This window comes from Catenibacterium sp. AM22-6LB (assembly GCF_003435615.1).
Taxonomy (GTDB): Bacteria; Bacillota_I; Bacilli_A; order Erysipelotrichales; family Coprobacillaceae; genus Catenibacterium; species Catenibacterium mitsuoka_A.
The window spans coordinates 1-54,365 of record NZ_QTUM01000006.1; the positions used below are offsets into that span (position 1 = coordinate 1).

The following is a 54,365-nucleotide window of genomic DNA, read 5'->3' on the forward strand; positions in this document are numbered from 1 at the left end:
ATAAAATCAATAAATTCTAGAAAATTTAACTATTTATTGACATTTAATAGTTTGTCTTTGATGAATAACACTATACATACATTCTGACATTATATAAATACTCAGTTATCGACTAAAAAAATAAGGTCAGTTTTAAAACTGACCTTATTCATGTACGATTTTTCCAAATAAGAAACGGATCAGAGGACCACAATAGAAAATCTGGAATAATAATGCGACAGGGAAGTTCATGAATGTTGTCTGGAACCAGACTGAAACATCGATGTTCTTGAATAATACAGTTGCGATTAAACTCATGCATGGACACATGATACAAACAATCATACATGAAATTGCAAGAGTAATCACAATAGGACGATCTGTAGGCTGTACAAAACGGAAAGCAAGCTTATGAGCTAAAGAATCAACAACAAGTAGTTCTAAAAAGAAAGCGACAGGCCACATGATAATCATTTCGTGGAAGGCAAGTAAGAAGACCTGGTTTGTCATTCCTCCGATATTTAATGAGATGTTGAAGAGAATCATGACATACACCATTAAGAATGACATCATCGCAGTAAATAATAAATTTTGTTTAAATGTTTTAGGCATTGGAAAAATGCTCCTTTCTTGAAATTACACAAAAAAACAACACTTAATATAAGTGTTGTTCGTTATCAAGCTATGCTTGTGCGTTTCCAATAATACCCTAAATCATTATTCTTTTTTTGCATGACTTACTTTAATATATTTTAAGAAATATGTCAATAAAGTATTTTTTCTAATATTTCTATAGCCTGTGGTAATTTATCTAAATTGATAGAAGAGTAGTTCATGATGAAGGTATGTGATGTATGAGGTATATTCTTAAGATAGTAATGAGAAATAGCTCTTAGATGGATTCCTTCTTCTTTTAACTTATTGATAAGTGTTTCATCAGACATATGTGTATGAATTGTGATAAGGAAATGAAGACCAGCATCTTCCTTAGAAATAGTAATCATATCCTTTAAACTACTTTCTTCTAACATCTTTACAATCGCATCACGCTTATTATGGTAATGATTACGTAATTTAGTAATATGCTTATCAAAATAATGTTCATTAATAAATGATGCAAGAGTATATTGTTCGAAGTTAGAGACCGTACAGGCATAAAAAGAGAGCTTCTTATTATAGCGTTCTAATAAATGATGAGGAAGCACCATATAGCTGATACGAATTGTAGAGGCAAGAGTTTTAGTAAAGGTATTCATATAAATAACCTTTTCACTTAAATCAATACTTTGAAGGGCAGGAATAGGCTGTCCACTTAAACGTAATTCACTGTCATAATCATCTTCTATAATATAGCGATGTTCCTTCTTATTTGCCCATCCAAGTAATTCATAACGTCGAGATATAGGCATAATAATACCAGTTGGGAAATGATGAGAAGGAGAGATGTGCGCAATATCTACATCTAAATCTTCTAATTGGTTGACGAGTATTCCCTGCTCATCCATAGCTATAGGAACGCACTTAGCCCCTAAACTAGAATAAACATCTAATATCTTATTATAACCAGGGTTCTCTACGGCATATAAAAGATCAAAGCCTAATAACTGAACAAGTAATCCATATAAATATTCAGTCCCTGCACCAATAATAATTCTTTCTGGTTCAACATCCATATTTCTGAATTCTTTTAAATGTTGAGAAATCGCTTCTCTTAATTCATAAATACCACCTACTGGAGGATTAACCATTAGTTCTGATTGGTGTTCATTTAATACGTTCTTCATAAGTTTAGACCAAGTTGTGAAAGGAAACAAATGGGCTGGTGTCTGATTAGAAGAGAAATCACACCAATAGGATTCTTTCTTAATAGAAGGTTTATGAATCATCTTAGCAGGAATAAGGGGTGTCTTATTATTAATAGGTGATACATAAAAGCCTTTCTTAGGTAAAGAATAAATATATCCCTCAGCCATTAACTGCGCATAGGCATTTTCTATTGTAATAATACTAATACCTAGATTTTTCGCAAATGTACGCTTAGAAGGTAACTTTTCATCTGCTGTCAGATGTCCCTCTAGAATATCATTTTTGATAAATGTATATAATTGCTGGTAGAGAGATTTATGATTATTTTCATCAAAACTATATGTAAGCATAGATACATCCTTTCTTTTCTAATCATTATAGCGTAATCATTTGAAAAAAAGAAGAAAACAGCATAGAATAGTCATATTAATGGAGGATAATCTATGGCGTTAACGGCTAAAAGAATTACAGAGAATTTTAAGGAATTAGAAGATCTTAATAATGAAGCATTTCCTAAAGAAGAACGTGTTTCTATTGAAAGAATGATTGATTTATCTCAAACAGGTATATCAGATCTTTATGGTGTCTATGATGGAGATATATTTGTTGGATTCTTTATGACAATGACATCTGATACATGTGTTTATTTATTCTATCTCGCAATCTGTTCATCACTTCGTTCTCATGGGTATGGAGGACGTACTTTGAAGTTGATGGATGATCTCTATCAAAGACAGATAGTATTGGATATGGAACCTTTAGATGATCAAGCAGATAACTATGAACAGCGTTTAAGACGTACTAAGTTTTATGCGAGTCATGGTTACCGTTCTAGTGGGTATCATTTATTCTATTGGAATCAGACATTTGATTTATTATGTACAAGAGGTCCTTTCCTAAAAGATGACTTTATTGAGATTACTAAAGAACTTCAAAGAGTTGTGGATGAATCAGGAGAAGGGGACTTCCATCCAAAGATGTTGAAGGCAGCCTATGATATTCTAGATATTATTGATTTATAAGAACCGAAAGGTTCTTTTTTTCATTTCCTAACACTTAGGAAGTTAAATTGAATGCATAAAGCACTCTAAACCATTACAATGAAGATACGGGAGGTTATACGTATGAATAATAGACAGCAGCGTATTATAGATATCCTTCATGATTATGATGAATGGGTGACAGGTAAAGAACTTGCTTCTATGTTGTCTGTATCAGATCGTACAATCCGTTCTGATATTGAGCATATTAATAAAGAGTATGAATGTACTCTTATAGAAGCCAATCGTCGTAAAGGTTATCACTTAGACGAGATGCTGACAAGTGTCAAAGGAATTACGACAAAGTCAGTCATTCCTCAGACATCTCAGGAACGTGTATCTTGGATCATTAAGGAATTATTGTTTAAACAGGAAATCAATCTCATTGAATTACAGGATCGTATTTATGTCAGTGGTTATACGATTGATAATGATTTAAGAAATATCAGACGTATACTCAATGAATATCCTTCTTTAAAAGTGGTACGTGTAAAGAACCACATTCGTTTAGAAGGTAATGAAAATGAGAAACGCTCTGTATATAAGCATCTATTAGAATCAGAAATCAAAGGAAACTTCACAAATATCAGTGCCTTGTCTCATTTATGGAAGGATTTTAATCTCATTGACGTGGTAGAAATCTTTAAGAATGTCTGCGCAAATAATCATTATAAGTTCAAGAATGTTAGTCTTCCTATGTTGATGATGCATGCGGGTATTGCGATTGAACGTATCAGGAATAAGAATTATTTATATGAAACACAGAGTGATTGTACAGGTATTGATTTAGAATATCGTGTCTCAAAGGATTTCTTTGAAGAATTATCACAAAAGTTTGGTATTCCTTATGTTGAAGAAGAAGTCGTTAAGTTTGCTTTCTTATTAGAAGGAAGAGGCAGTCATGTAGACTTAAAAGCAGAATCACAACAGTTAGTAGAAGAAGTATTATTAGACATTAAAGATTGTTTTGATATTGATTTTAGAGATGATGAAGAGCTTTACAATAGCTTAGTTATTCATATGCAGTCATTACTTGATCGTATTAAAGTAGATAAACCTAATACAACAGCTTATTTAAAGGAGATTAAAAGACAATATCCTTTAGTCTTTGAAATGGCGATACATGCCAGTGATGTCATTTCTAAAACTACAGGTAAACCTTTAGTAGAAGATGAAATCTCTTATCTCGCTTTACATTTTGGAACAGCCTATGAAAGACATATCAATACACAGAAATACCGTGTAGTCATGATTATTCCCCATAATCAGATGCTTGCGAAAGCATGTATGGATAAGATTGAAACACGTTTTAGAGAACGTATGGAAATTATTAAAGTATTCCCATTCTTTGAAAATAATATGATTGCATCACTTCATCCTGACTTGATTTTAACTGTTGTACCTTTACAGCATGAATTGTCTATTAAGACAGTATCAATCAGTTTATTTGTGAACTATGAGGATGAAAGTCAGATTTTCCAGGCATTGAATCAATTAGATAGAGAAAAATATCATGATCAGTTCTGTCATATTGTAAAGAAGCTGATCGGACAGGAAACATTCTTTATAAAAAAAGACATCGCATCTAAGGAAGATGCCATTAACTATTTATGTGATAATCTGATTCAGTTAGGCTATGCCACACAAGAATATAAAGAAGATGTTTTTAAAAGAGAAGAGATGGCAGGAACAGCTTTTGTACAGGGCTTTGCGGTACCTCATGCCATTACAGTACAACCATTACGTTCTACTATATCCGTCATGGTCTTAAAGAATCCTGTGAAGTGGGGTAAGTATGAAGTACGTCTTATTCTCTTATTATCTATTAGTGAACAGGATAATCAGATGCTGCATACATTCTTTGACTGGTTATCCAATGTACTTATTGATTATAACCAGCTGATGCAGTTTATCGAAGTAGACAACTATCAACAATTTATGAAGCTAATGACAGCGTGAGGTAACATATGAAAAAACAACAACAGACTATTGCATCATTACCAAGGCGTTTTGGTGCATACTTATTAGATTGGTATATTGGTGCTCTTTTTACATCATTTCCTATCGCAATTGTGTCACAGAAGATTTATGGCACAATGAAGAACCAGAATTTATTAGAATACCCTCATCAATTAGGACTGATTTGTGGGCTATGCGCATTACTAGGCGCAATTATTTATTATGTCATTATTCCTTTAGTGATTAATAAGGGACAAACAATTGGTAAAAGAATATGTCATATTAAGATTGTAAAGAGTGATGGCAAAGATGTAGGTCTTAAAGAACTATTACTAAGAGAAGTATTAGGAGCCATTATTATTGAAGGAGTTCTATATTCTGCAAGTACAATATTACATCAGGTATTACAAATCAGTTTAGGTATTAGTTTGGTTAAGCCAATGATGTATGTTGGTTTTGTGATTACAATTGTGAGTGCTATTTTATGTTTAGTGAATAAGAAAGAACATCTAGCATTACATGATTATTTAGCACGTACTAAAGTAGTGAATTTTTCCTAAATAGAGGAAATCGCATTCACCACCTGAAAATAAATATAAGTTTATACTATGAGTTGTGAGATGGAGGAAATCACATGGAAGATTTAGAATTATTAAGTTTTAACATTATTTCTGCCGTGGGTACTGCAAAGTCACGTTATGTACAGGCAATGTATCTTGCTGAGAAGGGTGATTTTGATGAAGCTCGCGCAAAAATAAAAGAAGGAGAAGAAAGCTTTGTGAAAGGTCACGAAGCACATGCATCACTTATCCAGAAGGAAGCATGTGGTGAAAAGACAGTTCCAACAATTCTTCTTATGCATGCGGAAGATCAGCTTATGAATGCTGAAACAACAAAAATCATGGCTGAAGAGATTATCAAACTATCTCAAAGAATTAAGAAATTAGAAGGAGGAGAATAGGATGAAAAAGGTTTATTTATTCTGTAGTGCAGGTATGTCTACTAGTATTCTTGCAAGTAAGATGCAGGAAGTCGCAAATAGCCATAACCTACCAATCAAGGTGGCTGCTTTCTCTCATAACAAATTAGGAGAAATCGTTAAATCTGATTGTCCTGATTGTATTTTACTTGGTCCACAGGTTGAATATCTTTATGACGAAACAGTGGCTAACTTCGGACACCTAAACATACCTATTTCTGTGATCGACCAGGATGATTACGGTATGATGAACGGTGAAAGAGTACTTAAAAAAGCAATTCTATTAATCAAGAAAAACAATAAATAATAATTAAAGGGAGTACTTAAAGTATGATGAAACAACTTGAAAAGTATTTAATGCCTTTAGCGGAAAAAATCGGGCGTAATAAATACTTAATGTCAATTCGTGATGGTTTCTTAGTATCAACACCATTACTTATTGCAGGATCAATTTTCTTATTAATCGCAAACTTTCCAATTACAGCTTGGACAAAATTTTTAGAATCAACAATTATCAATCAGAAAACAGGTGAGACACTTGCTGCATTCTTATCAAAGCCATCTGATGCAACATTCACTATCATGGCAGTATTTGCGGTAATGGGTATCGCTTATTCATTTGCTGGTCAGATGAAGACAAACAAGATTTTCGGTGCTGCTTGCGCACTTATGTCATGGTTCTTAATCATGCCATACTCAATCACTGGTAATGTTGCTGTAGGATCTAAAACTATTGAAGCAACTCTTTCTGGTATCCCATTAGGATGGGTTGGTGCTAAGGGTATCTTCGTAGGTATCATTACTGCATTCTTAAGCGTACATATCTATGCTTGGGTAGAAGGTAAAGGCTGGACAATCAAGATGCCAGCTGGTGTTCCACCAACAGTTGTAGAATCTTTCTCAGCATTGATTCCAGCAACATTCGTAATGACTTTCTTCTTCCTAGTAAACTTAATGTTTGGTTTCTTAGGAACAAACGTATTCCAGATTATCTTTGAATTCTTACAGACACCATTACTTAACCTTGGTGATACATTAGGTGCAATGGTTGTTGCTTATATCTTCTTACACTTATTCTGGTTCTTTGGTATCAATGGTGGATCAGTAGTAGGCGCTGTATTTAACCCAATTCTTCAGACTCTATCAGCTGAAAACATTCTTTTCTTCACTAAAGGACAGGGTACAGGTCATATCATCTGTCAGCAGTTCCAGGACTTATTCGCTACATTTGGTGGATGTGGTTCTACATTATCATTATTAATCGCAATGTTATTATTCTGTAAATCTAAACGTATTACAGACTTAGGTAAACTTGCTTTAGTTCCAGGTATCTTTGGTATTAACGAACCAATCGTATTTGGTTTACCAATCGTATTAAACCCAACTATGCTTATTCCATTCATGTTAGTACCAACAGTAAACATCATTATCTCATACTTCTGTATGGCTCTTAAGATTGTTCCAATCTGTTCAGGTATCAACATCCCTTGGACTATGCCACCAATTATCTCAGGTTTCTTAGCAACTAACTGGGTAGGTGCACTACTTCAGGCTGCTTTAATTGTTATTGGTGTTATTATCTATATGCCATTCATCAAAGTACTTGATAAGCAGTACTTAAATGAAGAAGCTCAGGCTCAGGCTGCTAAAGAAGAAGACGACATTGATTTAGACGACTTATCTTTTGACGATCTATAAGAAGGAGAGATGAAACATGAAAATCGTAATGATTTATGACCAGATCCAGTCTGGTAAAGGGATTAAAGATGATCACATGGTACCTTTAGGACTAGTAAAAGAATCATGTGGACCTGCTATTATGATGGAACCATTCTTAAAACAGGTAAATGGACATGTTGTATGCTGTTTATATTGTGGAGATGGATTCTATGAAGCCAATAGTGATGAAGTTAGCCGTAAACTTTGCGCAATGGTAGAAAAAATCAAACCAGATGTTGTTGTATGTGGTCCATGTTTCAACTATCTTGGCTATGGACGCATGGCTGCACGTGTCGCTTATGATATTAACGAAAAAACTCATTCACATGCTATGGCTGCAATGAGTATAGAAAATGAAGAAACAATTAATGAATATAAAGACAAGGTTCATATCATCAAGACACCTAAGAAGGGTGGAACTGGTTTAAATGAATCATTAGAAGGAATCTGTCAGCTTGCAAAGGCAATGTGTGAACAGAAAGATGAAGACATCGTTGCTTCTAAATATTGTTTCTAAATTAACTTGAGGATACGTGAGGACGTATCCTCTTTCAATAAAAGGAGGATATTAATATGTACGGTATTATTGCTACTTGGAGAATGGCTTTAGAAGGTATTACCAAAGCAGATGAAATGTTAAAGAATCATGGAGATGCAGGAGATGCAATCGTTGAAGCTGTTAAGGCTGTAGAAGATTTCCCATATTATAAATCAGTAGGTTATGGGGGATTACCTAATGAAGAAATGATTGTTGAATTAGATGCTGCTTATATGAACGGAAATACTCTTTCAGTAGGATGTGTTGGGGCAATCAAAGACTTTGCCAATCCTGTAGAAATCGCAAGAAAATTATCTCATGAAAAGGTCAACAACTTCTTAGTTGGTGCAGGTGCTGAAAAGTATGCATCTAAGAATGGTTTTGAAAGAAAGAACATGCTTACCGAACGTGCTGAAATTCATTATCATAATAGATTAAAAGAAATGACTCAGGAAATTAAACCTTATTCTGGTCATGATACAGTAGGTATGGTCTGCTTAGATGAAAATGCAAAGATGACTTCTGCAACTTCTACAAGTGGTTTATTTATGAAACGTTCTGGTAGAGTAGGTGATTCACCTGTATCTGGATCTGGCTTTTATGTTGATAGTGAAGTCGGTGGGGCAAGTGCAACAGGACTTGGTGAAGATGTAATGAAGGGCTGTGTCTCTTATGAAATCGTAAGAATGATGAAGGAAGGTATGCACCCACAGGCTGCATGTGAAAAGGCGGTTAATACATTCTCTAAAGAATTAATCAAACGTCGTGGTGAAGCAGGAGATATGTCTTTAATCGCTATGAATAATAAAGGTGAATGGGGATGTGCCACAAATATTGAAGGTTTCTCATTTGTAGTTGCAACTCCAGAACTTGAACCAACTGTATTTGTAGTAAAGCATGAAGGTGAACATAGCGTGTTTGAAAAAGCAAGTCAGGAATGGCTTGATGATTATATGCGTACAAGAACAGCCCCATTGGTAAGAAAATAATGAATGAAGAAATATTAAAGGCTGTTGATGAGATTGCAGATGAGATGATTGAAGGCATCAAGCGTATTGTACGTATTGATAGTGTAGAATCTGAGGCTGTGAATGATGCTCCTTTTGGAGAAGGTGTACGCCATGCACTTGATGAAACACTCCAGTTATCTCGTGATCTTGGATTTGAAACAGTGGATGTTGACCATTATATCGGTTATGCACGTTATGGTAAAAGTGATGATTATGTATGCGCCTGTGGTCATTTAGATGTTGTACCAGTAGGTGAAGGCTGGAAACATCCACCATTTAGTGCTTATGAAGAAGATGGCGTGATTTATAGCCGTGGTATTTTAGATAATAAGGGCCCTATTCTTTCATGTCTTTATGCCCTTACTGCTTTAAAGAGACTTGGCATAAAGCCTGAAAGAGAAGTACGTATCATATTTGGATGCGATGAAGAATCAGGATTTGAAGATTTAAAATATTATTTAGATCATGAAAAAGCACCTATTGCTGGCTTTACACCAGATTGTAAATATCCTGTTGTTTATGCTGAAAGAGGACGTGCTGTTATCAAAGTGAAAGCTGATCTAGATCATTTGATTACTTTTATGAATAAGTATATCTTAAATACACAAAACAAAGGTGAAAGACTTGGTATAGATTATAAGAATGATGAGTTTGGACAATTAGAAATCCGTAACTATCATTTAACTAAAGAAGACTTCAGCTTTTCTATTAGTTATCCAGCAGGACTTACACTAGAAGAAATACTTGATAAACTCAATCGTATTGAAGGATATGAGTATGAAGTTGTGTCTCATTTCAAGCCTGTTTATTTTGATAAAAAGGCACCAATGGTAGAAATTATGAAAGAGACATATGAATATGTAACGGGTAATGATGGAACTCCTGTGACTACAACAGGTGGTACTTATGCGAAAATGATGCCTCATATCGTCCCATTTGGACCTTCTTTTCCAGGACAAAAGGGTATTGGACATAATCCAAATGAATGGATGACAAGAGAGGATCTTATTACGAATGCTAAAATCTATGCTTTAACACTTTATCAATTATCTAGAAAGGATACAGAACTATGATTGAAGTATGTTGTGGAAGCTATAAGGATGGCCTGCGTGCTTATAAGGGTGGAGCCACACGCATTGAATTAAACAGTGCTCTTTATTTAGGAGGTTTAACACCCTCTGTGGCCTCTTTAAGATTATTAAAGAGAGAAACAAAATTGACTATTATTTGTATGGTTAGACCTCGTGGTGCTGGTTTTACTTATGATGAAATAGAATATAAACAGATGTTATTAGAAGCAGAAGACCTATTAGAAAATGGTGCAGATGGTCTCGCTTTTGGTTTCTTAAAGAGTGATCATACAATTGACGAAAAGCGTACAAGAGAATTTGTAGAACTTATTCATAAATACCATCGTACGGCTGTATTCCATCGTGCTTTTGACTGCTGTGATGATTTAGACCATGCGATGAGTCAATTAATTGACCTTGGCATTGATCGTGTTTTGACAAGCGGTGGTCAGCCTACTGCGATAGATGGAGCAGATAAGATCAAATCATTACAAGAAAATTATGGTAAGGATATTGAAATTCTTGCAGGAAGTGGTGTGAACTATAATAATGCATCCTCTTTAATGAAACATACAGGTATCTCACAGGTACATTCTTCTTGTAAGGATTATGAAGAAGATCCTACAACTTCAGGCAAGTCTGTCACTTATTGCTATTATACTGGCACACATGCCAATGATTATGAAAGTGTGGACCAGGAAAATGTCGAAAAACTTGTCAGCAGCCTACAAAACAAATAAAAGATATATTATTACTTTCTTTGCGGTGTTCTTTTCGGCACTCTTACAGACATTTGTTCTTCAGACATTTTTGAATCCTTCTGACCTTTTATCAAGTGGTTTTACAGGTATTGCGATTCTAATTAATCGTATCAGCATGCTTTATGGATATTCATTATCTATTTCCACACTTGTGATTGTACTCAATCTACCTGTCGCAATTGTATGTTATAAGACAATAGGTAAGAAGTTTGTTTTCTTCTCTTTCTTACAAGTTATCTTCTTCAGTATTTTCACAAGGGTATTATCATTTGATCCATTATTTGATGATGTGATCTTGAATGTCTGTTTTGGTGGATTCCTTTATGGATTTGCGATTGCGATTGCCTTAAGAGGTAATGCAAGTACTGCTGGTACTGACTTTATCGCTTTATATGTATCTAATAAAATGAATAAGTCAATCTTCGAATATATATTTGTTTTCAATACCTTGATGCTATGTGTATTTGGATTCATGTTTGGCTGGATTCATGCAGGATATTCTATTTTATTCCAATTCCTCTCAACTAAAACGATTGATACATTCTATAAGCGATATAAACGTGTGACTTTAGAAATCACTACAATTCATCCTGAAGAATTACGTCAGGCTTATATTGCACAATATCGTCATGGTTTGACTATGCTTCATGGTGAAGGTGGCTATAGTGGTCATCCTCTTACTATGATTCATACTGTCGTGTCAAGCTATGAAGTACAGGATATTGTTGATCTCATGAAGAGTATTGATCCTCATGTTATCATCAATATATTACCAACAGAAAACTTTGTCGGTGGATTCTATCAAAAACCACTCGATTAACAGGCTTCGGCCTGTTTTTTTGCATGAAAAAACCTCTCAGATGAGAGGTTAAATGCTTAATTCTTCTATACTATAAGTGTTTTCTTCTTTGAAGTATTCTTCTGTTTCTGCAATGACTTCTTTTCTAAGTCCAATCAAACCGATGAGGTTAGGGATTGCCATACAGCCATTGACGATATCTGCAAGAATAAAGATAAACTGTAATGACATAAATGGACCTATCGCAATAAGAATAATGAAGATGATCTTATAAATCTTGATAGAACGAATACCTGCAAGATAATACATACATCTTTCACCGTAGTAGTTCCATCCAATAATTGTAGTAAATGCAAAGAAAATCAATCCAATATTTACAATATATTCACCAATAAATGGAACAATAAGTCCTCTATTAAAGGCAAGTGATGTAACTGCGGCTCCTTCTAAACCGCTTGTATTTGCACCAGTGATTAAGATTGCAAGACCAGTCATTGTACAGATCACCATTGTATCAATAAAAGTACCAGTCATAGATACAAGTCCCTGTTCTACACATGAATCAGTCTGTGCAGCAGCTGCGGCAATAGGAGCACTTCCTAAGCCACTTTCGTTAGAGAAGATTCCTCTACTAATACCCATCTTCATCGCAACACCCATACCCGCACCAAAGACTGCTTTAATATCAAAAGCTGAGGCAAGTACTATCTTTAATACATGAGGAATCATTGGAAGATGTGTTACTAGAATAAGTACAACACCACCAATATAAAATACACACATAAATGGAATTACTTTTTCAGCGACTGCCGCAATTCTATGAATTCCACCAATTGTGATAAAACCAACAAGAAGAGTAAGAATAATCGCACTAATCCAATAAGGTACATGGAAAGAAAGATGCAATGCATCAGAAATAGATCTTACCTGAGTGAATGTACCAATACCTAAATAAGCGACAGCTACACCAAAGAAGGCAAATAGACTTGCGAGAAACTTATTGTGTAAACCTTTTTCAATATAGTACATTGGACCACCTGCAATCTGTCCGTTTTCATCCTTTGTACGATACTTAATAGCGAGTACCCCTTCAGCATATTTAGTGGCCATACCAAAGAAAGCTGAAATCCACATCCAGAATAATGCGCCAGGACCACCTGCAGAAATTGCAGTCGCTACCCCTACAATATTACCTGTTCCAATCGTAGAACTTAAGGCAGTACACAATGCCTGGAAACTAGAAACGTCTCCTTCATGATTTTCATTCTTCTTGAAAATCAAAGAGAAAGCTTTCTTTAATCTTACAAACTGAATAAACTTTAAATGAGTAGTAAAATAATTACCTGTTCCAAGTAGTAACAGGATAAGGGGCATACCCCATACGAGATTGTTGACTTGTGTCAAAAATTTGGTCATAAAAAAACTCCTTCTAATAAATTAGACGGAATTAATAGTGAAAAGTATAAGTCACTGTCCTTTTACCTGAGAGTGTTACTCCTTCGGTGCTCATTATGAGTCTCTCCAGTGATTCGTCCAATAGCGATCCTTTTACCTGAAATCTTCCATCCTTCGGTGTTCTTACAAAGAATCTCTTTCGCTACTATCATCCGTTCTTTTACAAGGAAACATTATAAACAGAGATTATTATAAATTCAATGTTTTTTTATTTTAAAAGCTTTTGTATAATAAGAAAAAGGGGAATGAATTTATGAATATCGTATGTTATGGGGATTCTAATACTTATGGATTTAACCCTCTTGATGGGGGACGTTATGAAACAAACTGGGTGGATATAGTAAGAGAAAATTATAAGGATGATTTTGTCGTGAATGCAGGACTCAATGGAAGACTTGCTGAACCAAGACAATTCTTATATGATGTCACTTTACGACAATATGCACCAATTGGTTTATTGATTATCATGCTAGGGACAAATAATGTGGATCATTTAGAACCTATAGACCATATCACAGTAGGACTTCATGTGATGTTAAGACGTGCCCTGTCTAAAGCCGAACATATATTACTTCTTGCACCGCCATATTTAAGAAATGATGAAGAAAGATATCAAAGAAGTAAAGAACTCAATAAGAAGTTAAAAGTACTTGCAGATAGCTTTCATGCAGATTTTATTGATGTAGAAGATGTGATTACAGAACTTGCATTTGATGGTATTCATCTTACACAAAAGGGACATGAACAGCTAGGAAAAACAATTGTAGACTATATGAAGAAATCCTTATAATGGGATTTTTTTGTATGCTCAAAAGTGCTATACTTCAACTCCGGGGGGGATTAAGATATGACAAAGAATATGACAGAAGGACATCCATTAAAACTCATTGTGATGTTCGCATTGCCTTTATTATTGGGTAATATATTCCAGCAGACTTATAATATTGTGGATACTGCAATAGTAGGTCAGACACTTGGTGCCAATGCACTTGCGGCAGTAGGCTCTACTACTAGTGTACAATTTTTAGTATTGGGATTTTGTATTGGTATATGCTGTGGGTTTGGTATTCCTATTGCCCAGTCATTTGGTGGAAATAACTTATCTAAGATGCGTGATTTTATTTATCATAGTATCATTCTTACAATTATCATTGGCGCAATATTAACTGTAGGATGCTGTTTATTATGTATGACTATTATACATATATTACAGATACCAGCTGAGATTGCATCACGTTCTTATATATATTTATTAATAATATTCATAGGTTTACCATGCACGTTATTATATAACTTATGTTCAAGTATATTACGTGCTGTAGGAGATAGCCGCACACCATTCTTATTTCTTGCTTTTTCTGCTTGTCTCAATATTGTGTTAGATTTATTCTGCATTATTATTTTAAAGCTCGATGTCGCAGGAGCAGCCCTTGCGACAATTGTGTCACAAGGTATCAGTGGTATCTTATGTCTTATACTCATTAAGAAACGTTTTACAGTATTACATATAGAAAAAGAAAATAAAGTAATAAAGTCATCCATCGTTAAGAATTTACTTGGTATGGGACTTCCAATGGGATTACAGTACTCTATTACTGCGATTGGCTCTATGGTCATGCAGGGAGCCAATAACTCTTTAGGTGCCACTTATATGTCTGCCTTTGCAGCGGCAGCTAAAATCAAACAGCTTGCCATCTGTCCATTTGATGCATTGGCCACAGCAGCTTCAACTTTCGCAAGTCAGAACTATGGCGCAAAGAAATATGATCGTATCAAAAAAGGTGTTATACAAACTGTTGTTGTAGGTATTATCTATGGCGTGATTGTAGGAATCTTATTGATTCTATTTGGTAGAATATTCTCAATGTTGTTTATTTCATCAAAATATAGCGCAGTCCTTGATGCATCCGCAAAATATATTACCTATATGGGATATTTCTATTGGGTTCTTTCAATTCTCAATGTATGCCGTCAGACAACTCAAGGGATTGGTTATTCTGGACTTGCAATATTCTCTGGTGTCATTGAAATGATTGCAAGATGTTTTGTATCATTGGTATTTGTACCGATAGCTGGTTATACCGCAATTTGCTGTGCTGATCAGACAGCCTGGATTGTTGCAGCACTTTATTGTGTATTCACTTTTAGCTATTGTTTCAAAAAGATTCAAGAAGAATGACGATATTCAAGAGGTGTCATATGATACCTCTTTTTAAATTGTGTATTAAAATAGCTGGGACGACTAAAGCCGCACATTTTTGAGATAGATACAATAGAATAATCAGTAGATAATAACTCAGCACTATGCACTAAACGTAATTCATTCAAATAAACCATAGGAGAAGTATGAAGATATTGAGAAAAAATATTACAGCATCTTGAACGACAGATAGAAATAGAGTCTGCCATATCCTGGATGGTGATCTTTTGAGAAAGATGATCTCTCAAATAATGAATCATTTCTAACATCTTATCATAATCGTCTAATGGTTTACTTTCTGGAAGAATTGTACTAACTAAATGGACAAGCTCTGATGCAGAAGAGAGAATTAAAAAGGGATTCATTTCTGGAATATTAAGTAAACCATATAGCTTGGTGATGAGTGCATGAATTGTATGATCATGAATAACTATATAAGGGGCATGTTCATGATTAAAGAATGAATCAAAATAACTTAAAAGTGATTCATGTATACTAAAAGCTTCTCTTTCGATAGAGACAGTCATTAAATGGGCTGTAGAAGAAAGTCTTGCATGAATAATATGAGTATTAATCATAAAGGCTTCACCTTTATGAATAGTAATTGATTCTCCATTAATTAAATAGGATACTTCTCCATGAAGACAGTAGATGAACTCTAAAGAATCGTGATCATGATAAATCATATCATTTTCTGTATTTTCAATATGCTGGGTATGAATGGGAAACATGATAAAACTCCTTATAAACGATAGTGATATTATTATAAATATAAAATAGATATTAATCAACAAAAATATACGATAATGATATAAATGAAAGAAAACGCGATAATTATCAAGTGAAGTTGATGTACTTAATAAATGTAAACGGTGACATTTCATAAAAACAGACTTCTAAATATACAATATTGATATGAATGAATAATAAGAATTGATTATAGTTCTATAATATATACGATAATGATATATTTGTGTATAATGTTAAGAATATGTTATAATTTGATTCGAGGAGCTGATAGGATGAAAGAAGAATTATTTGATGATTTAATATTAGAAAGAGGTTATGAATATGCCCAAGAAGGGGCAGTGGATCATGTACGTAAAGTAGGAGAAGTGATCTATGCCACTGTTCATGGGACAGAGGATTATCATGTAAAAATAGATGATAATGATATGTTCTGCGATTGTCCCTATGCTAAAGAGGGGGCGCATTGTAAGCATATGGCTGCTGTTTTGTATTATTTAGATAGTCATCCTGTTTATGATGAACATACAATTATTGATGCATTAAGTGAGAAGCAGGCTAAACAACTATTAAAGAAAATATTAAAAGATCATCCAGAATATTTAGATCAACTACCGCAGGTAGAAAAGAAAGTAGAAATCAAAGAAAGTGTGGAAGAGGCTTTTAGAAATCATCCTGACAAGAAATCAGCTCGTAGTTATATTGTGAAATGTATGGATGATTATATGGATATAGATATACTTATTCATACATTTAAAAATTATTTGGAAGATAAAGTCGTATCCAAATCTTTGATTGATTACTATAGTACACTTGATATTAAAAAAGCGATTTTATTTGTGAAATCATTAAAGACAGACAAGCCTTCTATTAAAAAGATGTATCAATCTTATTTGAAGGACTTATATTTAAAAGATAATGATAGAGAATCTTATTTAGATATTTTATGGACACTAGTAAGAGAAGATGGACAGATAGATTTCTATCGTGAATTAAAAAGACAATATACAAAAGAGGAATGGATTCCATTAAGAGAAGATCTTCTTAATAGTCTTCCACCTCGTGCAAGACTTGATAAGATTTATTTAGAAGAAAGCATGTATGATCAGTTATTGAATCTTGTCATTCAAACACCTGGTTTGTATATTCTAGAAGAGTATTATCATGATTTATTGAATTATCCTGAGCAGCTATTAAATAAGTATTTAGAGGAACTTAAACCTCTTGTAGGTAAACAGGATATCACTCATTATCTCGAAGAAATAGAAGAGATTCCTGGAGGCGTGCAGTTTATTTCTTTAAATCAATTGAGAAAATAAGGCATTTTAAGCGTATAAAAAGAGTAGGGAGATATAATCTCTCTACTCTCTTAATTTTTCTAATCCCATGATAAAGAAACTGATGATTAATAATAAGCTTGATACCCAGATAACATGAATAGATTTTCCTTGGGAAAATAAACCACCAAATCCTGCACCAAGTCCAAAAAAGAAAATAATTCCATAATAATAGAATGCACGTCTAAGTGATGCTTTATTATGTGTTTCTGTATAATCAGCTAAAGCACTTGTACCATTACGAATATTCCCAATACACATTGTAGAAGCATAAGAATAACCACTTACTTTTCTAAATGTCTGTACCTGAAGCGCACAAGAGAATGAGACAAGAATAGTCGCTAAGCTATCTAAGTGATGAGGAATGAGTCCTACAAAGAATAGAATCACTATTTCTAATACAAGTATACCCTGTCTCCAATGCATCTTTTGGGCATATTTAAAGCGGGAATGCACAATATCGGCAATAAATATTCCTGATGCAAAGGCGATTAAAGGTAACAAATACTTTAAGGCAATCATCCATTCTCCACTCATGATATGATTACTTAATAATACGACGTTACCTGTCTGGGCATTAGAATAAACACCACCACGTGCAAAATAAGTATAAGCATCCTGAAAGCCACCAGACATGGCAAGGAAGATACTATTTATAAAAGCTTCAGACATCTGTCTTTCACGTAAAAACCATTGAATAAGTTTGTCTTTCATAACATACTCCATTGTAAATTTAAATCAAATGCATTATACTGAATGAACAGAAATATGTAAAAAGTATTTTTGATATACTGATGATATGATTATTATATGGGAGGACGCTTATGGCAAACTATGATTATTACAGAATATTCTACTATGTAGCACAATACCAGAGCTTCACAAAGGCAGCTGAAATGTTAAGGAACAACCAGCCTAATATCACCCGTTATATCAATAACCTAGAAAGTGAACTAGGCTGTAAGCTTTTTATTCGTTCTAATAGAGGTGTTAAATTAACACCGGAGGGAGAAAACTTATTTGAACATGTGGCAATTGCTCAGGAACATTTAAGGCTTGGAGAAAGTGAACTACAAAAAGAAAAAGAATTAAATAGTGGTTTAATTACTTTAGGTGTCAGCGAGAATGCATTACGTATATTCCTTCTAGACCATCTAGAACGTTTCCATGAACAATATCCACATGTACGCCTGCGTATCACAAACCATACTACTCCAGAAGCATTAGAATCATTAAAAAATGATTTATGTGACTTCTCTGTTGTTACAACACCAATAGACTTACCACATTTATTACAGGTCTCAGTACTTGATCATTTTGAAGATATTCTCATTTGTGGGAAGAAGTATAAGGAACTCTCATTGAAACATCATTCTTTAGATGAATTCAAGGATACACCTTTTGTTTCGCTTACAAGTCAGACAGGAACAAGAAATTTCTATAATCAATATTTCTTAGATAATGGTGTTTCTTTCCATCCTGATATAGAAGTCTCTACAACTGATCAGATTATCCCTCTTATTATTCATAATTTAGGTATTGCTTTCTATCCTAGAAAGCTAGCCCAGCCATACTTAGATAAGGGAGAAGTCTATGAAATCCCGTTGTTTCAATCATTGCCACATCGTAAGGTCTGCTTAGTGAAAGATCCTAATAAATCACAAAGCATTGCTTCTAGTAAACTGATTGAATCACTTACACATCGTTAAGGAGGGAAACTATGCCACTACTTATATTTATGATAGGTACTTGTTTTGGCAGTTTTATATCTTGTATGTCATATCGTTATATTACTCATGAATCAATACTTGGAAGAAGTCATTGTGATTATTGTGGACATACATTACATGTATTAGATTTAATTCCAGTCTTATCTTATATATTACTTAAAGGGCAATGTCGTTATTGTCATCATAAACTCAATAAGAGTCTGCTTGTTCATGAACTAACAGCAGGCTTTTTATTTATCTTATTTTATATTCATGATGGATTAAGTATTCTTTATTTATCCCATATTGTCTCTCTTACATGCTTTTATATCATCTCTATTATAGACTTACATCTCTATGAAATACCTGATATATATCTTCTTATTAGCTTATTATCTAGCTTTAAGACTATATATCTCAAAGAATCTCTTGTTCTCCTATTATTTCTTATACTATTTGTTTATCTTTTTTATAAGGCTACTGGAAAAGAAGGGTTAGGTGGGGGAGATATCAAGATGTTAGGTGTATGCAGTCTTTCTTTAGGTATTTATCAAACGTTAAGTATCTTATCTATTGCCTGTTTCTTAGGAATCATCTTCTCTTTTATAAAACAAAAGAAGATGATTCCTTTTGGTCCTTTTATTGCACTTGGATGGTTAACTATATCTTTATTTGACAGTTTCTTAATCCTGTAATACTATTTTTGTCATAGGAGGATTCTTATGACATCACTTTTTGAAGAAACATTTAATGAACCTCTTCCTTCAAGACTGAGACCTGATAATTTAGATGAATTTGTTGGACAGACTCATCTAGTAGGAAAAGGAAAAATACTAAGAAGACTTATAGAAACAGATTCTATTTCTTCAATGATCTTCTGGGGACCACCAGGAGTTGGTAAAACAACACTCGCAAGAATTATTGCTTCTCATACACATTCTTCTTTTATTGATTTCTCAGCTGTGACTAGTGGTATTAAAGAAATAAGAGAAGTGATGAAACAGGCAGAAAATAATCGCGTCTTTGGTGAAAAGACAATTCTATTTGTGGATGAAATACATCGTTTCAATAAATCCCAGCAGGATGCTTTTTTGCCTTTTGTAGAAAAAGGAAGCATTATACTTATAGGTGCGACAACTGAAAACCCATCATTTGAAATCAATGGAGCTCTTTTATCACGTTGTAAGGTATTTGTCCTCAACGCACTTGAAGAAGAGGATATTGTTTCATTACTCAAACATGCCATTTCTAGTCCAAAGGGATTTGGAAATTTAAATATAGATATATCTGATGATTGTTTACACCTTATTGCATCTTTTAGTAATGGTGATGCAAGAAATGCGTTATCTACTTTAGAAATGGTTATTAATAATAGCGACGAGAAGGATGGCATCATCCATGTTACTAAGACCATCATTGAACAATGTACACAAAAGAAATCTCTTTTATATGATAAAAAGGGTGAGGAACATTATAATCTCATTAGTGCCTTACATAAATCTATGCGTAATTCAGATCCAGATGCAGCTATATATTGGCTGGCTAGAATGTTGGAGGCGGGAGAAGATCCTCTTTATGTCGCAAGAAGAGTGATTCGTTTTGCGAGTGAAGATATTGGTTTAGCAGATCCCCGTGCCTTATCTATTGCGAATGATGCTTATACAAGCTGTCATTATATTGGTATGCCTGAATGTTCAGTCATATTAACGCAGGCTGTTGTCTATATGTCCATGGCACCTAAATCCAACTCATTATATGTTGCCTATGAAACAGCTAAAAAAGATGCCTTAAAAGAATTATCTGAACCTGTACCATTGGTTATTCGTAATGCGCCTACAAAACTTATGAAGGAACTACATTATGGGGAAGGCTATCAATATGCTCATGATACAAAAGAGAAGATTACGAATATGCAATGTCTACCCGATTCTTTAAAAGACAGGGAATATTATCTTCCAGGTACTCAAGGTGCAGAGAAACAATATAAGAATAGATTAGATGAGATCAAGAAGTGGAGAAAAGAAAATCAATGAGTTATTGTGTGAAATGTGGTCATGAATTAATTGAAAAAGAAAATGGAATAGATGGTATGGTACCTTATTGTCCAAACTGTCAGGAATTCAGATTCCCAATGTTTAACAGTGCAGTCAGTGCGCTTGTACTCAATCCCAAAAAAGATAAAATCCTTCTCATCCAACAATATGGACATAAGGATAATATCTTAATTGCAGGTTATGTCACAAAAGGAGAAAATGCGAAACAGGCTCTTTTTAGAGAAGTCAAAGAAGAAACAGGTCTTACTATTTCTTCTTATGAATTCAATGATAATGAATACTATGCTCGTACTAATACATATATAAATAACTATGTCGTTGTTGTAGAAGATGAATCATTCCACTGTAATGAAGAAGTAGATTATGCAAAATGGTATGATCTAAAAGATGCAATGAATATCATTAAGCCTGACTCTTTAGCTCAGGAATTACTTAGAAGATATTTCTATAAAAGAGAACACAATCTTGTTTTCACAAGATAAAAGACGACTATTTGAAGTAGTCGTCTAGTAAGTCATTTTTAATTGTGAATGTAGGGTTTCCCATATAACCGGGAGCTACTTCAAATTGATCAAAGCAGATGACAAGTTCACCTTGTTTATTAATATAGTAGCTTTGATTCTTCGAAATACCTTTAAAACGAGGATTATCATTCTTTTGACACCAATATACTTTATTGGTGTCTTTTTTCATTTCTTCTTTCATTTGTTTAAGTATCTCTTTAGAAATCACTTTTTTATAGTCACTATTCTTAAAATAAGCAGAAAGAGGGATACTCTTTCCTGTGGATTTGTTGATTGTATAATAAACGTTCTTTGTGTAACTATCTGCATGTGCTTTATTTAGCTCTAATTTAAGAGTAAATAACTGGTCTGTATTATAGACAATCTCATGATTAATAGAATAATAACTTCCGCTTTTTTCCTCTTTTGAAATAAAATTCTTAATAGTAGATGCCATCTTACGATTCACTACATCAAGTGCTTTCTGTTTATTATTATCTGCAGTTGTAATCCATGGGACATGGGATTTCTTCATATCTACAGTAAATAGGTTAGATAGAGAAAGTCTATTTGGTGTATTGGTATCTTTATTAAGTTGATGATTGATCAGTATAAGTATAGCTACAAGGACAATAAAAGAAAGTCCTATCTTTTTCCAAAATGTTAGTTTATGCATAATATCACCTATTTCACATTATACACAAAAAAACTGTTCATGACGAACAGTTTTACTCACCAAATGAGATTCCTACAAGCTTTGCGCTTTGTACGATTTCTCCTTCAGTATCTACAAATTTTAATTTTCCTGCAGTAGCTTCTAATGGAATATGTGTAACATGATTTCCTTGTAATACAACATATTCACCATAATGTTTCTTAATGATGAGTCTTGCACCTTCTACACCAAAACGTGTAGAGATTTCACGATCATAACTATCAGGATTACCACCACGCTGTGCATGACCAATACATGATACACGAATCTCAGCATCAATTTCCTGACTTAATTCATCAGCTACTTCATAAGCTACAGAACGACCATTTCTTGCAAGTACTTTTGCTTTATAGTCTTTTCGCTTCATTAAGGCATCGGCTTCAGAAATAGCGCCTTCTGCACAGGCAATAATCGCATAGTTCTTTTCGTTCTTTAATGTTTCTTTAACCTTTTTCGCAACAACTTTAATATCATATGGAATCTCAGGTAAGAGGATGACATCAGCACCTGCTGCAATACCTGCAGATAAGCAGATATGTCCTACCTTATGACCCATAACTTCAATCACGAAAACACGGCTATGACTTGCGGCTGTTGTCTTGATTTCATCCAAGTAACGTGTCGCAATGGCTGTGGCAGAAGAATAACCAAATGTATAATCAGTACCCCAGGCATCATTATCAATTGTCTTAGGTAATGCAATTACATTTAGTCCTTCCTGTGATAACATATTAGCACTTTTAATAGAACCATTACCACCTAGTACAACTAAGCAGTCCAATTCAAGTTTCTTATAAGTATTCTTCATCGCTTTGACTTTATCAAAACCATTTTCAATAATATGCATACGTTTGAAAGGACATCTTGAATTTCCAAGAATTGAACCACCTACGTTTAAAATATCATAAAAATCTTTAGGCTTCATTTTTTTGTATTTTTCATACATTAATCCTTTATAACCATCAATAAAGCCAATGATTTCAACATCTTTCACATTTCTATAAAGAGTTAAAGCCAACCCACGCATAGTTGCATTAAGGGCTTGACAGTCTCCTCCGCTTGTTAAAATACCAACGCGCATATTATACCTCCCTTATACTTTTTTCTTAAAGAAGTATTCCTGACTATTGATCTTCTCTTGTTTATTCTTTACACGTTTATATGTACCATCATTTAATAAACGTGATGCTTTCACATTATCATGAAGCATAATATCAAACATATTAAGAATAGTCTTCTTAATACGAGGATCATGAATTGGTGCACCCACTTCTACACGTCTTTCTAAGTTACGTGTCATTAAATCTGCAGAAGATATATAAACTTCAGGATTTTTATCACCAAAGATATAAATACGAGAATGTTCCAAATAACGTCCGACAATAGATATAACATGAATATTTTCTGTATAACCCTTAATACCAGGAATGATACAACAGATACCTCTTACGATTAATTGAATCTTAACACCAGCCTGACTTGCTTCTACAAGCTTTTCAATCATTTTCTTACTTGTCACTGCATTACATTTAAATCCCACATAAGCAGGTTTACCAGCTTTTGCAAGTTCAATTTGTTCATCAATCTTTTCAAAGATTTTTGAAATCATACAATGTGGTGCGACTAACAATATATTCGCATTATGATCTGTTTCACCTAAACATAAATGAGTAAAGAGTTCATTGGCTTCTTCACCAAAAGCATGTTCTGAAGTCATTAAACAGAAATCTGTATAAAGTTTAGAAGTCTTTTCGTTATAGTTACCAGTACCAATCTGAGTCAAATACTTGATACCTTCATCTGTACGATAAGTGACAAGACATAATTTAGAGTGTACTTTTAATTCACTTAAACCATAAATAACATGACATCCAGCACTCTCTAACTGTTTAGACCAGGCAATATTGTTTTCTTCATCAAAACGTGCACGAAGTTCTACTAGAACTGTCACATCCTTACCATTTTCTGCAGCACGAATCAAACTCTTAACAACCTTAGAATTTTTAGCCACACGATAAAGAGTCATCTTAATACTGATTACCTGTGGATCACGACTTGCTTCATCTAAGAATCTTAAGAATGGTGCCATAGATTCAAATGGATAAGAAAGTAATATATCATGCTTTAATACCTGTTTAATCATTGGTACAGTATTTTCTACAAGAGGTGAATTACGTGCTTCAAGTCTCTTATAGAATAATTCTGGATGACGTGATTTTAAATAATCCTGTAAAGTAAATACAAATGAGAACTCTAATGGACTCTCTACTTCAAAGACCTGACCATTAGAAAGATCTAAGAAATGTTTCAACATATCTACTTCAATCTCTTCTAGACCTGGAGACATCTCCATTCTTAAAGGTGCAAGCTTTCTTCTTTGTTTAATAAGAGTTTCCATCATTTCACGATAATCTTCATGTTCCTGTAAAGAATAATCATCCTCTTCAATATCAGCACTTCTTATAATACGAATTATAGAAGCATTCTTTACTGTTTGTCCATGAAAAATCATAGGAAGATTTTTTTTCACAATTTCTTCTGCCAAAATAAATTTACCGGGCTTACTAGGTAGGGCAATTAATCTTTCATCAAAAGCAGCAGAGCATGACACAATACCCATCTTTCTCTTACCCTTTTTACTTTCTAATTGTGTCACAATATAGAGTTCACCATTATTAAGGAAAGGGAATGGCTGTCTTTTAGAAACAACCTGAGGTGATACAAGTGGAAGCATTTCCTGAGTGAAATAATGTTCGAGGAATTTTTTATCTTCTTTATCTTTAATATCATCATAACCTACAATCTCTACACCATATTCTTTCATCTTTTCAAGATTTGATGCATAGATCTTATCTCTCTTCTTATATAAATATTTTACCTTTCTTTCACATGCTTTAATCTGTTCAGATGATGTCATATTTGTCTTATTTTCTTTTAAAGCAGGATAAAACAAAGCCTGATCAAATAAGAATCCCATACGTACTCTAAAGAATTCATCTAGGTTCGTTTGGAAAATTGAAATAAAAGTCAGACGCTCACCTAACGGCACGTTTTCATCTTTGGCCTGCATAAGAACACGGTCATTAAACTTTAACCAAGATAATTCTCGGTTATCTTTATATATATTCATAATTAATCCTCCCATCTATATACTCATTATAGCGTTAATTCTAGCATTATACTAATAATAGTGTGATTTAGTTAGAATAAAGTTTGTGTAAAGATAGTGTAAAATTTGTTCATTTCATATATTTTGTAAGAATATAAAGCTATTTTTGGACATTTTCCTAAAAATGCCTAAATGAACATTGGTCAGTTTTATTGACTTTTATCAGTAACATTCTAAAATGAGGATTAGTGAAAGAGAGAGGATGTTGATTATGAATACATTAGATAAAGTATCACATGCAGCTGAAAGAAAAGCGATGGAGGTTGCGATTGACCATATTGTGAAGGGGTTGGATAAAGACCGTACAGGAGAATATTTGAAGCTCATTGACTTGGCTGAAAAGTTCTATGGTAAAGGTTTTAGTAAAGAAAGCTATGACGCAGCGAGAGTTGCGGTACAGGATCCAAACAACAAATGGGTGAAATATATCAATAGTGTGATTGATGATGCCAATCCAGAATTTATCAAGAAGACAGCTTTGAATCTTGGCTATGAAGCATTCTTTAGAGGTACAAAAACAATCCGTGAAAACAGAAAGAAATACAACTGTAATATCCCTTGGTTGATTCTTTTTGATCCAACAAGTGCCTGCAATATGCATTGTGAAGGATGCTGGAGCGGTACTTATGGACATAAAAGCAACTTAACTTTTGAAGATATGGATAAGATTGTCACACAAGGTAAAGAATTAGGTGTCTATCTTTACTTATTAACTGGTGGTGAACCACTTGTAAAGAAGAAAGAAATCATTAAATTAGCTGAAAAGCATAATGATGTAGAATTCGCAATCTTCTCAAATTCTACTTTGATTGATGATGCATTCTGCAAAGAACTTGTAAGACTTGGTAATATTACATTCTTATTATCAATTGAAGGTACTCCAGAAACAAATGATGCAAGACGAGGTGCAGGTCACTTTGAAGCTGTTATGAAGGCCATGGATCTCTTAAAGAAATATGGTATTGTCTTTGGTACATCTATCTGCTATACAAAATATAATGTAGAAGCAGTCACAAGTGATGAATTCTTTAAGATGATTACTGATAAAGGTGCTCGTTTTGGTTTCTACTTCCACTATATGCCAGTAGGAAACAATGCAGTCACTGACTTACTTCCTACAATCCAACAGAGAAAATATATGATTGATCGTATTAGATATATCCGTTCAGATAAATGTGATATTAACTTCTATCCAATGGATTTCCAAAATGATGGTGAATATGTTGGTGGATGTATTGCCGGTGGTAGAAACTACTTCCATATCAACTCTAATGGTGATGCAGAACCATGTGTATTTATTCATTATTCAAATACAAATATTCATGATAATTCAATTCTTGAAATGTTGCAGTCACCTTTATTCATGGCTTATCATGAAGGACAGCCATTTAATGAAAACCATTTAAGACCTTGTCCAATGTTGGAAAACCCATCATTATTAAGAGAAATGGTGAAACGTACAGGTGCACATGACACAAATATGGAATCTCCCGAAACAGCAGACCACTTATGTGATAAGTGTGAAGATTATGCAAAAGAATGGGCGCCTATTGCAGAAGAATACTGGAAGGATCATAAGCATCCACATCCTAAGTATGAAAACTATGCACCTAAGAGAATGGAAGAATTAGGATTACATAACGAAGAATAACTATGGGGCAGTAGAGATACTGCCTTTTAGTATGCAATTTAGTTATAATGCCCTCCAGTATTGGTATTTTACTTTTATATCTTTGTTATCTAGAATGGTGTCATGGAGGTAAATTATGACATTCACAAACAAAGATTTAAAAAATATGATTATACCATTGTTTTTTGAACAATTATTAGTCATGTTAGTAGGTATTATAGATACTTTTATAGTGAGCTTTGTGGGAGAAAGTGCGGTATCAGGGGTTTCACTTGTAAACTCATTTAATACAATTTTTATTTATTTGTTTACAGCTCTTGCATCGGGTGGGGCAGTTGTCATCAGCCAATATATTGGACGTAAAGAACAAGAAGCCACTAATCGTGCTTCAGGACAGTTATTGATGTTTTCTATTGTCTTCTCATTTATATTGATGATACTTGTCTTGATTTTTAATGAATCACTTTTAAGACTCTTATTTGGTCGTGTAGAAAATTCTGTCATGCAGGCTTGTATCACCTATTTAAGGATATCAGCCTATTCTTATCCAGCACTCGCTATTTATAATGCAGGTGCTGCTTTATATCGCTCTATGGCTAAAACATCTACAACTATGTATATTTCTATTGCATCTAATATTATTAACTGTATTGGAAACTGCATAGGTGTCTTTGTTTTACATGCTGGTGTGGCAGGTGTTGCCTATCCTTCACTGATTGCTAGATTTTTTTCTGCAGTAGTGATTACATTCTTATGCTTCAATAAGACACTGACTACTTATTATGAAAAGAAGCATATATTTGTATTTGATGCTAAGATGTTGAAAAGAGTATTGAATATTGCGGTTCCTAATGGGATTGAACAAGGAATCTTTCAGTTAGTTAAAGTAGCCTTGAGTTCAGTTGTTGCTTTGTTTGGTACTTATCAGATTGCAGCCAATGGTGTGGCCCAAAGTATCTGGTCACTTGCAGCCCTAGTGGGAGTTACAATGGGACCTGTCTTTATTACAGTCATAGGACAGTGCATGGGAGCAAAGGATATAGACAGTGCACATTATTACTTTAAGAAGCTGATGAAGATCACAGTTATCTTCTCTATTATATGGAATATATTCATTCTTTTCATTACACCACTATTCCTACAATATTATCAATTATCATCAGAAACTAAGAATCTGGTCTTTATTTTGGTTATTATTCATAACCTATTTAACACAATTGCCTTCCCGTTCTCTGGACCACTTTCAAATGGATTACGTGCGACAGGAGATGTCAAATATACAATGATTGTATCAATCTTGAGTACAGTCGTCGTAAGAGGGATACTCTCTATTATATTTGGTATTACATTGAATCTAGGGGTGATTGGTATTGCCTTGGCAATGTGTGCTGACTGGTCAATACGTGCTATCATATTCCATCTTCGCTATAAATCAGAAAAATGGACACAATTTAATGTTATTTAGGAGGAGTTTATGAAAGATTTAATTGTTGTATTCAGCTATTCTCATGGTAATACAATACGTATTGCAAAAATGATTCAAAAGAAAACTGGGGCTGATCTAAAGGTAATAGAAACAATTCAACCTTATAGTGATGATTATGATGAAGTGGTAGATTTAGGCCTTAAAGAAGTAAAGAAAGGCTATGAACCACCTATTAAAGAAATCTCTATTGAAGGCTATGATCGTATTTTTCTAGGAACACCTACATGGTGGTATACGATGGCTCCGGCGATGAAGACATTTATTCATATGCATGATTTCAAAGGGAAAACTGTTATTCCTTTCATGACTCATGGAGGATGGCCCGGAAAAGTTATTAAAGACATGAAAAAAGAATTAAAGGATTCTATTATTCCTACATCAATAGAAGTTCAATTTGATTCAAATGGAGGAGATACTCTTATTACTTCTCTTGATACAATTGAAGAATGGATCAAACAACTATAAAGAGACATTTCGTCTCTTTTTTGTGTATAATGAACTAGAGGTGGTTATACATGCAGAAAATAATGATTGTAGAAGATGATGAAATTATTGCTTCTTCTATAAAAAAACATCTAGAAAAGTGGAATTATGAAGTGCGCGTAGTCAATGATTTTGAAAATGTCTTAGAAGACTTTAGAAACTATGAACCATTACTTATCTTATTAGATATCTCACTGCCTTACTATAATGGCTATTACTGGTGTCAGGAAATAAGAAAAGAATCAGAAGTACCTATTATCTTTATTTCTTCTACAAGTGAGAATATGAATATCGTTATGGCAATGAATATGGGTGCAGATGATTTTATTAATAAGCCTTTTGACTTGACGGTACTTACTGCTAAGTTACAGGCAATACTTAGACGTACCTATTCATTTAATAAAACACAGAATGTCTTAAACTATCAATCACTCACTTTAGATTTATTAAAGGGTGTTATCAGTTATCATGAAGACTCTATAGAACTCACTAAGACAGAACTTAAGATCATGCAGATATTATTTGAACATGCCGGACAGATTGTCTCTAGAGATACAATCATGGAAGCTCTCTGGCAAAGTGAAGCTTTTGTAGATGATAATACATTAAGTGTCAATATTAATCGCTTAAGAAAGAAATTAGATGCTTTTTCTTTACCACAGCTTATTCATACAAAGAAAGGGATAGGGTATCAGTTATATTATGAAGACATACATTAAAGACCATTATCATTATTATCTTGTTTATCTGGTGATGATCTTCTTGTTTGATCTGATCCTCTTATTATGTGATGTTTCTATTTCATTACTTTATTATCCTACCTGTCTATGTCTATTCTTTGTGATTGTTTATTTTGGCTATGACTATTATAAATATAATAAGAAGCTAAAAGCACTTCATTATGCCTTACATCTTGATCATATCTACTTAGAAAATATACCTGCACCAGAAAATGATTTAGAAGAGTCTTATTATTCTCTTATAGAAAAGATTATCCAGGCTAATAGTGTCCTTAATAATCAGAAGGATACAAGCTATCATGAATTATCTGATTATATGACACTCTGGGTTCATCAGATCAAGACACCTATTGCAGGACTACGATTACTCATACAATCAGGTGATTTATCTCCTAGAATACTTTCTATGCAGGTATTACGTATTGAACAGTATGTAGATATGATGATGTACTATGTCAAGATGGGACATATGAACCAGGACTTGAAGATTGAACATTATAAAATAGGGGATATTGTGAATGAAGTAGTCAAAAAACAATCCTTATTCTTTATTCATAAGAAAATTTCTCTTCAACTAGAAGAACTAGATGAAGAAATAGTTACGGATGAGAAGTGGACTTCTTTTATTATTGAACAGATTTTATCCAATGCCTTGAAGTATACTAAAGAAGGTTCTATTCATATTTATATGAAGGATTATACATTATATATAGAAGATACAGGAATAGGAATTAAGAAAGAGGATTTACCTCGTGTCTTTGAAAAAGGCTTTACCGGTACAAATGGACGTATTGATAAGAAAGCCAGTGGATTAGGCTTATATCTTGTTAAGAATATATGTGATACTCTAGGTTATCCTATTCATATAGAATCTATAATCAATCAAGGCACTACTGTTTCCATTTGTTTTGAGAAAAAACCTCTTATCGTAGAGTAACTTACAAAATTGTAAGATTAGAGACTTATTCTGTAAGGTGAATCAATGGCAGATATGTTTCAAAATAATTAAACTATAGTTGTAACGAAGGAGGAAAACATATATGTCATTATTAGAAGTTAAAAACTTAAAAAAAGTCTATACAACACGTTTTTCATCTCAGCAGGTCACTGCTTTGTCTAATGTCTCTTTTTCAGTAGAAGAAGGAGAATATGTAGCTATCATGGGTGAATCAGGAAGTGGTAAGACAACACTTTTAAATATCTTAGCATCTTTAGATACACCAACAAGTGGTGAAGTACTACTTAATGGAGAAGATATTACTAAAATCAGTGAAAAGCATATTTCACAGTTTAGAAGAAAGAATCTTGGATTTGTATTTCAGGATTTCAACTTATTAGATACATTCTCTTTACGTGATAATATCTTTTTACCTTTAGTTTTGTCTAAAGAAAACTATGATGTGATGGAAACTAAATTGAATCACTTAGCACCACAGCTAGGTATTGAATCACTACTGGATAAATACCCTTATGAAGTATCAGGAGGACAGAAACAAAGAGCAGCAGTCGCAAGAGCTTTAATTACTCATCCTCAGATTATCTTAGCTGATGAACCTACAGGTGCTTTGGATTCTAAATCAACAGATGATTTATTGAATATCTTTGATCATGTAAATGAAGAAGGACAGACAATTGTGATGGTTACTCATAGTACCAAAGCAGCCAGTTTTGCGAAACGTGTCTTATTTATACGTGATGGACAGGTCTATCATCAGATCTATAAAGGAAATAAGACAAACGAAGAAATGTATCAGGCAATCAGTGATACACTTACACTACTCCAGACAGGAGGTAAGTAATTATGTTTTATTTAAAACTTGCCCTGACAAATATTAAAAAGAATGGAAAAATCTATTTCCCATATCTTATTACAAGCATCTTTACAGTTATGATGTTTTATTGTGTGAAGTTCCTAGGTGGAGATAATGGCCTAAGAAAAGACAGTGAATCAGCGGCTATGATTATGAGTCTAGGTGTTTATGTAGTTATTATCTTCTCAGTCATTTTCTTACTATATATTAATAGCTTCTTAATGAAGAATCGTAAGAAGGAACTTGGACTCTATAATATATTAGGAATGGAAAAGCGTCATGTGATGTTGATCATCTTTATTGAAACATTGATTGTTTATTTGATTTCTTTAGGATTTGGTGTATTAACAGGCATTCTATTTAGTAAGCTTATGATGCTTATTTTAGTGAAGATTATGGGCATTCATACATCGATTGTATTTAGTATTGATATGAATGCGATTTTGATTACAACTCTTCTCTTTAGTATTATTTTCTTTGTCTCATTTATGATCAATGCAGCATCTATTCGTTTCTCTAATCCAATCCAGTTATTAAAGGGTGGACAGGTTGGAGAAAAGGAACCAAAGACAAAGTGGTTGATGACTTTAATAGGTGTTATCACACTAGGTGCTGGTTATTCGATTGCTTTGACAATTAAAGATCCAACCACAGCACTTGTTTTATTCTTTGTGGCAGTTGTACTTGTCATTATTGGTACATATGCACTCTTTACTGCTGGTTCTATTGTGATTTTGAAAATATTAAAGAAGAATAAGAAGTATTACTATCAGACAAATCACTTCATCAGTGTGTCTCAGATGATGTATCGTATGAAACAGAATGCAGTGGGACTTGCAAGTATTTGTATTTTATGTACATGTATTCTCGTCATGATTTCTTCAACATTTACTCTTTATAGTGGAGTTTTTGATACTGTGAAAAAAAGTGTACGTGCTGATTATAGTTATAAAGTATGGAATATGGAAAAGGTGAACATGGATGAAGAACTCATCAACCTTGAAAAGAACATTAAAACATCTCTTGCGTCTAAAAATATCGATATTTCTCGAATGGCTTCTTTAAAATATTGTAATGTATTGGCTTCTCAAAATGGAACAGTGTTTACTGCGCCAGGAGAAGGAGGTAATAATAAGATTCTTACAATTCTTGGAATGACATTAGCTGATTACAATCGTATTTATAATCATCATGTCACTTTAAATGATCATGAAGTGCTTTATAATTCTAATTATCATTTTAATCATGATTCAATGATGTTGAATAATCAATTGTATTCATTAAAGATGGTTAAGAATGATCCTTGGTTTGTGAAGGATGATATTGCGATTGTAGATTCAGATAGTATCACATTTGTATTCAAGGATGATGCAGCCTTAAAACAGGCACTTACATTTGAACATCGTTCTTCCCCTTCTTATGTTTATGAAATATTAGTGGATTATAAAGGTGGTTATTTCAATTCAAAGGCTGAAGAAGTCATGCGTAAAACAACAAAGAATTTCACTTTGAAAGTCAGTGAAAAGAATGATGGTGAAATCAGTTATTCTAATATGACTCGCTATGAAAACTACCAGGAATTTAGTCAGATGTATGGTTCATTATTATTCTTAGGAATCTTTCTAGGTGTACTCTTTATGATGGCTGCAGTATTGATTATGTATTATAAGCAGTTATCTGAAGGCTATGAAGATCAGAAAAGATATGAAATACTACAGAACGTAGGATTGAGTAAAAAAGAAGTTAGACAGGCTATATCTTCACAGGTATTGATTTTCTTCTTCCTTCCTCTTGTAGTGGCAGTTATTCATATGTCCGTGGCTTATAAGATGATCTTAAAGATGTTTAAGGTAATGATTCTTAATGCCCCTCAGACATTTATTACATGTACTGTTGTATCAGTGATAGTACTTACTATTTGTTATACTATTGTTTATTTCTGTACAAGTCGTACATATTATAAAATTGTAAAAAAGTAAAAAAAGGCTTTCGAGCCTTTTTTTAGTAGTTTAAGAAGTAATCGTTAATTACTTTTTTATCTTTTGTGATTGTTAGAGAAAGCATTAATAGAATGCGTGCTTTATAAGGAGATAAGTTATTAGCCCCTAGACATACATGCTTAGGATCAAAATAATCATCCTGGAAGATAATACTGTTAGTTACACGGCTCGCACGTACAAAGACAATACCCTGATCAGATAATTCTTCAATACGTTGACGCCATTCCTTAGAATAGTTTCCGCTCCCTGTTCCGACAATTACAATACCTTCATTATTTTTTGCGAGGAAGTCAAGAATATCAGGAGAAGCACCCACATAGTAGTCAGCAATTGCGACATGAGCTAAATCTTTGATTGGTTTACGTGAAAAGACTGAATAAGTTGTATGTCTCTTTAATGGCTGAGAAGAGAAATACACTTCATCATCCTTCATATAACCAAGATTGGCGAAAGCTCTCTGGTCAAAGGCATCAATCTTATAATTACTGATCTTCTGGATATCTCTACCGGAGAAAATAGTACTTGAGAATAAGCACATTACACCACGCCCCCAAGCTTCACTATGACTTGCAAGCATAATAGCCTGAAATAAGTTGAATGGTCCATCGGCACTTGTTGCAGTTGCAGGACGCATTGCCCCTGTTAAAACAACAGGTTTTAATGTATTGACTGTTAAGTTTAAGAAGTAAGATGTTTCTTCCATTGTATCAGTTCCATGAGTCACGACAATTCCATCAATATCCTGCTGATCTGCAAGTTTATTAATATGTTCAGTTAAAATCAACCATCTTTGATCATCAATTTCATTAGAATCAACCGAGAAAAGATTATCTAAAACAATCTCAACACGATCTCTTATATCTGGAATAGAAGACAATACTTCATCTACAGAAATAGTACCTGCTTCATAATTTGTTGTTTTACCTGCAGCACCACTTCCTGCAATCGTACCACCTGTCGCTATAATCGCAATTTTTTTCTTTTTCATATTTTTTTACACCTCGTCAATAATTATATTTTAAACAAAACTTGAATGCAATAATCTCTATTCAGTGTGTTCTAGAATATGCTTCAATGTTTTAGAATCCGTTACAGAAACAATTCCATACTCATACAAAACAGCATTTTCCTCTTTCAATTTTTTCATAATACGTGATACCGTCACTCTATTCATATCTAAACATCCTGCAATATCTTCGTGTGTATAAGGAATGGATTTTCTTCCGTTATCTGTTTCAATAAGAAGGAAATCAGCCACCTTTTGTGTACTATTATAGTTCACTAATCTTTCAATTGTGTGTGTCAAATAGTTGCATGTAGAAGTCAGATGCTGAAGCATAAGGATCATGAGATCGTTATTTTTCTGTAATATAGGCATCAAATCAGTAATATGACAACGGATGAATTCTGCATCAGTAATCGTGGCCATATTCGCTTTACGTACAGAATGGTTCAAAAAAGAACCATCACCAAAAATACGTCCTTTCTTTAATACCTCCAAGGTAATCTGTTTCCCCTGTGAACTGCTTAAATAAGCACGTACACGACCTTTGATTAAAAGATAGATATCATTTGCATCATCACTCTCATAAAAGATGACTGTCTTTGAAGGCAAGACACAACGTTCACCTACTGATTCAAATAAATAAAAATAGTTTTCTGGGATAATGATATTCATATGTCCTCCATTGTAGCCTAGGCTACTGTATTGTCTCTTTTTATCATTATAATATTCCTGGGTGATGAAAATGAAGGAAAAAGTATTATCAATGGTAAAAATCTTGGTTGGTGTCGCTTTGACTGATATAGCACTTGGAATGATTGTATTACCACAATCCTTCGCTGCAGGAGGCGTAACAGGTTTGTGTGTTATTTTAAGTAAGATGATTCCATTACCAGTCTCAATTCTTGTATTAATTTGTAATGCGATATTATTTATATTAGGTTATATATTTATTGGTAAAGAATTCATTTTCAAGACATTGATTGTCAGTATTATCTTTCCATTTGGGTTAGATCTATGTCAGAAATATAATTTCTTAGTTGAAATGAGTTCTGATCCATTAATGAGTGCTATTCTTGCAGGTGTCCTCATTGGGGCAGGGGTAGGACTTGTACTTTTAGGTGATGGATCTTCTGGTGGTTTTGATATTATTGGTGTCATCTTACAGAAATATTTCAAAGTCCCTGTTTCTATCGTTATGAATGTATGTGATATTACAGTTATTTTGATTCAGGTGGCATCTAATCCCTTTATGAAGAATGTATATGGTATTCTTGCAATTATGATCTGTACTATAACAGTCAATAAAGTATTGGCATATGGTCAATCACAGTGTGAAATCATGATTATGAGTCAGGAATATGAAAAAATTAGAGATCGTATTTATAAAGAAATTGATGTTGGTCTCACTTTATTAAAAGCTGAATCAGGTTATTTAAGAGAAGATATGCAGGTTATTCTAGTAGTCACACAGTATAAGAAGATTGCGACTATTAAGAGAATATCGGTAGAAGAAGACCCAACTTCCTTTGTTTTTGTGAGTGATGTTCATTCAGTCATTGGAAAAGGCTATACATTATCACGTTAAGACCTACGGGTCTTTTTTCTATTTGTGCTACAATAGATGCAGGTGATAAATATGTTAGAAGAATTAATGATGAAGATGATTGAATTTGATTATGGAGATCCTAAGCGTATCCAGCATTTCATAAAGGTACATAGCTTTTCTAAATTAATTGGTGAAAAAGAAGGATTAGATACACATACACTCTTTGTATTAGAAGCGGCCAGTATTTTACATGATATTGGAATACGTGTATCAGAAGAGAAATATGGCTTTCAAAATGGAAAGTTACAGGAACAAGAAGGACCTGCACCTGCAAGAGAAATATGTACTTCTTTAGGATTTAAAGAAGACGATATAGAAAGAATATGTTTCTTGATTGCCCATCATCATACATATACTGATGTAGACGGAATAGATTATCGTATCTTGTTGGAAGCAGATTTTTTAGTTAACGCATTTGAAGACAATGCTTCTATTGAATCTATTCAGCATGCCAAAGAGAGTTTTTTTGAAACAGAAACAGGTAAGCATATATTAGATACAATGTTTAAGTCATAGTTTTCTATGACTTTTTTTTGGAGGATTATTATGTGTGGACGTTACTATTTAGATGAACAATTGAAATATGATTTGACTAAATGGGTGATCATTCCTGATGGACATATATTTCCTTATGGAGATATTCATCCAGGAGAGGAAGGTTTTGTTATATTAAAGGGTCATTATGGAGACTATAAGACATGGGGTTATCCATTAGATCAAAAACGTGTCTTTAATGCACGCATAGAAACAGTATTAGAAAAGAAGATGTTTAAAGAAGATGCAGTAAAAAGAAGATGTATTATTCCAATCAGTGGTTTCTATGAATGGGATAGAGCGCATACGCAATATCGCTTTACTAATCATCATATTCTTTATCTTGCAGGCATCTATCATGATAATTACTTTACAATACTTACAAAAGAAGCAGAAGACATCATGTCAGGAATTCATTCAAGAATGCCTGTCATTGTTTCATTTGAAGATATAGATTTATGGCTTAATGAAGGAAGAGTATACAAAAAAACCAAAGACTCTTTAGAAGTCCTTGGTTCTCATAAACAAATGTCATTAGATGATATCAGTGACATCAATCCATGATTCCTGGTGGGCATATTTTTCTAATTCTGGAATAGTGAGCTTAATAGCGCTATTAGGACTGCCACATGCTGGATAAACATGATCAAAACGTTCTAGAGACTCATCAAGATAAACTTTAATACCTTCTTTTAATCCAAAAGGACAAACACCACCCACTGGATGACCAGTCAAAGATTCTACTTCATCTCCATGAAGCATCTTAGCTTTTTTATGAAAGAATGATTTATATTTCTTATTGTCGATTCTTGCATCCCCGGCCATTACAATCACAATGACTTCATCTCCGACATGAAAAGACATTGTTTTCGCAATTTCCTGTTCTTTACAGCCAATAGCTTGTGCTGCAAGCTCCACAGTTGCACTTGATACAGGAAACTCTACAATATGTGTATCCATATTATACTGCTTGAAATAATTTTTCACTGAATTTAAAGACATAATAACTCCTCCTACCAACATACTAACTAGATATGTTTATAAGGATTATAGCATAAAAGCTGAGTTTTTCAATAAACTCAGCCTTTATTTTCTTCTTGGATAGAAAGAATCAATGCACCTAATAATCCATATTCTTTGAAATGTTCAATAAAGTGGATATTAGGAAGATATTCTTCAGGGAAGTATTTCTTTAATGATTCTCTTAATTCATGTTTATTTGTATATTTAGATGAGACAATCAACATCTCTGGATCATAGATAGAAATCACTGCAGCTGCCTGATAAGTAAGACATTCTAACTGTCCTTCAGGAGTTTTTTTGAATTCTTCTTTATTAAATGGAAGAAATTTGGCTTCTCCTGCAATTTTATGGGCTCCTTCTATTAATTGCCCCTTAAAGACAGAGCCTATACCACAAGCACCTCCTGTAGAGGCCTGATAGAGAAATGAGATTGTCTGGTATTTATTCTGTGAAATATAATAGCCAGACACAAGGGCGTTGACATCATTAAATAAATAGAAACGTTTATTTGGATAACGCTTATTAAGTGGTCTTAAAACGTTGATTCTTTGGTTATGCAAGTCCATATAACCATCTCGAATGATTCCTGGAAGACTAATTCCAATAATAGGAATATCTGGATGAAAGAGTAATACTGTATCAAGGATATCAAAGAGGTCATTCACCTGAAAATCAAACTTAACGACTTCATTATCTAATAGTGTTTTATTGTTAGGATCAAAAACACGATAGATCATTCTTGTACGATGACTTGTGCGTACTGTTGCGATAGTTAAGATTTTTGTTTGGTGAGGCACTGGACGACTAATGACAGGTAAACGAGCCGTAGTTGGATGTCGACGAGACGATAAATGTTCATCTAAAAATTCTAATAATGCGCCTGCATCATATTTTGCGAATATTGTAGAAGGAATAGTGAGTACTGTCTTCTTTTTAAAGCATGTTTCTAGTTTTGTCTTTTTAGAACTTACCTGTGGAGCTACAAGAATCACATCATAATTCTTCGCAATATCATAGAGTTCATGATAAGCAATCGCATCAAATTCATAGTTCTTAGATAAAAGCATAGTCGCTTCATTGAGTTGTGCGGCAAACATACCTGTTGTGAGGCCACTTGTACATGTTAAAAGAACACGAACGGGAGGTTCATTGATTAGCTGTTTGACACATTGAAGCATTTCTGTATATAAAGAAATGGCATGACTCATAGTATGCATCTGAAAATGAAGATAGAAGTCTATCTTATCAGTTACAAGATTTGTGACTGATAATTCAATCAGGTTATGATCATTAAATATCACTTCGGCATGACAATAAGGCGTTGTAAGAATAACTTTTTTACCTTCTTCTTTAATATTACAGCCTTCAATAGACTGAATGAGAATCCATTCCTTGAATAATAATGTATGTATATCTCTTAAAAATTCATCCATTTTAATCACCTCAACAAAAGTATATCAAAACAATACTTCAAATAGATAATTTTTAAATATATTGAAAAAAGATGATAGGTTCTTGTCAAAATAGTTTTGAAAAGTTGATCATAATTAGAAAATAATGTTTCTTTTTGGATTCTTATACTATAATACTTCAAAGAGATTACACTATAATCTATTGGTATAGGAGAAAACATATGGGGAAATATTTATTTTTTGATATAGATGGTACTTTATTAAGTGATGTGACACATACTGTGCCACAAAGTGCAATAGAGGCGATTAAGAAAGCAAAAGAAAATGGGCATCATTGTTTCTTTTGTACAGGAAGAAGTTATTTTATGACAAAGGAAATTTCTTTTACAGGAATAGAAGATGCAATTATTGCGAATGGCGCAGCGGTTGTTCGTGATGGTAAGCCGGAATTACAGAAAATCATTTCAATTGATGTTGTAAAGAAAACACTTGAACTTATTGAAGAATTAGGTGGAGGCTATCAGATCATAGATTGGAAAAATGGCTATCAGAATCCTTATACACATGCTATGTTTGAAGAACAGTTCAAAAAGAAATTTGATGAACCTGTTGAAGAAGTGTTTAAGAAAAAGAGTATGAAGACGATGGCTGAAATAGAGAATAATCCAATTCTTAAGATTGATGCAACTTTTGATACAGTAGAAGCAGCTGAGAGATTCATGAAAGAATTAGACCCAAGCTTGACTTTTATACCAGCTGGAGGCTATACATCAACATTTGGCGCAAAGGCTGGAGAAATGATGAATAAAGGTGTATCTAAGGGGGCTGCTATTAAGGATTTTATGGAAGCTGTTGGTGAGCCAATAGAAAATGCCTATGCATTTGGAGATTCTACAAATGATATAGAAATGTTAGAAATGGCAGGCACTGCTATTGCAATGGGCAATGGGGCTGATTTAGCAAAGGCTGTTGCAGATTATGTGACTGATACAGTGGATAATGATGGAATATATAATGCAATGGAGCATTACAAACTAATATGATCTATTATGGAAGAGAATGCCAGATTTATGGCAATCAAGATGCTGACGTTTATATCTTCTGTTTCTTTCATGATTGCACTTCAATTGTAGAATCATTAAAGGGAAATTATTGTCTTATTGCACCAGTTATTAAGGATTGGAATAGTGAACTTTCTCCATGGCCTGCTGACGGTTTTGGTGGAAAGGGTGAGGAACTTGAAAAGTGGATTCTTTCAACTATGAATTCTTCTCATCATTATATTATTGCGGGCTATTCACTTGGTGGTTTGTTTAGTTTGTGGATGTATGGAAGACATGAATCTTTTGTAGGATGTATAAGTGCATCTGGTTCTTTATGGTTTCCAGGCTGGATCAACTATCTTCATACTATTAATAGAAAAGCAGTAGTATACTTAAGTCTAGGTAGAAAAGAATCAAAAACAAAGAATAAGCTCATGTGTACGGTAGGACAAAATACAATAGAAACCTATCAATATCTAAGTAAGAATAACAGATGTATATATATAGAAGAGAATGGGGGTCATTTTACTGAACCAGATCAAAGAATGATCAGAGGTTTTAAATGGGTTTTTGAAAATTTATCTATCTTTTTTGAATAAACTATGTTAGAATACACACGGTCGCAAAGACATTTTAAAAAATATGCGATTAATGCCCATTAGAAAATGATTTTTTTGATTGACTTATAATCTCATTTTCATTATAATGGGTGATGCAGTTATAGAGGGTGATCAAGGTGAAATGGAATCGTAATTGGTTAGTCAAACAGAAAAATGGAAAATTTGATTTCGAAGAAACGATAACATTTCCTAAAGAAATGTTCTATAACTTATCTCGAATCAATGATTTGAAGGATGTGGAAGTTACAGGATCGGGCAACTTCAATAGTAGTGAAGAACGTCTATATGTAACATACCATGTTCAGGGAACAATGGTTGTTCCTTGCGCTATATCATTGGAAGATGTCGATTACCCATTTTCTATTGATACAGATGTTGTGTTTGCGTTTTATAAGCCTGAAGATGATGAGGATGTTGTAGAAGCAAGAAAGGATGTCGCTGATCTTACTTCTGTCATATTCCAGGAAATCATGATGGCTATTCCAATGAGAGTTGTGAAGGAAGGCGCAAAGATGAAAACAAGCGGCTCAGGCTGGAAAGTTATGGATGAAAGCGAAGTAGTCGCAAAAGAAGAGGATACAATCGATCCCCGTTTAGCAAAACTCAAAGATTATTTCAAGGATCAGGAATAAGGAGGTAGAACAAGATGGCAGTACCATTTAGAAGAGTATCAAGTACAAGAAGAGACAAGAGAAGAACTCATGACAAATTATCAGCTCCTGCAGTTGTTAAATGTCCAGAATGTGGTGAATTCAAATTAGCACATAGAGTTTGTGGTCATTGTGGTTATTATAATGGCGTTAAAGTTAAGGATGTAAAATAATTCCTTTAGAGAGATGAAAATCTCTCTTTTTTTTATTTTTAAGAGGTTTTTTGGCGTTTTATGCTAGAAAACCTTTTTTTGTATTTAAAATCCATAAATTTCTTGTCTGAAAGTGCATTCTAAGTCTATAATAGTGGTAAGAATTGTATGAAAGTGGATAATTGTGGAAAGGAATGGTGAGTAAGGTATGTTCTTTGGTGAATATCAGCACAATCTAGATACTAAAGGCCGTTTGAGCATCCCTGCTAAATTCCGTGGTGAATGCGGAGACCATGTCTATATCATGAGAGGCCACGAAGGCTGTCTAGATGTTTATACAGAAGAAGGATGGCAGACTTATTATGCAGAATTGAAGAAGTTATCAAATAAGAAGAAAGAAGAGCGTGCTTATTTACGTATGGTAACTTCTCGTATGAGCTGCAGTGAATTTGATAAATTAGGTCGTATCAATATTCCCCAGGTATTACGTACACATGCTCATCTAGAAAAAGAGTGTACAATCGTTGGTGCTGGTGAACATATTGAAATATGGGATACTGCTAAATGGGATGCATTCTATGATGAATATGATGACCAGTTTGATGACTTATCAGAAAGAATATCAGAAAATGAGGAATGATAAATATGTTTGAACACTATAGTGTATTATTAGATGAAACAATCGATGCATTGAATATAAAAGAAGATGGTATTTATGTGGATTGTACTCTAGGAGGAGGGGGACATAGTTCTCGTATTCTAGAAAAATTGACAACAGGACATTTATATTGTTTTGATCAGGATACCAATGCGATTGAAGCTGCAAGAGAAAGATTGTCAAAGATTTCTGACAACTTTACTATTATTCATGCAAATTTCAAAGAGATTAAGGCAAGACTCTCAATGGAGGGTGTTTATAAGGTAGATGGTATTGTATTTGATTTAGGTGTATCTTCTCCTCAATTTGATAATGCGGAAAGAGGATTTAGCTATAATACAGATGCAAGACTAGATATGCGTATGAATCAAGAACAGCCTTTAAGTGCTTATGAAGTAGTGAATAATTATTCTTATCAGGATTTAGTGACTATTTTATATAAGTATGCGGATGAAAAGTTTGCGAAATCAATTGCGAGAATGATTGAAAAGGAAAGACAGGTTAAACCTATTGAAACAACCTTTGAACTTGTAGAAATAGTAAAGAAGGCTATTCCAGCTCGCGCAAGACGTACAGGTGGGCATCCTGCAAAACGCACTTTCCAGGCAATTCGTATTGAAGTGAATGATGAATTAAATGTATTTGAACGTGCTTTAACAGATTCATTAGATCTACTTAATGTAGGTGGACGTGTGGCAGTCATCAGCTTCCACTCATTAGAAGATAAAATTACAAAGTATATGTTTAATGAAAAGACTGCAGTACCTGATTTACCAATGGGTATGCCAGTTATTCCGGAGGAATACCAGCCTCATTTTAAGAAGGTTACAAGAAAGCCTATAGTGGCAGATGAAAAAGAATTATCAGAGAACAGACGTTCTCATTCAGCTAAATTAAGAGTAATAGAAAGGATACGTGATGAATAATGAAAAGAAGAAAATCAAGATTTTTAAAGTTTACAGAAATGCTGCTTGCGTTCTCTTTTGTGCTATTTTTGGTAGGTAGTATTTATTTGAATTCATATGAATCACAACTTAATGCGAAAATCAAAAAGACACAGGATGAAATATCTAATGTGCAGTCAGATATTGATGCTTTAGAAATGTCTAAACAGGAATTGGCTTCTTTCTCACGTATGAAGGATGTTGCCACTAAGAAAGGTTATGATTATCAGCCTAGTTCTGCAGCTGCTGCAGTGGTAGGAGCTGAAGAATAATGAACAAAAATAGAAATAGAAGCGGTCAGGTCGTTATGCTTGTATTTCTCTTTATGATGGTTATATTAGCAATCAATGTCTGTTACTTATGTACAACAGGTAAGACAATGATGAGTAACGTCAATATAAGAGACTTTGCAAAGAAACGTGGAGGTGGACAGGTCACTAAGGTTGTTCAGGCAGCACGTGGGACTATTTATACAAGTGATAACGAAATAGTTGCTTCTGATGTAAAGAAATATAAATTAAGGGCTATTCTTGCAAAAAGATTAGATGCGAAGAATAATCCTCAATATATTGTAAATAAAGATAAAACAGCTGAACAGTTAGCACCTATTCTAGGCGTATCTAAAGCAACAATTTTAGATCGCTTGAATCAGAATACATATCAGGTAGAATTTGGTAATTATGGCCGTAATTTATCTTCTATCACAAAAGAGAAGATTATGGCATTGAAGTTACCTGGTCTTGAATTTGATGAAATTACATCTCGTAATTATCGTTTTGGTGATTTTGCAAGCTATGAAGTAGGCTATGCAGCTGTAGCGGCAGAAACGGATCCTTATAATATTGTAGGTCAGATGGGTATTGAAAAGACTTATAATAATTGGCTAAAGGGTACAAATGGGCAGAGAGTTTATTTAGTAGACTCTAAGCGTAATACTCTTCCTAATGGGGTTATTTCTGATAAGAAGTCAGTAAGTGGAAATGATGTTTATTTAACAATCAATTCAACACTTCAGACAGAATTAGATTCATTAATGAAAGATATGCAGGAAAATACGAAGGCTACAAAAGCATGTGCTGTAGTTATGAATGTCAAAACAGGGGCTATTCTTGCAGTATCTAACTATCCTTCATTTGATCCTAATAAACGAGATTTAACTAATTATAACGATACATTCTTAAATGAAGCATTTGAATGTGGTTCAGTTTTTAAACCATTTGTCTATGCGAATGCATTAACAGATGGTGTATTAGATTTAGATAGCAAATATGAGTCAGGTACATATGATTATGTATCTAATGGCCGTGTTATTGCGACAATTCATGACCACAATAAAACTGGATGGGGCCGTATTACTTATCGTGATGGGTTGTATCATTCTTCTAATACAGCTATTTGTCATATTCTTGCTGAACATACAAATATGTCTAGCTTAATTGAAGATTATAAGAATCTTGGATTATTCCAAACTAGTAAGGTAGATGGCTTATTCTCTGGTAGTGGTGTAAAGGGTTATGACGGTAAAACAAAGAGCTTAGAATATTTCACAACAGGATTTGGTCAAGGTTCTTCAGTTACTACACTACAGCTATTAAGAGGTTATTCAGCATTTGCGAATGATGGTCGTACAGTAGAACCTTATTTAGTAGAAAAGGTAGTCAATCCTACAAATGGTAAGACGCTCTATAGTGCTAAAACTTCTTATTCTAAGAAAATCTATTCTACTGAAGCAGTGGCTCAGATGAGAACACTTTTATATGGTGTCGTTAATATTGATGGATCAACAGGTCGTGATTATAGAGATTCATCTGTAGAAATCATTGGTAAGACTGGTACTGGTCAGATTGCGGAAAATGGTGCTTATTCTGCTTCTAAGCATACACATTCCTTTGTCGGTATGGCACCTTATCGTGATCCTGAAGTAGAAGTTATAGTCTGGTTCCAGAATGAAAGCAGCGGTACTAACTATTCTGGAGAGGTAGTCAAGAGTATTACTAAATCAGCTTTAAATATCTTAAGCAAAGATACTGAAAAGGTAAATTCAACACCTTATGTATTAAATAACTATATGAACCAGAGTACATCATATGTTGAAGGTATCTTAAAGAAACATTCGCTTACACCAATACTCATTGGTGATGGTTCTACAGTAGTAGGACAATATCCATCAAGTACAACAGAAGTTACAATGGGTTCTAAAGTACTTTTATTAACAGATGGACAGAAATATACAATGCCTTCAATGCTTGGCTGGTCTCGTAAAGAGGCTGAAGCCTTTGCATCACTCACTGGTGTTGAAATTAAAATGAATGGTTTGGGCTCTATTTATGCTCAAAGTATTACAAAGGGAACTGAATTAAAACAAGGCACTGAGATTGAGCTTTATGCGAAATAAGTGACATTGTATTTACACCCATATTATGCTACACTTGTGGGGTAAAATAGAGGGAGGAAATTTTCATGTTTCTATTAATGATCAGTTTTATAGTGGCATTAGCACTTGTATTAGTGGCCATGCCTAAGGTTATACCTTACTTACATAAATTAAAGTTTGGACAGGTAGAAAGAGAAGAGGGACTTGCTTCTCATAAGAAAAAAGGCGGAACACCTACAATGGGTGGTGTTGTATTTATCATAGCTACTGTGATTGCAGCTTATATCTGCCATTATCAGAACTTTATGAATCCATATGTTAATCTATTAACATTTGCATTAGTAGGATTTGGACTTATTGGATTTATTGATGACTACTTAATCGTTGTACAGCATAGTAATAAAGGGTTGAAGCCTAGTTATAAATATGCAATGCAGTCAGTTATTGCAATTGCATTCTATTTCCTAGCTAAAGCATATTTACCTAACTTCTCAACTGAAATTATTATTCCTATTGCACATATTAGTGTTAATCTTAGTTGGTTCTATCCAGTCTTTGTTTATTTCATGTTTACTGCAGAATCTAATGCAGTGAATTTAACAGATGGATTAGATGGTCTTGCGACAGGACTTATGATTATTGCATTAACACCATTTGTTGCATTTGCAATTTTAAGTAAGAATATTGAAACAGCAATATTTGGTGCTGCACTTATGGGAGGTCTCGCTGGATTCTTAGTGTTTAATGCACATCCAGCTAAGATTTTCATGGGTGATTGTGGTTCTCTTGCATTAGGTGGTATTCTTGCAGCGTTTGCAGTCATCACTAAACAGGAACTACTTGTATTGATTATTGGAATCGTGCCTCTTATTGAAACATTATCTGTATGTATTCAGGTTATTTCATTTAAGACAAGAGGTAAGAGAGTATTTAAAATGGCTCCTATTCATCATCATTTTGAAATGTGTGGATGGAGCGAAAATAAAGTTGTTGTCACTTTCTGGGCAGTTGGATTTGTTGCGGGTATTATTGGATTATTGTTAGGGGTGTTATAAATGTTTAAAGGCAAAAAAGTACTTGTATTAGGACTTGCAAAAAGTGGTAAGGCAGCAGTTGAATTATTAAAGTTTATGCATGCTGATATCACTATCAATGAATCAAAGAAAAAAGAAGATATTCCTGAATATGACACATATGTGAGTGAAGGAATTGAAATGGTTTGTGGTGGACAGCCAGATGAATTATTTGAAAGAGATTTTGACTTTGTAGTTAAAAATCCAGGGATCAATTATCATGCTCCATTTATCTTGCGTTTAAAAGAACGTGGTATTCCTGTTTATACAGAAATTGAATTAGGTTATAAAGTGGCTAAAAAGCAGCTTTATATTGCGGTGACAGGAACAAATGGAAAAACGACCACAGTGACTTTGATTTATGAAATCTTGAAGGCTGCAGGTCGCAAGGCACATATTTGCGGTAACTACGGTATTCCTTATTGTGAAGTCGTGTTAAATGAACATTTATATGAAGAAGAAGGACATGATGTTGTAGTAGAAATGTCTAACTTCCAGCTTATTGATATTGAAGAATTCAAGCCAGAAGTGGCTACAGTTTTAAACTTAACACCGGATCATCTTGATTATATGGACTCTCTAGATGAATATTATGCATCTAAGATGCGTATTTATATGAATCAGGATGATAATGATTTATTTATTAATAATAGTGATGATGAAACTTTACAGTCTTATTTAGCACAGTATCCTGTTCCATCACATATTGAAACATTCTCAGTTAAAAGTCACGCAGATGTAGAACTTAAAGACAATGCAATCTATTACAAGGGTCAGAAGGTCATTAGTCGTGATGAAATCAAGATTGTAGGTTTACATAATGTTGCGAATATGATGGTTGCGATTGCAGCGTGCAGAGCAGTAGGTGTAAGTCTTGAATCTATTCATGACACTTTAGCTGCATTCAAGGGTGTAGAACATCGTATTGAGTTTGTAAGAGAACTTGATGGCGTACGTTATTACAATGACTCTAAGGGAACTAATACAGATGCAGCAGTGATTGCGATTAAAGCGTTTGAAAAACCTGTTATTTTATTAATGGGTGGTCATGAAAAGAATCTTGATTTAAAGGACGTAAGAGAACAAAATCCTCTTATTAAGACACTCATCTGTTTTGGTGAAACAAAAGAACGTTTCTCTAAAGATATGCAACATCCTCATACAATCGTAGTAGATCATATGAAAGATGCTATTTTAAAAGCAAAAGAGATTGCTGAAGAAGGCGATGTTGTATTGCTTTCTCCTTCAACAAGTTCATTCGATGAATTTCATAGTTATGTTGAAAGAGGAAATGTCTTCAAAGACATCGTGAACAAGTTATAGGAGTGAATTAAATGAAAATTATAGTAAGTGCTGGTGGAACAGGAGGACATATCTATCCTGCTCTTGCCTTAGTTGATTATATTAAGAAATGTGATCCTGATACTGAATTCTTATTTGTAGGTACGACAGATAGATTAGAATCTCAGATTGTACCTCAGATGGGTTTGGCATATCGTGGTTTACATGTAAAAGGTCTTGTAGGCAATCCTTTACAGAAAGCTAAAAATGCTTTGATTTTCTTAAAATCTTTAAAGTCTTCAAAGAAGATTTTAAAGGAATTTAATCCAGATATCGTTATTGGGTTTGGTGGTTATCCTAGTGCATCTATTGTCTTAGCAGCAAGTCAGAAAGGCTATAAGACAATGATCCATGAACAGAATTCCATCATTGGTTTAACAAACAAAATCTTAATTAAACGTGTAGATGAAATTGTCTGCTGTTATGAAAAAGCTTTAAAAGCATTTCCACAGGATAAGACAAAGTTACTCGGTAACCCTCGTGCTTCTGTTGTATCTGAAGGAGTACTCAAAGATGTACATGATCTTTACAATATTGCACCTGATAGAAAAGTTATGGTGATTGTTATGGGATCACTTGGTTCAGCAACAGTCAATGCTGTAATGAAGGATGCATTACATAAGATGGATCATAAGGATTATGATGTACTTTATGTAACAGGTAAGACTTATTATGAAAAGATGAAGGAAGAACTTAAGGACTTAAGTGATTCTATTCATGTATTACCATATATTGATGATATGCCTAGTGTTTTACATAGCTGCGATTTAGCAGTGAGCCGTGCAGGTGCTACAACTCTTGCTGAAATGACAGCATTAGGTACAGCTTCTATTATTATTCCTAGTCCTTATGTAGTGGCTAACCATCAGGAATACAATGCTCGTGAACTTGTAGCCAAAGGGGCTGCTCATTTGATTCTTGAAAAAGATTTAAATGCAGATGCATTTGTAGAAGTTGTTGATCAATATATGAACAATGAAGAAATGCGTAAAGAATTATCTAAAAAAGCACTTGCTTTAGGTAAGCCTTATGCATGTGAGGATATTTATAAAGAAATATTAAAATTAACTGGAGGACGCTAATATGGATGTGAAGCAGGTATATAACGATTTTGTGTCTATGAATATAGGCAAAGTCATTGAGAATGAACCTATGTACAAGCATACAACCTATAAAGTGGGTGGACCTGCCAAGATATTCGTTAAAGCAAACGATATCGATTCACTTATTCAGACTTTAAATTATTGTCGTGATCATGATATTAAGCACATGGTTATCGGTAATGGCAGTGATCTCCTATTTAGTGATAAAGAATATGATGGTATCATTATCTCAATGAAATCATTTGATGATGTGAAGATGAATGGTAGCACTATTGTGGCACAGGCGGGTGTCTCTATGATTGCCTTAGCTTATTCGAGTGCCAAAGCAGGATTATCAGGATTTGAATTTATGGGTGGTATTCCTGGAGATATGGGTGGTGGTATTTATATGAATGCCGGTGCCTATAAGTATTGTATGGCAGATGTATTTGTAAGTGCACGTGTGCTTGATGATGACTTAAATGTCATTACATTAAGCAAAGAAGATATGGAATTCTCTTATCGTCATTCAGTGTTACAAAAGCATCCAAACTGGATCATTCTTGATGCAACATTTGAAATGACAGCTAAAGATCCAGGAGAAATCCGTAAGGTATTAGATAAGCGTAAAGAACGTCGTATGAGTACACAGCCATGGAATTTTGCATGTGCAGGTAGTGTTTTTAGAAACCCTGAAGAAAAACCTGCCTGGCGTTATATTGATGAAGCAGGGCTGCGTGGTTATGAAATTGGTGGTGCACAGGTATCACCTAAACATTCGAATTTCATCGTAAACAATGGATATGCAAGTGCAAAGGATATACTTGATCTCATTAGACTTGTAGAAAAGACTGTTTATGAGAAGTTTGGAGTCAAGCTTCATAAAGAAGTTATTTTAGTGAATTGGGATTAAATATGGATAAGAAGCCCGATTTTGTATTTAATGAATATGATCGCAGCCCATCACGTGAGTTAATTGAGAAAAATAGACGTAAAAGAAAACTAAGAAAGCGTCGCTTGACACTTCTTGGTATTATTCTTTTAATAGTTTTGGGATATATGATATCCCCATTATCAAAGGTTATGTCTATAAAGGTCACAGGTAATTCACAGCTTACAAAAGATTTAGTTATAAAAGAATCAGGTATTACAGATCATACCTATCATTTCTTGTTAAAAAATGACACGATTAAAGATAATCTGAAGAAGACAGGTCTTGTCACAAAGGCTTATGTTACTCATAACATCCTTGGTGGTGTTTCTATTGAAATTCAAGAAGCAGCTTTGGTGGCATATATGGAACTAGACAATAAAACCTATGTCGTTACTGAAGAAGGTAAACTTATTCAGGTTGTTGAAGGTATGAATTATACAGGACTTAAACAGATTCCTAAGATTTCAGGATTTACTGATATCAAGGCAGTAGAAGAACTTGCAAGCCAGTATGTTGCTATTCCTGTTACGATAAGAAACGCTGTAAGTGATATCGTTTATTCTCCAGCAAAAGGATATGATGATCGTGTGGCTTTAATACTTGATGATGGAAAGAAATTGATTTTAGATATCCAGGGTATGAAGGATACATTGTCTCCATCTCGTTTTGATTACTCTGCTTATATGCAAAGTAAAAGTGATGTATGCGTATTCTCATTTGAGGGAAGAAATTTATACATGACTAAATGCGAGTAAACCTTACGAGTCATATATATGTAACTCGTGATAAGTAGTCTATAAATCGTTTTCATTATTTTGTAATTATGATAAAATAAGATTATATGTAAGGAGAGTGTCTATGAAAAGAATATATGCTGTTTTAGACATCGGTTCTACGACACTAAAGCTACTTGTCGCAGAGTTGATGAGCACTAATATTAATATACTCTTCACGAAGAAATTAGCGAGCCATGCCATTGAGGGTGGCTTGATCAAAAATGAAGAAGTACTGGTTGATGAAATCAGATCAATTATTAAGGAAGCAGATGTTGAATTGAATACAACAATTACATCTATTGCACTTGTTCTTCCTAGCAATTATGCAAGAACATACCAAACTAAAGGTATTACAAAAGTGAATTCACCTCAGGATAAAATTGAGGTCAGTGATATTGTGCGTGTTTTGAAGATTGCACAACGTTTTGAAAAGAGCAAGAAAGAAGAAATTGTATCAACTATTCCTGTTAAGTATCTTTTAGATACAAAAGAAGTGGATCATATGCCTCTTGGTATGCGTTCTGCCTCTTTAAAGGTAGAAGCACTTGTGATTACTACAAACAAGAAGGTATTGTATTCTTACCTGACAGCTGTAGAAAAAGCAGGATTGGATGTTATTGATATTACGATTGATGCATATGCTTCTGCAAAAGAAGCGTTTGATGCTGTATATCTTCAAGAAGGTGCAGTGATGATCAATATCGGATATGATCATTCAACTATTTCTTTCTTTGAAGAGGGCTATTTGAAATATTTGAAGACTGTACCAATAGGTGGCTATACCTTAACTTGTGCTATTGCAGATGCATGGCAGATTTCTATGGAACAGGCTGAAATATATAAAGTGAAATACGGCACATGTGAAAATGGTCTTGGTGAAGAAGATATCATCCATACTACTATCGTAGATGGAGTAGAAAAGAATTATACACAGAGGGATTTGTCTGAAGTATTACAGACAGCTGTGTGGGAAATGATGGCACAAATTAAACACTGTTTAGATGCTATCAATGATGGACGTACTTATGAAACTGTTGTTGTCGGCGGTGGAGGAGAATTACCTTGCCTCAATTTAATTGCGACAGATGTATTAGGTACACCTGTAAGATGTTATCGACCTGAAACAGTAGGTGCAAGAGATATGTCTCTGGTACCGTGTTTAGGTATGTTATATTGCCTAGATGATCGTAAGGAATTGATAGGTGAAGATGTTGTATCACTTGTTCTTCCTGATTTATCAAGCACGATGAGTTTAAAGGTGAGAGGTCTAACAATGGCTAAGACTGAAACAACTCATCATAAAGGCAAGTTTAGAAAGTTTTTTGATTCGATATTAAGTGATGATTAAAGTGAGGGCAGGACAATGGATGAAAATTTAGATTTTGTGAAGGTTGCAAAAATAAAAGTTATTGGTGTAGGTGGCGGAGGAAACAACGCCGTTAATAGAATGGTGACTGATGGAGTAAAAGGTGTTGATTTCTATGTAGCAAACACTGATGCACAGGTATTAAAAGGAATTACAGGTGTGAATAAGATCTTCTTAGGAAGAGATATTACACAGGGATTAGGTGCTGGAGGAAATCCAGAAATCGGACGTAAAGCAGCTCAGGAATCTGAAAATGAAATTAGAGAAGCTTTAGCTGATGCAAATATGGTCTTTGTTGCTGCCGGAATGGGTGGTGGAACAGGTACTGGTGGTGCACCAGTTGTTGCAAAGATTGCAAGAGATTTAGGTGCATTAACTGTAGGTGTAGTCACTTCTCCTTTCACATTTGAAGGGCCTAGAAGAAAAAGACAGGCTTTTGCAGGTTTAGAAGAATTACGTAAGAACGTAGACTCTATTATCGTTGTTTCTAACGATCGTCTTCTTGAAGTAATTGGTAATCGTCCAATGAATGAAGCATTCAGAGAAGCAGATAACATTTTACGTCAGTCTGTTCAGACTATTACTGATTTAATTGCGATTCCAGCAATGATCAACCTTGATTTTGCGGATGTTAGCTCAGTTATGAAGGATCGTGGCGATGCACTTATTGGTATTGGTATGGCTGAAGGTGAAAATAAAGCACAGGAAGCTGCAAAACGTGCTGTATCATCTCCATTATTAGATGTATCTATCAACGGTGCAAAGGATGCAATCGTCAACATTACTGGTGGACCAAGCATGTCATTATTTGAAGCAAGCGAAGCATTTGCGACTATTACTGAAGCAATTGGCAATGATGTCAATGCAATCATGGGTGTAGCTTCTAATGATCAGTTAGACGATCAGATCATCGTTACTATCATTGCAACTGGTTTTGAAGATGATCAGCCTGAAGAAGAAGTTGTAGTAACTCCAAAACAGGCATATACAGTACATGGTAATAAGACAACTACAGTTGTTGAAGATGATGATGAAGATCCATTACCAGGCTTTATTAGAAATAGAAAAATTTAAGCTAACATTATGTTAGCTTTTTTTACAAGGGGGAATTCTTATGTATAAATTTGGTTTTGTAGGCATGGGTAATATGGCCAGTGCAATTGCGCAAGGTTTTGTAGAATCTGGATTTATTCCAGGTAAAGAAATATGTGCTTATGATTTAAATAAAGCTCAATTAGATAAAATGAGTTCTTTTGGGATTGTAGCTTTAAATGATGCACATGAGGTCGTAAAAGAAAGTGATTTTGTCTTTTTATGTGTTAAACCACAGGTGATTGAATCAGTAGTAGCTGATATCAAAGAAGATTTAAAAGGCAAAGCAGTTGTTTCTATTGTACTAGGCTATGACTTTGATAAATACAATACACTATTAGATGCTTCTACAAGACATTTAACAGTTATGCCAAATACTCCAATGGCAGTAAGAGAAGGCATGTGTCTATTAGAACAGACTCATTCTTTAATTGATGAAGAATTTAGTACTATTAAAGATGCTTTCTCATCAGTAGGAGAAATAGAAGTAGTACCAAACCACTTAATGGCTGTAGGTGGCGCATTATCAGGGTGTGCACCTGCTTATATCTATATGGTGATTGAAGCGTTAGCTGATGGAGCTGTTATGCAGGGAATGCCAAGAAAGATGGCTTATAAGCTTGCAAGTCAGACAGTACTTGGATCAGGAAAGATGCAATTAAAAACCAATCTTCATCCGGGGATCTTAAAGGATGATGTTACTTCACCAGGTGGTTCTACTATTAGAGGCGTAAAAGCTTTAGAAGATGCTGGTATGCGCAGTGCATTTATTAACGCAATTGAAAAATCAATGAACAAATAAAACATTGCCTATAGGCACTAAAATAGCGCTTATAGGCTGCTTTTTTTATTTTTTCACAAAAAATGAATAAAAATCAAAAAAAAGTCTTTACAAAGGAAATGAATGATGGTAGTATAAGTGAGCACTCCGGTGAGGAGCGCAGACAGAACATTGAAAACTGAACAGATACACGTCAGAT

General features: G+C 34.0%; 56 protein-coding genes and 1 riboswitch. Of the genes, 44 read left to right on the forward strand and 12 right to left on the reverse strand.

Features of this window, described 5'->3' with window-relative positions:
- Window positions 1-144 precede the first annotated feature (144 nt).
- Together DW269_RS02575 and DW269_RS02580 are read right to left on the reverse strand one after the other, a co-directional pair.
- Complete coding sequence (locus DW269_RS02575; protein ID WP_117458423.1) at window positions 145-591, reverse strand: DUF2798 domain-containing protein; 447 nt, start codon at window positions 589-591, stop codon at window positions 145-147.
- Window positions 592-743: 152 nt separating this feature from the next.
- Window positions 744-2,135 carry a PLP-dependent aminotransferase family protein gene (locus DW269_RS02580; protein ID WP_117458424.1) on the reverse strand — a complete coding sequence of 464 codons (1,392 nt, stop codon included), beginning with the start codon at window positions 2,133-2,135 and terminating at the stop codon, window positions 744-746.
- A 93-nt stretch (window positions 2,136-2,228) separates the two neighbouring features.
- Between DW269_RS02580 and DW269_RS02585 the strand changes: the two genes are divergently transcribed.
- From DW269_RS02585 to DW269_RS02635, 11 genes are all read left to right on the forward strand, one after another.
- On the forward strand, window positions 2,229-2,807 hold the full coding sequence (locus DW269_RS02585) for a GNAT family N-acetyltransferase (RefSeq protein WP_117458425.1): 579 nt from the start codon (window positions 2,229-2,231) through the stop codon (window positions 2,805-2,807).
- 102 nt (window positions 2,808-2,909) lie between these two features.
- Window positions 2,910-4,784, forward strand: coding sequence for a BglG family transcription antiterminator (locus DW269_RS02590; RefSeq protein WP_117458426.1), 1,875 nt, complete (start codon window positions 2,910-2,912; stop codon window positions 4,782-4,784).
- 8 nt (window positions 4,785-4,792) lie between these two features.
- Entirely contained in the window at window positions 4,793-5,344 is a 552-nt protein-coding gene (locus tag DW269_RS02595; RefSeq protein WP_117458427.1) for an RDD family protein, read from the forward strand.
- Between the two features lie 74 nt (window positions 5,345-5,418).
- Window positions 5,419-5,745, forward strand: coding sequence for a PTS lactose/cellobiose transporter subunit IIA (locus DW269_RS02600; protein WP_006504762.1), 327 nt, complete (start codon window positions 5,419-5,421; stop codon window positions 5,743-5,745).
- A gap of 1 nt (window position 5,746) precedes the next feature.
- The gene (locus DW269_RS02605) at window positions 5,747-6,070 is read left to right on the forward strand and encodes a PTS sugar transporter subunit IIB (RefSeq protein WP_006504763.1); all 324 of its coding nucleotides are present in this window, start codon (window positions 5,747-5,749) and stop codon (window positions 6,068-6,070) included.
- Window positions 6,071-6,093: 23 nt separating this feature from the next.
- Window positions 6,094-7,461, forward strand: coding sequence for a PTS sugar transporter subunit IIC (locus tag DW269_RS02610; protein WP_117458428.1), 1,368 nt, complete (start codon window positions 6,094-6,096; stop codon window positions 7,459-7,461).
- Window positions 7,462-7,477: 16 nt separating this feature from the next.
- Entirely contained in the window at window positions 7,478-7,999 is a 522-nt protein-coding gene (locus tag DW269_RS02615) for a GrdB-related putative oxidoreductase (RefSeq protein ID WP_006504765.1), read from the forward strand.
- A 56-nt stretch (window positions 8,000-8,055) separates the two neighbouring features.
- Window positions 8,056-9,009, forward strand: a complete 954-nt coding sequence (locus DW269_RS02620) for a N(4)-(beta-N-acetylglucosaminyl)-L-asparaginase (protein ID WP_006504766.1) — start codon at window positions 8,056-8,058, stop codon at window positions 9,007-9,009.
- Entirely contained in the window at window positions 9,009-10,103 is a 1,095-nt protein-coding gene (locus DW269_RS02625) for a Sapep family Mn(2+)-dependent dipeptidase (RefSeq protein WP_117458429.1), read from the forward strand. The genes DW269_RS02620 and DW269_RS02625 overlap by 1 nt, the downstream gene beginning before the upstream one ends.
- Complete coding sequence (locus tag DW269_RS02630) at window positions 10,100-10,840, forward strand: copper homeostasis protein CutC (protein WP_117458430.1); 741 nt, start codon at window positions 10,100-10,102, stop codon at window positions 10,838-10,840. The genes DW269_RS02625 and DW269_RS02630 overlap by 4 nt, the downstream gene beginning before the upstream one ends.
- A complete protein-coding gene (locus DW269_RS02635; protein WP_117458431.1) occupies window positions 10,803-11,681 on the forward strand; it encodes a YitT family protein in 879 nt (292 codons plus the stop codon). The genes DW269_RS02630 and DW269_RS02635 overlap by 38 nt, the downstream gene beginning before the upstream one ends.
- Window positions 11,682-11,729: 48 nt before the next feature.
- Here the strand turns inward: DW269_RS02635 and DW269_RS02640 are convergent, their stop codons facing one another.
- Window positions 11,730-13,076: a sodium:alanine symporter family protein gene (locus tag DW269_RS02640; RefSeq protein ID WP_117458432.1), complete on the reverse strand. Its 1,347-nt coding sequence runs from the start codon at window positions 13,074-13,076 to the stop codon at window positions 11,730-11,732.
- Between the two features lie 44 nt (window positions 13,077-13,120).
- Window positions 13,121-13,195, reverse strand: a riboswitch (glycine riboswitch).
- Between the two features lie 173 nt (window positions 13,196-13,368).
- Between DW269_RS02640 and DW269_RS02645 the strand changes: the two genes are divergently transcribed.
- Together DW269_RS02645 and DW269_RS02650 are read left to right on the forward strand one after the other, a co-directional pair.
- Window positions 13,369-13,905: a GDSL-type esterase/lipase family protein gene (locus DW269_RS02645; RefSeq protein ID WP_117458433.1), complete on the forward strand. Its 537-nt coding sequence runs from the start codon at window positions 13,369-13,371 to the stop codon at window positions 13,903-13,905.
- A gap of 57 nt (window positions 13,906-13,962) precedes the next feature.
- On the forward strand, window positions 13,963-15,294 hold the full coding sequence (locus DW269_RS02650; RefSeq protein ID WP_117458434.1) for an MATE family efflux transporter: 1,332 nt from the start codon (window positions 13,963-13,965) through the stop codon (window positions 15,292-15,294).
- On the opposite strand, the gene DW269_RS02655 is transcribed toward DW269_RS02650, so the two are convergent.
- A complete protein-coding gene (locus DW269_RS02655) occupies window positions 15,282-16,046 on the reverse strand; it encodes an AraC family transcriptional regulator (protein WP_158546291.1) in 765 nt (254 codons plus the stop codon). The two genes, DW269_RS02650 and DW269_RS02655, sit on opposite strands and share 13 nt — an antisense overlap.
- Window positions 16,047-16,337: 291 nt before the next feature.
- Here DW269_RS02655 and DW269_RS02660 point away from each other — a divergent pair, with 291 nt between their 5' ends.
- Window positions 16,338-17,381, forward strand: coding sequence for an SWIM zinc finger domain-containing protein (locus tag DW269_RS02660; protein WP_158546292.1), 1,044 nt, complete (start codon window positions 16,338-16,340; stop codon window positions 17,379-17,381).
- A 42-nt stretch (window positions 17,382-17,423) separates the two neighbouring features.
- Here the strand turns inward: DW269_RS02660 and DW269_RS02665 are convergent, their stop codons facing one another.
- Window positions 17,424-18,113 carry a YoaK family protein gene (locus DW269_RS02665; RefSeq protein WP_226793136.1) on the reverse strand — a complete coding sequence of 230 codons (690 nt, stop codon included), beginning with the start codon at window positions 18,111-18,113 and terminating at the stop codon, window positions 17,424-17,426.
- A gap of 110 nt (window positions 18,114-18,223) precedes the next feature.
- Here DW269_RS02665 and DW269_RS02670 point away from each other — a divergent pair, with 110 nt between their 5' ends.
- The 4 genes from DW269_RS02670 to DW269_RS02685 are packed head-to-tail and all read left to right on the forward strand — an operon-like array spanning window position 18,224 to window position 21,644.
- Complete coding sequence (locus DW269_RS02670; RefSeq protein ID WP_117458437.1) at window positions 18,224-19,108, forward strand: LysR family transcriptional regulator; 885 nt, start codon at window positions 18,224-18,226, stop codon at window positions 19,106-19,108.
- A gap of 11 nt (window positions 19,109-19,119) precedes the next feature.
- Window positions 19,120-19,803 (forward strand): A24 family peptidase, encoded by a 684-nt coding sequence (locus tag DW269_RS02675; protein WP_117458438.1) that lies wholly within the window; start codon window positions 19,120-19,122, stop codon window positions 19,801-19,803.
- 27 nt (window positions 19,804-19,830) lie between these two features.
- Window positions 19,831-21,141 carry a replication-associated recombination protein A gene (locus tag DW269_RS02680; protein ID WP_117458439.1) on the forward strand — a complete coding sequence of 437 codons (1,311 nt, stop codon included), beginning with the start codon at window positions 19,831-19,833 and terminating at the stop codon, window positions 21,139-21,141.
- Window positions 21,120-21,644, forward strand: coding sequence for an NAD(+) diphosphatase (locus DW269_RS02685; RefSeq protein WP_233502408.1), 525 nt, complete (start codon window positions 21,120-21,122; stop codon window positions 21,642-21,644). Before DW269_RS02680 ends, DW269_RS02685 begins: the two co-directional genes overlap by 22 nt.
- 7 nt (window positions 21,645-21,651) lie before the next feature.
- On the opposite strand, the gene DW269_RS02690 is transcribed toward DW269_RS02685, so the two are convergent.
- From DW269_RS02690 to ppk1, 3 genes are read right to left on the reverse strand one after another with little or no spacing between them, the layout of a single operon-like run.
- Window positions 21,652-22,341: an RsiV family protein gene (locus tag DW269_RS02690; protein WP_117458441.1), complete on the reverse strand. Its 690-nt coding sequence runs from the start codon at window positions 22,339-22,341 to the stop codon at window positions 21,652-21,654.
- Between the two features lie 52 nt (window positions 22,342-22,393).
- Window positions 22,394-23,461: a 6-phosphofructokinase gene (locus DW269_RS02695; protein ID WP_117458442.1), complete on the reverse strand. Its 1,068-nt coding sequence runs from the start codon at window positions 23,459-23,461 to the stop codon at window positions 22,394-22,396.
- A 12-nt stretch (window positions 23,462-23,473) separates the two neighbouring features.
- The gene (gene ppk1, locus DW269_RS02700) at window positions 23,474-25,510 is read right to left on the reverse strand and encodes a polyphosphate kinase 1 (RefSeq protein WP_117458443.1); all 2,037 of its coding nucleotides are present in this window, start codon (window positions 25,508-25,510) and stop codon (window positions 23,474-23,476) included.
- Between the two features lie 250 nt (window positions 25,511-25,760).
- Here ppk1 and DW269_RS02705 point away from each other — a divergent pair, with 250 nt between their 5' ends.
- From DW269_RS02705 to DW269_RS02735, 7 genes are all read left to right on the forward strand, one after another.
- Window positions 25,761-27,200 (forward strand): radical SAM protein, encoded by a 1,440-nt coding sequence (locus DW269_RS02705; RefSeq protein ID WP_117458444.1) that lies wholly within the window; start codon window positions 25,761-25,763, stop codon window positions 27,198-27,200.
- A gap of 115 nt (window positions 27,201-27,315) precedes the next feature.
- The gene (locus tag DW269_RS02710) at window positions 27,316-28,644 is read left to right on the forward strand and encodes an MATE family efflux transporter (protein WP_117458445.1); all 1,329 of its coding nucleotides are present in this window, start codon (window positions 27,316-27,318) and stop codon (window positions 28,642-28,644) included.
- A 9-nt stretch (window positions 28,645-28,653) separates the two neighbouring features.
- Window positions 28,654-29,130: a flavodoxin gene (locus tag DW269_RS02715; RefSeq protein ID WP_117458446.1), complete on the forward strand. Its 477-nt coding sequence runs from the start codon at window positions 28,654-28,656 to the stop codon at window positions 29,128-29,130.
- 50 nt (window positions 29,131-29,180) lie between these two features.
- Window positions 29,181-29,867 carry a response regulator transcription factor gene (locus DW269_RS02720; RefSeq protein WP_117458447.1) on the forward strand — a complete coding sequence of 229 codons (687 nt, stop codon included), beginning with the start codon at window positions 29,181-29,183 and terminating at the stop codon, window positions 29,865-29,867.
- Window positions 29,851-30,825, forward strand: coding sequence for a sensor histidine kinase (locus DW269_RS02725; protein WP_117458448.1), 975 nt, complete (start codon window positions 29,851-29,853; stop codon window positions 30,823-30,825). Before DW269_RS02720 ends, DW269_RS02725 begins: the two co-directional genes overlap by 17 nt.
- A 103-nt stretch (window positions 30,826-30,928) precedes the next feature.
- Window positions 30,929-31,687 carry an ABC transporter ATP-binding protein gene (locus DW269_RS02730; protein WP_117458449.1) on the forward strand — a complete coding sequence of 253 codons (759 nt, stop codon included), beginning with the start codon at window positions 30,929-30,931 and terminating at the stop codon, window positions 31,685-31,687.
- A 2-nt stretch (window positions 31,688-31,689) separates the two neighbouring features.
- A complete protein-coding gene (locus tag DW269_RS02735) occupies window positions 31,690-33,678 on the forward strand; it encodes an ABC transporter permease (RefSeq protein WP_117458450.1) in 1,989 nt (662 codons plus the stop codon).
- Window positions 33,679-33,700: 22 nt separating this feature from the next.
- On the opposite strand, the gene DW269_RS02740 is transcribed toward DW269_RS02735, so the two are convergent.
- Window positions 33,701-34,687 carry an asparaginase gene (locus DW269_RS02740; RefSeq protein ID WP_117458451.1) on the reverse strand — a complete coding sequence of 329 codons (987 nt, stop codon included), beginning with the start codon at window positions 34,685-34,687 and terminating at the stop codon, window positions 33,701-33,703.
- Between the two features lie 57 nt (window positions 34,688-34,744).
- Window positions 34,745-35,377, reverse strand: a complete 633-nt coding sequence (locus tag DW269_RS02745; protein ID WP_117458452.1) for a Crp/Fnr family transcriptional regulator — start codon at window positions 35,375-35,377, stop codon at window positions 34,745-34,747.
- A gap of 70 nt (window positions 35,378-35,447) precedes the next feature.
- Here DW269_RS02745 and DW269_RS02750 point away from each other — a divergent pair, with 70 nt between their 5' ends.
- The 3 genes from DW269_RS02750 to DW269_RS02760 are packed head-to-tail and all read left to right on the forward strand — an operon-like array spanning window position 35,448 to window position 37,409.
- Window positions 35,448-36,290, forward strand: coding sequence for a YitT family protein (locus DW269_RS02750; protein ID WP_230310124.1), 843 nt, complete (start codon window positions 35,448-35,450; stop codon window positions 36,288-36,290).
- A 51-nt stretch (window positions 36,291-36,341) separates the two neighbouring features.
- On the forward strand, window positions 36,342-36,827 hold the full coding sequence (locus DW269_RS02755) for an HD domain-containing protein (RefSeq protein WP_117458454.1): 486 nt from the start codon (window positions 36,342-36,344) through the stop codon (window positions 36,825-36,827).
- Between the two features lie 30 nt (window positions 36,828-36,857).
- A complete protein-coding gene (locus DW269_RS02760) occupies window positions 36,858-37,409 on the forward strand; it encodes an SOS response-associated peptidase (RefSeq protein ID WP_158546293.1) in 552 nt (183 codons plus the stop codon).
- On the opposite strand, the gene DW269_RS02765 is transcribed toward DW269_RS02760, so the two are convergent.
- A complete protein-coding gene (locus tag DW269_RS02765; protein WP_117458456.1) occupies window positions 37,380-37,847 on the reverse strand; it encodes a YbaK/EbsC family protein in 468 nt (155 codons plus the stop codon). The two genes, DW269_RS02760 and DW269_RS02765, sit on opposite strands and share 30 nt — an antisense overlap.
- A gap of 77 nt (window positions 37,848-37,924) precedes the next feature.
- Window positions 37,925-39,301 (reverse strand): ROK family protein, encoded by a 1,377-nt coding sequence (locus tag DW269_RS02770; protein WP_117458457.1) that lies wholly within the window; start codon window positions 39,299-39,301, stop codon window positions 37,925-37,927.
- Window positions 39,302-39,501: 200 nt separating this feature from the next.
- Here DW269_RS02770 and DW269_RS02775 point away from each other — a divergent pair, with 200 nt between their 5' ends.
- The 16 genes from DW269_RS02775 (at window position 39,502) to proC (ending at window position 54,187) form a co-directional block, all read left to right on the forward strand.
- The gene (locus DW269_RS02775) at window positions 39,502-40,323 is read left to right on the forward strand and encodes an HAD family hydrolase (protein WP_117458458.1); all 822 of its coding nucleotides are present in this window, start codon (window positions 39,502-39,504) and stop codon (window positions 40,321-40,323) included.
- Complete coding sequence (locus DW269_RS02780; protein ID WP_117458459.1) at window positions 40,320-40,922, forward strand: hypothetical protein; 603 nt, start codon at window positions 40,320-40,322, stop codon at window positions 40,920-40,922. The genes DW269_RS02775 and DW269_RS02780 overlap by 4 nt, the downstream gene beginning before the upstream one ends.
- Before the next feature lie 137 nt (window positions 40,923-41,059).
- Window positions 41,060-41,575: a DUF177 domain-containing protein gene (locus DW269_RS02785; protein ID WP_022424834.1), complete on the forward strand. Its 516-nt coding sequence runs from the start codon at window positions 41,060-41,062 to the stop codon at window positions 41,573-41,575.
- Between the two features lie 14 nt (window positions 41,576-41,589).
- On the forward strand, window positions 41,590-41,766 hold the full coding sequence (gene rpmF, locus DW269_RS02790; RefSeq protein WP_006504992.1) for a 50S ribosomal protein L32: 177 nt from the start codon (window positions 41,590-41,592) through the stop codon (window positions 41,764-41,766).
- A gap of 187 nt (window positions 41,767-41,953) precedes the next feature.
- Window positions 41,954-42,385 (forward strand): division/cell wall cluster transcriptional repressor MraZ, encoded by a 432-nt coding sequence (gene mraZ / locus DW269_RS02795; RefSeq protein ID WP_022424832.1) that lies wholly within the window; start codon window positions 41,954-41,956, stop codon window positions 42,383-42,385.
- 5 nt (window positions 42,386-42,390) lie between these two features.
- Complete coding sequence (gene rsmH, locus DW269_RS02800) at window positions 42,391-43,329, forward strand: 16S rRNA (cytosine(1402)-N(4))-methyltransferase RsmH (RefSeq protein ID WP_117458460.1); 939 nt, start codon at window positions 42,391-42,393, stop codon at window positions 43,327-43,329.
- Complete coding sequence (locus DW269_RS02805) at window positions 43,329-43,619, forward strand: hypothetical protein (RefSeq protein WP_192923993.1); 291 nt, start codon at window positions 43,329-43,331, stop codon at window positions 43,617-43,619. The genes rsmH and DW269_RS02805 overlap by 1 nt, the downstream gene beginning before the upstream one ends.
- Window positions 43,619-45,742 carry a penicillin-binding protein gene (locus tag DW269_RS02810; protein WP_117458462.1) on the forward strand — a complete coding sequence of 708 codons (2,124 nt, stop codon included), beginning with the start codon at window positions 43,619-43,621 and terminating at the stop codon, window positions 45,740-45,742. Before DW269_RS02805 ends, DW269_RS02810 begins: the two co-directional genes overlap by 1 nt.
- A gap of 65 nt (window positions 45,743-45,807) precedes the next feature.
- Entirely contained in the window at window positions 45,808-46,776 is a 969-nt protein-coding gene (gene mraY / locus DW269_RS02815; protein ID WP_199409883.1) for a phospho-N-acetylmuramoyl-pentapeptide-transferase, read from the forward strand.
- Complete coding sequence (murD, locus tag DW269_RS02820) at window positions 46,777-48,117, forward strand: UDP-N-acetylmuramoyl-L-alanine--D-glutamate ligase (RefSeq protein ID WP_117458464.1); 1,341 nt, start codon at window positions 46,777-46,779, stop codon at window positions 48,115-48,117. It abuts the gene before it with no gap.
- Between the two features lie 11 nt (window positions 48,118-48,128).
- Window positions 48,129-49,217 (forward strand): undecaprenyldiphospho-muramoylpentapeptide beta-N-acetylglucosaminyltransferase, encoded by a 1,089-nt coding sequence (murG, locus tag DW269_RS02825; RefSeq protein ID WP_117458465.1) that lies wholly within the window; start codon window positions 48,129-48,131, stop codon window positions 49,215-49,217.
- Window position 49,218: 1 nt separating this feature from the next.
- On the forward strand, window positions 49,219-50,130 hold the full coding sequence (murB, locus tag DW269_RS02830; RefSeq protein ID WP_117458466.1) for a UDP-N-acetylmuramate dehydrogenase: 912 nt from the start codon (window positions 49,219-49,221) through the stop codon (window positions 50,128-50,130).
- Window positions 50,131-50,132: 2 nt separating this feature from the next.
- Window positions 50,133-50,906 carry a cell division protein FtsQ/DivIB gene (locus tag DW269_RS02835; protein WP_117458467.1) on the forward strand — a complete coding sequence of 258 codons (774 nt, stop codon included), beginning with the start codon at window positions 50,133-50,135 and terminating at the stop codon, window positions 50,904-50,906.
- Between the two features lie 103 nt (window positions 50,907-51,009).
- A complete protein-coding gene (gene ftsA, locus DW269_RS02840) occupies window positions 51,010-52,275 on the forward strand; it encodes a cell division protein FtsA (protein ID WP_117458468.1) in 1,266 nt (421 codons plus the stop codon).
- Window positions 52,276-52,290: 15 nt separating this feature from the next.
- Window positions 52,291-53,367 (forward strand): cell division protein FtsZ, encoded by a 1,077-nt coding sequence (gene ftsZ, locus DW269_RS02845; protein WP_117458469.1) that lies wholly within the window; start codon window positions 52,291-52,293, stop codon window positions 53,365-53,367.
- A 40-nt stretch (window positions 53,368-53,407) separates the two neighbouring features.
- Window positions 53,408-54,187: a pyrroline-5-carboxylate reductase gene (gene proC / locus DW269_RS02850; RefSeq protein WP_117458470.1), complete on the forward strand. Its 780-nt coding sequence runs from the start codon at window positions 53,408-53,410 to the stop codon at window positions 54,185-54,187.
- Window positions 54,188-54,365 lie beyond the last annotated feature (178 nt).

Coding starts and splice junctions, on each gene's coding strand:
- DW269_RS02575 (WP_117458423.1), bottom strand. CDS start 591: ATGCCTAAAACATTTAAACAAAATTTATTATTTACTGCGATGATGTCA.
- DW269_RS02580 (WP_117458424.1), bottom strand. CDS start 2,135: ATGCTTACATATAGTTTTGATGAAAATAATCATAAATCTCTCTACCAG.
- DW269_RS02585 (WP_117458425.1), top strand. CDS start 2,229: ATGGCGTTAACGGCTAAAAGAATTACAGAGAATTTTAAGGAATTAGAA.
- DW269_RS02590 (WP_117458426.1), top strand. CDS start 2,910: ATGAATAATAGACAGCAGCGTATTATAGATATCCTTCATGATTATGAT.
- DW269_RS02595 (WP_117458427.1), top strand. CDS start 4,793: ATGAAAAAACAACAACAGACTATTGCATCATTACCAAGGCGTTTTGGT.
- DW269_RS02600 (WP_006504762.1), top strand. CDS start 5,419: ATGGAAGATTTAGAATTATTAAGTTTTAACATTATTTCTGCCGTGGGT.
- DW269_RS02605 (WP_006504763.1), top strand. CDS start 5,747: ATGAAAAAGGTTTATTTATTCTGTAGTGCAGGTATGTCTACTAGTATT.
- DW269_RS02610 (WP_117458428.1), top strand. CDS start 6,094: ATGATGAAACAACTTGAAAAGTATTTAATGCCTTTAGCGGAAAAAATC.
- DW269_RS02615 (WP_006504765.1), top strand. CDS start 7,478: ATGAAAATCGTAATGATTTATGACCAGATCCAGTCTGGTAAAGGGATT.
- DW269_RS02620 (WP_006504766.1), top strand. CDS start 8,056: ATGTACGGTATTATTGCTACTTGGAGAATGGCTTTAGAAGGTATTACC.
- DW269_RS02625 (WP_117458429.1), top strand. CDS start 9,009: ATGAATGAAGAAATATTAAAGGCTGTTGATGAGATTGCAGATGAGATG.
- DW269_RS02630 (WP_117458430.1), top strand. CDS start 10,100: ATGATTGAAGTATGTTGTGGAAGCTATAAGGATGGCCTGCGTGCTTAT.
- DW269_RS02635 (WP_117458431.1), top strand. CDS start 10,803: ATGTCGAAAAACTTGTCAGCAGCCTACAAAACAAATAAAAGATATATT.
- DW269_RS02640 (WP_117458432.1), bottom strand. CDS start 13,076: ATGACCAAATTTTTGACACAAGTCAACAATCTCGTATGGGGTATGCCC.
- DW269_RS02645 (WP_117458433.1), top strand. CDS start 13,369: ATGAATATCGTATGTTATGGGGATTCTAATACTTATGGATTTAACCCT.
- DW269_RS02650 (WP_117458434.1), top strand. CDS start 13,963: ATGACAAAGAATATGACAGAAGGACATCCATTAAAACTCATTGTGATG.
- DW269_RS02655 (WP_158546291.1), bottom strand. CDS start 16,046: ATGTTTCCCATTCATACCCAGCATATTGAAAATACAGAAAATGATATG.
- DW269_RS02660 (WP_158546292.1), top strand. CDS start 16,338: ATGAAAGAAGAATTATTTGATGATTTAATATTAGAAAGAGGTTATGAA.
- DW269_RS02665 (WP_226793136.1), bottom strand. CDS start 18,113: ATGAAAGACAAACTTATTCAATGGTTTTTACGTGAAAGACAGATGTCT.
- DW269_RS02670 (WP_117458437.1), top strand. CDS start 18,224: ATGGCAAACTATGATTATTACAGAATATTCTACTATGTAGCACAATAC.
- DW269_RS02675 (WP_117458438.1), top strand. CDS start 19,120: ATGCCACTACTTATATTTATGATAGGTACTTGTTTTGGCAGTTTTATA.
- DW269_RS02680 (WP_117458439.1), top strand. CDS start 19,831: ATGACATCACTTTTTGAAGAAACATTTAATGAACCTCTTCCTTCAAGA.
- DW269_RS02690 (WP_117458441.1), bottom strand. CDS start 22,341: ATGCATAAACTAACATTTTGGAAAAAGATAGGACTTTCTTTTATTGTC.
- DW269_RS02695 (WP_117458442.1), bottom strand. CDS start 23,461: ATGCGCGTTGGTATTTTAACAAGCGGAGGAGACTGTCAAGCCCTTAAT.
- ppk1 (WP_117458443.1), bottom strand. CDS start 25,510: ATGAATATATATAAAGATAACCGAGAATTATCTTGGTTAAAGTTTAAT.
- DW269_RS02705 (WP_117458444.1), top strand. CDS start 25,761: ATGAATACATTAGATAAAGTATCACATGCAGCTGAAAGAAAAGCGATG.
- DW269_RS02710 (WP_117458445.1), top strand. CDS start 27,316: ATGACATTCACAAACAAAGATTTAAAAAATATGATTATACCATTGTTT.
- DW269_RS02715 (WP_117458446.1), top strand. CDS start 28,654: ATGAAAGATTTAATTGTTGTATTCAGCTATTCTCATGGTAATACAATA.
- DW269_RS02720 (WP_117458447.1), top strand. CDS start 29,181: ATGCAGAAAATAATGATTGTAGAAGATGATGAAATTATTGCTTCTTCT.
- DW269_RS02725 (WP_117458448.1), top strand. CDS start 29,851: ATGAAGACATACATTAAAGACCATTATCATTATTATCTTGTTTATCTG.
- DW269_RS02730 (WP_117458449.1), top strand. CDS start 30,929: ATGTCATTATTAGAAGTTAAAAACTTAAAAAAAGTCTATACAACACGT.
- DW269_RS02735 (WP_117458450.1), top strand. CDS start 31,690: ATGTTTTATTTAAAACTTGCCCTGACAAATATTAAAAAGAATGGAAAA.
- DW269_RS02740 (WP_117458451.1), bottom strand. CDS start 34,687: ATGAAAAAGAAAAAAATTGCGATTATAGCGACAGGTGGTACGATTGCA.
- DW269_RS02745 (WP_117458452.1), bottom strand. CDS start 35,377: ATGAATATCATTATCCCAGAAAACTATTTTTATTTATTTGAATCAGTA.
- DW269_RS02750 (WP_230310124.1), top strand. CDS start 35,448: ATGAAGGAAAAAGTATTATCAATGGTAAAAATCTTGGTTGGTGTCGCT.
- DW269_RS02755 (WP_117458454.1), top strand. CDS start 36,342: ATGTTAGAAGAATTAATGATGAAGATGATTGAATTTGATTATGGAGAT.
- DW269_RS02760 (WP_158546293.1), top strand. CDS start 36,858: ATGTGTGGACGTTACTATTTAGATGAACAATTGAAATATGATTTGACT.
- DW269_RS02765 (WP_117458456.1), bottom strand. CDS start 37,847: ATGTCTTTAAATTCAGTGAAAAATTATTTCAAGCAGTATAATATGGAT.
- DW269_RS02770 (WP_117458457.1), bottom strand. CDS start 39,301: ATGGATGAATTTTTAAGAGATATACATACATTATTATTCAAGGAATGG.
- DW269_RS02775 (WP_117458458.1), top strand. CDS start 39,502: ATGGGGAAATATTTATTTTTTGATATAGATGGTACTTTATTAAGTGAT.
- DW269_RS02780 (WP_117458459.1), top strand. CDS start 40,320: ATGATCTATTATGGAAGAGAATGCCAGATTTATGGCAATCAAGATGCT.
- rpmF (WP_006504992.1), top strand. CDS start 41,590: ATGGCAGTACCATTTAGAAGAGTATCAAGTACAAGAAGAGACAAGAGA.
- mraZ (WP_022424832.1), top strand. CDS start 41,954: ATGTTCTTTGGTGAATATCAGCACAATCTAGATACTAAAGGCCGTTTG.
- rsmH (WP_117458460.1), top strand. CDS start 42,391: ATGTTTGAACACTATAGTGTATTATTAGATGAAACAATCGATGCATTG.
- DW269_RS02805 (WP_192923993.1), top strand. CDS start 43,329: ATGAAAAGAAGAAAATCAAGATTTTTAAAGTTTACAGAAATGCTGCTT.
- DW269_RS02810 (WP_117458462.1), top strand. CDS start 43,619: ATGAACAAAAATAGAAATAGAAGCGGTCAGGTCGTTATGCTTGTATTT.
- mraY (WP_199409883.1), top strand. CDS start 45,808: ATGTTTCTATTAATGATCAGTTTTATAGTGGCATTAGCACTTGTATTA.
- murD (WP_117458464.1), top strand. CDS start 46,777: ATGTTTAAAGGCAAAAAAGTACTTGTATTAGGACTTGCAAAAAGTGGT.
- murG (WP_117458465.1), top strand. CDS start 48,129: ATGAAAATTATAGTAAGTGCTGGTGGAACAGGAGGACATATCTATCCT.
- murB (WP_117458466.1), top strand. CDS start 49,219: ATGGATGTGAAGCAGGTATATAACGATTTTGTGTCTATGAATATAGGC.
- DW269_RS02835 (WP_117458467.1), top strand. CDS start 50,133: ATGGATAAGAAGCCCGATTTTGTATTTAATGAATATGATCGCAGCCCA.
- ftsA (WP_117458468.1), top strand. CDS start 51,010: ATGAAAAGAATATATGCTGTTTTAGACATCGGTTCTACGACACTAAAG.
- ftsZ (WP_117458469.1), top strand. CDS start 52,291: ATGGATGAAAATTTAGATTTTGTGAAGGTTGCAAAAATAAAAGTTATT.
- proC (WP_117458470.1), top strand. CDS start 53,408: ATGTATAAATTTGGTTTTGTAGGCATGGGTAATATGGCCAGTGCAATT.